At 52.0% G+C, this 57,671-nt stretch carries 55 protein-coding genes and 1 other RNA gene (1 of these 56 running past the window's edge); 23 read left to right on the top strand and 33 right to left on the bottom strand.

Going from position 1 to position 57,671, the window contains the following annotated elements; genetic code table 11:
• Nucleotides 1–557 (bottom strand): FAD-binding protein (locus KK078_RS23935; protein WP_254092856.1); only part of this gene is annotated, 557 nt, incomplete at its 3' end.
• A 19-nt stretch (nucleotides 558–576) separates the two neighbouring features.
• Nucleotides 577–954 carry a Bor family protein gene (locus KK078_RS23940; protein WP_254092857.1) on the bottom strand — a complete coding sequence of 126 codons (378 nt, stop codon included), beginning with the start codon at nucleotides 952–954 and terminating at the stop codon, nucleotides 577–579.
• 350 nt (nucleotides 955–1,304) lie between these two features.
• Here KK078_RS23940 and KK078_RS23945 point away from each other — a divergent pair, with 350 nt between their 5' ends.
• The 8 genes from KK078_RS23945 to KK078_RS23980 all read left to right on the top strand — a co-directional run bounded on the left by KK078_RS23945 (nucleotide 1,305) and on the right by KK078_RS23980 (nucleotide 7,752).
• Complete coding sequence (locus KK078_RS23945; RefSeq protein ID WP_254092858.1) at nucleotides 1,305–2,384, top strand: hypothetical protein; 1,080 nt, start codon at nucleotides 1,305–1,307, stop codon at nucleotides 2,382–2,384.
• Nucleotides 2,385–2,614: 230 nt separating this feature from the next.
• Nucleotides 2,615–3,067, top strand: a complete 453-nt coding sequence (gene bcp, locus KK078_RS23950) for a thioredoxin-dependent thiol peroxidase (protein WP_254092912.1) — start codon at nucleotides 2,615–2,617, stop codon at nucleotides 3,065–3,067.
• 21 nt (nucleotides 3,068–3,088) lie between these two features.
• The gene (locus KK078_RS23955; protein ID WP_254092859.1) at nucleotides 3,089–3,463 is read left to right on the top strand and encodes a DUF6152 family protein; all 375 of its coding nucleotides are present in this window, start codon (nucleotides 3,089–3,091) and stop codon (nucleotides 3,461–3,463) included.
• A 2-nt stretch (nucleotides 3,464–3,465) separates the two neighbouring features.
• The gene (locus tag KK078_RS23960) at nucleotides 3,466–3,939 is read left to right on the top strand and encodes a DUF6644 family protein (protein WP_254092860.1); all 474 of its coding nucleotides are present in this window, start codon (nucleotides 3,466–3,468) and stop codon (nucleotides 3,937–3,939) included.
• Between the two features lie 167 nt (nucleotides 3,940–4,106).
• The gene (locus KK078_RS23965; protein ID WP_254092861.1) at nucleotides 4,107–5,348 is read left to right on the top strand and encodes a hypothetical protein; all 1,242 of its coding nucleotides are present in this window, start codon (nucleotides 4,107–4,109) and stop codon (nucleotides 5,346–5,348) included.
• Nucleotides 5,349–5,503: 155 nt separating this feature from the next.
• Nucleotides 5,504–6,148, top strand: a complete 645-nt coding sequence (locus KK078_RS23970; RefSeq protein ID WP_254092862.1) for a CDP-alcohol phosphatidyltransferase family protein — start codon at nucleotides 5,504–5,506, stop codon at nucleotides 6,146–6,148.
• A gap of 14 nt (nucleotides 6,149–6,162) precedes the next feature.
• The gene (locus tag KK078_RS23975; RefSeq protein ID WP_254092863.1) at nucleotides 6,163–7,116 is read left to right on the top strand and encodes a phosphatidate cytidylyltransferase; all 954 of its coding nucleotides are present in this window, start codon (nucleotides 6,163–6,165) and stop codon (nucleotides 7,114–7,116) included.
• Entirely contained in the window at nucleotides 7,117–7,752 is a 636-nt protein-coding gene (locus KK078_RS23980) for a lysophospholipid acyltransferase family protein (protein ID WP_254092864.1), read from the top strand. It begins immediately after the preceding gene.
• A 25-nt stretch (nucleotides 7,753–7,777) separates the two neighbouring features.
• On the opposite strand, the gene KK078_RS23985 is transcribed toward KK078_RS23980, so the two are convergent.
• On the bottom strand, nucleotides 7,778–8,512 hold the full coding sequence (locus tag KK078_RS23985) for a membrane or secreted protein (RefSeq protein WP_254092865.1): 735 nt from the start codon (nucleotides 8,510–8,512) through the stop codon (nucleotides 7,778–7,780).
• A gap of 261 nt (nucleotides 8,513–8,773) precedes the next feature.
• On the opposite strand from KK078_RS23985, the gene KK078_RS23990 reads away from it, so the two are divergent.
• Nucleotides 8,774–11,464, top strand: coding sequence for a tetratricopeptide repeat protein (locus KK078_RS23990; protein ID WP_254092866.1), 2,691 nt, complete (start codon nucleotides 8,774–8,776; stop codon nucleotides 11,462–11,464).
• Between the two features lie 248 nt (nucleotides 11,465–11,712).
• Nucleotides 11,713–13,356 carry a hypothetical protein gene (locus tag KK078_RS23995; RefSeq protein WP_254092867.1) on the top strand — a complete coding sequence of 548 codons (1,644 nt, stop codon included), beginning with the start codon at nucleotides 11,713–11,715 and terminating at the stop codon, nucleotides 13,354–13,356.
• Between the two features lie 64 nt (nucleotides 13,357–13,420).
• Here KK078_RS23995 and KK078_RS24000 read toward each other — a convergent pair whose 3' ends face one another.
• The 6 genes from KK078_RS24000 to KK078_RS24025 all read right to left on the bottom strand — a co-directional run bounded on the left by KK078_RS24000 (nucleotide 13,421) and on the right by KK078_RS24025 (nucleotide 18,329).
• A complete protein-coding gene (locus tag KK078_RS24000; protein WP_254092868.1) occupies nucleotides 13,421–14,443 on the bottom strand; it encodes a fatty acid desaturase in 1,023 nt (340 codons plus the stop codon).
• Nucleotides 14,444–14,854: 411 nt separating this feature from the next.
• Nucleotides 14,855–15,715: a sigma-70 family RNA polymerase sigma factor gene (locus tag KK078_RS24005; protein ID WP_254092869.1), complete on the bottom strand. Its 861-nt coding sequence runs from the start codon at nucleotides 15,713–15,715 to the stop codon at nucleotides 14,855–14,857.
• Between the two features lie 41 nt (nucleotides 15,716–15,756).
• The gene (locus KK078_RS24010) at nucleotides 15,757–16,029 is read right to left on the bottom strand and encodes a hypothetical protein (protein WP_254092870.1); all 273 of its coding nucleotides are present in this window, start codon (nucleotides 16,027–16,029) and stop codon (nucleotides 15,757–15,759) included.
• A 145-nt stretch (nucleotides 16,030–16,174) separates the two neighbouring features.
• A complete protein-coding gene (locus KK078_RS24015; protein ID WP_254092871.1) occupies nucleotides 16,175–16,429 on the bottom strand; it encodes an RNA recognition motif domain-containing protein in 255 nt (84 codons plus the stop codon).
• Nucleotides 16,430–16,466: 37 nt separating this feature from the next.
• On the bottom strand, nucleotides 16,467–16,769 hold the full coding sequence (locus KK078_RS24020; protein WP_254092872.1) for an RNA recognition motif domain-containing protein: 303 nt from the start codon (nucleotides 16,767–16,769) through the stop codon (nucleotides 16,467–16,469).
• Nucleotides 16,770–17,216: 447 nt separating this feature from the next.
• Nucleotides 17,217–18,329 carry a DEAD/DEAH box helicase gene (locus tag KK078_RS24025; RefSeq protein WP_254092873.1) on the bottom strand — a complete coding sequence of 371 codons (1,113 nt, stop codon included), beginning with the start codon at nucleotides 18,327–18,329 and terminating at the stop codon, nucleotides 17,217–17,219.
• Nucleotides 18,330–18,887: 558 nt separating this feature from the next.
• On the opposite strand from KK078_RS24025, the gene KK078_RS24030 reads away from it, so the two are divergent.
• Nucleotides 18,888–20,018: a fatty acid desaturase family protein gene (locus KK078_RS24030; protein WP_254092874.1), complete on the top strand. Its 1,131-nt coding sequence runs from the start codon at nucleotides 18,888–18,890 to the stop codon at nucleotides 20,016–20,018.
• Nucleotides 20,019–20,157: 139 nt separating this feature from the next.
• On the top strand, nucleotides 20,158–20,985 hold the full coding sequence (locus KK078_RS24035) for a class I SAM-dependent methyltransferase (protein ID WP_254092875.1): 828 nt from the start codon (nucleotides 20,158–20,160) through the stop codon (nucleotides 20,983–20,985).
• A gap of 302 nt (nucleotides 20,986–21,287) precedes the next feature.
• On the opposite strand, the gene ssrA is transcribed toward KK078_RS24035, so the two are convergent.
• Nucleotides 21,288–21,679, bottom strand: a transfer-messenger RNA (tmRNA) gene (gene ssrA / locus KK078_RS24040).
• A 162-nt stretch (nucleotides 21,680–21,841) separates the two neighbouring features.
• On the opposite strand from ssrA, the gene dnaX reads away from it, so the two are divergent.
• On the top strand, nucleotides 21,842–22,963 hold the full coding sequence (gene dnaX / locus KK078_RS24045; protein ID WP_254092876.1) for a DNA polymerase III subunit gamma/tau: 1,122 nt from the start codon (nucleotides 21,842–21,844) through the stop codon (nucleotides 22,961–22,963).
• A 254-nt stretch (nucleotides 22,964–23,217) separates the two neighbouring features.
• Nucleotides 23,218–23,634: a hypothetical protein gene (locus KK078_RS24050; protein ID WP_254092877.1), complete on the top strand. Its 417-nt coding sequence runs from the start codon at nucleotides 23,218–23,220 to the stop codon at nucleotides 23,632–23,634.
• Nucleotides 23,635–23,652: 18 nt separating this feature from the next.
• Here the strand turns inward: KK078_RS24050 and KK078_RS24055 are convergent, their stop codons facing one another.
• The 8 genes from KK078_RS24055 to KK078_RS24090 all read right to left on the bottom strand — a co-directional run bounded on the left by KK078_RS24055 (nucleotide 23,653) and on the right by KK078_RS24090 (nucleotide 32,731).
• Nucleotides 23,653–24,861, bottom strand: coding sequence for a 7TM-DISM domain-containing protein (locus KK078_RS24055; RefSeq protein WP_254092878.1), 1,209 nt, complete (start codon nucleotides 24,859–24,861; stop codon nucleotides 23,653–23,655).
• A gap of 257 nt (nucleotides 24,862–25,118) precedes the next feature.
• Nucleotides 25,119–25,580, bottom strand: coding sequence for a hypothetical protein (locus tag KK078_RS24060; RefSeq protein WP_254092879.1), 462 nt, complete (start codon nucleotides 25,578–25,580; stop codon nucleotides 25,119–25,121).
• A gap of 19 nt (nucleotides 25,581–25,599) precedes the next feature.
• Complete coding sequence (locus tag KK078_RS24065) at nucleotides 25,600–27,180, bottom strand: helicase HerA-like domain-containing protein (protein WP_254092880.1); 1,581 nt, start codon at nucleotides 27,178–27,180, stop codon at nucleotides 25,600–25,602.
• 101 nt (nucleotides 27,181–27,281) lie between these two features.
• The gene (locus KK078_RS24070; protein WP_254092881.1) at nucleotides 27,282–28,214 is read right to left on the bottom strand and encodes a DUF3078 domain-containing protein; all 933 of its coding nucleotides are present in this window, start codon (nucleotides 28,212–28,214) and stop codon (nucleotides 27,282–27,284) included.
• 52 nt (nucleotides 28,215–28,266) lie between these two features.
• Nucleotides 28,267–28,680 (bottom strand): response regulator, encoded by a 414-nt coding sequence (locus KK078_RS24075; protein ID WP_254092882.1) that lies wholly within the window; start codon nucleotides 28,678–28,680, stop codon nucleotides 28,267–28,269.
• Between the two features lie 142 nt (nucleotides 28,681–28,822).
• A complete protein-coding gene (locus tag KK078_RS24080) occupies nucleotides 28,823–30,799 on the bottom strand; it encodes a LysM peptidoglycan-binding domain-containing protein (protein WP_254092883.1) in 1,977 nt (658 codons plus the stop codon).
• A gap of 23 nt (nucleotides 30,800–30,822) precedes the next feature.
• The gene (locus KK078_RS24085) at nucleotides 30,823–31,464 is read right to left on the bottom strand and encodes an O-methyltransferase (protein WP_254092884.1); all 642 of its coding nucleotides are present in this window, start codon (nucleotides 31,462–31,464) and stop codon (nucleotides 30,823–30,825) included.
• Nucleotides 31,465–31,498: 34 nt separating this feature from the next.
• Nucleotides 31,499–32,731: a M16 family metallopeptidase gene (locus tag KK078_RS24090; RefSeq protein WP_254092885.1), complete on the bottom strand. Its 1,233-nt coding sequence runs from the start codon at nucleotides 32,729–32,731 to the stop codon at nucleotides 31,499–31,501.
• A gap of 183 nt (nucleotides 32,732–32,914) precedes the next feature.
• Here KK078_RS24090 and KK078_RS24095 point away from each other — a divergent pair, with 183 nt between their 5' ends.
• A complete protein-coding gene (locus KK078_RS24095; protein ID WP_254092886.1) occupies nucleotides 32,915–33,169 on the top strand; it encodes a hypothetical protein in 255 nt (84 codons plus the stop codon).
• Nucleotides 33,170–33,172: 3 nt separating this feature from the next.
• Here KK078_RS24095 and KK078_RS24100 read toward each other — a convergent pair whose 3' ends face one another.
• The 13 genes from KK078_RS24100 to KK078_RS24160 all read right to left on the bottom strand — a co-directional run bounded on the left by KK078_RS24100 (nucleotide 33,173) and on the right by KK078_RS24160 (nucleotide 49,755).
• A complete protein-coding gene (locus tag KK078_RS24100; protein ID WP_254092887.1) occupies nucleotides 33,173–34,036 on the bottom strand; it encodes a nucleoside phosphorylase in 864 nt (287 codons plus the stop codon).
• Nucleotides 34,037–34,053: 17 nt separating this feature from the next.
• On the bottom strand, nucleotides 34,054–34,692 hold the full coding sequence (locus KK078_RS24105; protein ID WP_254092888.1) for a NeuD/PglB/VioB family sugar acetyltransferase: 639 nt from the start codon (nucleotides 34,690–34,692) through the stop codon (nucleotides 34,054–34,056).
• A 51-nt stretch (nucleotides 34,693–34,743) separates the two neighbouring features.
• Nucleotides 34,744–36,015 (bottom strand): hypothetical protein, encoded by a 1,272-nt coding sequence (locus KK078_RS24110; RefSeq protein ID WP_254092889.1) that lies wholly within the window; start codon nucleotides 36,013–36,015, stop codon nucleotides 34,744–34,746.
• Nucleotides 36,012–37,307, bottom strand: coding sequence for a DUF2851 family protein (locus KK078_RS24115; protein ID WP_254092890.1), 1,296 nt, complete (start codon nucleotides 37,305–37,307; stop codon nucleotides 36,012–36,014). The genes KK078_RS24110 and KK078_RS24115 overlap by 4 nt, the downstream gene beginning before the upstream one ends.
• A gap of 72 nt (nucleotides 37,308–37,379) precedes the next feature.
• Nucleotides 37,380–37,955 (bottom strand): chemotaxis protein CheB, encoded by a 576-nt coding sequence (locus KK078_RS24120; RefSeq protein ID WP_254092891.1) that lies wholly within the window; start codon nucleotides 37,953–37,955, stop codon nucleotides 37,380–37,382.
• A 7-nt stretch (nucleotides 37,956–37,962) separates the two neighbouring features.
• Nucleotides 37,963–38,796, bottom strand: a complete 834-nt coding sequence (locus KK078_RS24125) for a CheR family methyltransferase (protein WP_254092892.1) — start codon at nucleotides 38,794–38,796, stop codon at nucleotides 37,963–37,965.
• Between the two features lie 6 nt (nucleotides 38,797–38,802).
• Nucleotides 38,803–39,174, bottom strand: coding sequence for a response regulator (locus KK078_RS24130; protein WP_254092893.1), 372 nt, complete (start codon nucleotides 39,172–39,174; stop codon nucleotides 38,803–38,805).
• A gap of 12 nt (nucleotides 39,175–39,186) precedes the next feature.
• Nucleotides 39,187–42,789, bottom strand: a complete 3,603-nt coding sequence (locus KK078_RS24135; RefSeq protein ID WP_254092894.1) for a response regulator — start codon at nucleotides 42,787–42,789, stop codon at nucleotides 39,187–39,189.
• A gap of 69 nt (nucleotides 42,790–42,858) precedes the next feature.
• On the bottom strand, nucleotides 42,859–44,454 hold the full coding sequence (locus tag KK078_RS24140) for a sensor histidine kinase (protein WP_254092895.1): 1,596 nt from the start codon (nucleotides 44,452–44,454) through the stop codon (nucleotides 42,859–42,861).
• 208 nt (nucleotides 44,455–44,662) lie between these two features.
• Nucleotides 44,663–45,484, bottom strand: coding sequence for an orotidine-5'-phosphate decarboxylase (gene pyrF, locus KK078_RS24145; protein ID WP_254092896.1), 822 nt, complete (start codon nucleotides 45,482–45,484; stop codon nucleotides 44,663–44,665).
• Nucleotides 45,485–45,493: 9 nt separating this feature from the next.
• Complete coding sequence (locus tag KK078_RS24150; protein WP_254092897.1) at nucleotides 45,494–46,135, bottom strand: LolA family protein; 642 nt, start codon at nucleotides 46,133–46,135, stop codon at nucleotides 45,494–45,496.
• A 29-nt stretch (nucleotides 46,136–46,164) separates the two neighbouring features.
• The gene (locus tag KK078_RS24155) at nucleotides 46,165–48,648 is read right to left on the bottom strand and encodes an FtsK/SpoIIIE family DNA translocase (RefSeq protein ID WP_254092898.1); all 2,484 of its coding nucleotides are present in this window, start codon (nucleotides 48,646–48,648) and stop codon (nucleotides 46,165–46,167) included.
• 66 nt (nucleotides 48,649–48,714) lie between these two features.
• Complete coding sequence (locus KK078_RS24160) at nucleotides 48,715–49,755, bottom strand: quinone-dependent dihydroorotate dehydrogenase (protein WP_254092899.1); 1,041 nt, start codon at nucleotides 49,753–49,755, stop codon at nucleotides 48,715–48,717.
• A gap of 96 nt (nucleotides 49,756–49,851) precedes the next feature.
• On the opposite strand from KK078_RS24160, the gene KK078_RS24165 reads away from it, so the two are divergent.
• Entirely contained in the window at nucleotides 49,852–50,373 is a 522-nt protein-coding gene (locus KK078_RS24165) for a porin family protein (protein WP_254092900.1), read from the top strand.
• 56 nt (nucleotides 50,374–50,429) lie between these two features.
• Here the strand turns inward: KK078_RS24165 and KK078_RS24170 are convergent, their stop codons facing one another.
• Both KK078_RS24170 and xerD read right to left on the bottom strand, forming a co-directional pair.
• Nucleotides 50,430–50,969: a DUF4136 domain-containing protein gene (locus KK078_RS24170; protein ID WP_254092901.1), complete on the bottom strand. Its 540-nt coding sequence runs from the start codon at nucleotides 50,967–50,969 to the stop codon at nucleotides 50,430–50,432.
• A gap of 120 nt (nucleotides 50,970–51,089) precedes the next feature.
• Nucleotides 51,090–51,998 (bottom strand): site-specific tyrosine recombinase XerD, encoded by a 909-nt coding sequence (xerD, locus tag KK078_RS24175; RefSeq protein ID WP_254092902.1) that lies wholly within the window; start codon nucleotides 51,996–51,998, stop codon nucleotides 51,090–51,092.
• A gap of 83 nt (nucleotides 51,999–52,081) precedes the next feature.
• Here xerD and aroQ point away from each other — a divergent pair, with 83 nt between their 5' ends.
• From aroQ to KK078_RS24210, 7 genes are all read left to right on the top strand, one after another.
• Nucleotides 52,082–52,513 (top strand): type II 3-dehydroquinate dehydratase, encoded by a 432-nt coding sequence (gene aroQ / locus KK078_RS24180; RefSeq protein WP_254092903.1) that lies wholly within the window; start codon nucleotides 52,082–52,084, stop codon nucleotides 52,511–52,513.
• Nucleotides 52,510–53,565: an aminotransferase class V-fold PLP-dependent enzyme gene (locus KK078_RS24185; protein WP_254092904.1), complete on the top strand. Its 1,056-nt coding sequence runs from the start codon at nucleotides 52,510–52,512 to the stop codon at nucleotides 53,563–53,565. Before aroQ ends, KK078_RS24185 begins: the two co-directional genes overlap by 4 nt.
• A 143-nt stretch (nucleotides 53,566–53,708) precedes the next feature.
• The gene (locus KK078_RS24190; RefSeq protein WP_254092905.1) at nucleotides 53,709–54,068 is read left to right on the top strand and encodes a hypothetical protein; all 360 of its coding nucleotides are present in this window, start codon (nucleotides 53,709–53,711) and stop codon (nucleotides 54,066–54,068) included.
• 114 nt (nucleotides 54,069–54,182) lie between these two features.
• A complete protein-coding gene (locus KK078_RS24195; protein ID WP_254092906.1) occupies nucleotides 54,183–54,722 on the top strand; it encodes a carbonic anhydrase in 540 nt (179 codons plus the stop codon).
• A gap of 52 nt (nucleotides 54,723–54,774) precedes the next feature.
• Entirely contained in the window at nucleotides 54,775–56,169 is a 1,395-nt protein-coding gene (locus KK078_RS24200; protein ID WP_254092907.1) for a hypothetical protein, read from the top strand.
• Nucleotides 56,170–56,487: 318 nt separating this feature from the next.
• A complete protein-coding gene (locus KK078_RS24205) occupies nucleotides 56,488–57,111 on the top strand; it encodes a porin family protein (protein ID WP_254092908.1) in 624 nt (207 codons plus the stop codon).
• A gap of 150 nt (nucleotides 57,112–57,261) precedes the next feature.
• Nucleotides 57,262–57,671 carry the 5' portion of a MarC family protein gene (locus tag KK078_RS24210; RefSeq protein ID WP_254092909.1) on the top strand. It continues 163 nt past the right edge of the window, so 410 of the gene's 573 nt are visible here — the first part of the coding sequence; its start codon is at nucleotides 57,262–57,264; its stop codon lies beyond the right edge, outside the window.

Consider the following 57,671-nt stretch of genomic DNA (forward strand, 5'->3'; position numbering starts at 1 on the left):
ATGTATACATTGTGCTCTGGCACGTTCGGATCGCGGCCGGTGATGATGTGCAGCCCGACGACAAAATCCTGTACCGCCCCAAAGCCGAAGGCCGACCCGTGGGTGCCGGTGGACATGGCGCCGACGATCGTCTGGCCGTTGCTGGCACCCGACGTTTTCAGGGCACGGCCTTTGTTCTTCAGGTATAGGTTGAGCTCGTGGACCGACACCCCGCATTGTACAAAAAGAAGGTCGCGGTGGGTGCCGCCGTAGGTTTCGTCTACCATGGAGGAGGCCAATGAAAACCGCAGGTTGAGGCCCTTGGTGTTATACATCCGTCCTTTGTGGCACGTGGCAATGCGTGTCCACGTCCAGCCGCCACCGAGCGCGCGCAGTGTTTTTCCCTGGTCGATGGCCTCTCCTAGCTGGGCCTGGATGGCTTCCGAGGTCTTGGTATAGCACGCCAGCACGTCGTCGCCGGCGCTGTTCCACATATCATAGAGATTGTCGATCTCTTCCGTAAAGGTGAGGTGGCGGTTCTCCCAGGTCTTGCTTCCGGTCTCTACTATTTTCGACATAGTGATCTGGGTTAGGGATTTATTCGCCAATGACGGGATCGCTGCCGGGCTGGCACGGCTTGGCACATTGCCATTCTACCTTCATCGGGCTCCAGATCCCAAGCGTGACCACGGTAATGACGGAATAACCAAAATTGGTGGTCATACGCACCGTGTGAAGGCCCACCGGGGGATCGGGCGCCGCACAGTTGGGCGGGTTCAGGCCATTTCGAGGTTTGATCGCCAACCCCCAAAAGAGATTGTGCATCGTGGCCGACTTCGTTTCGGTCGACGCGCTATTTTTGGAAGTGATCGTGTAATGGTAACACGACTGAAGGGCCGACATCATCGCAAGTAATAACACGATCTTGCAGACATTCGGTCGAAGGGTTCCGGGGTGGGAAGATTTTGTTAGCATGGTATAAACGATTAAGTGGAGACAAATAAAAAAGCCCATCATTCTACCACGATGGCAGCACGATGGGCTTGTATATCAAATGTAACTAGGCGGTCTGCGTTTTACAAACCTTCAGGCTCAGGATTATTCCCCTATTTTAACTGTCCATCTCCGCTTCGTACCAGGAACTCCGGCAGGTATTCATTCCGCGCGGGAAGCCCCATCTTTATGTATTTCGGTGAAATAAGAGGCTCGTGTGCCCGATATCAGCACGAATGGCGCTATATTTATTTACCAACCGGGATCCCTTCCACCCGATTCCGGAAGGACACTGTTTGTTAGTTATTCATCCACTTTAATCCCTTTGCGTTATGAGAAACATTTCAATCTTCTTCTTCCTGTTCGTTTTTGCACTCCTTTCTTCTTGTACTGAACAAGAAAGCACGGTGCGTAAACCCGAGGCGGTGCAGGTTTCTGTCAATGCCGGCAAGATGACCTTGCCGGAGGAGTCTTATTTTGTAATCACTGTTCGTGATGATGCCGGTAATCCTGTACTGACCGATCACATGATGACGGCCGAGACGCCGCTGAATCTGCCGGAGGGTCATTACACGATCAGTGATCTTGCCGTTGTGAATGAAGGCGAGGTCCTGATGGCAGCGCCAAAGCGCGGCTCGCGTCTTGCACAATCCGTACAGGATGCCCTTGGCTATGAGTTTGATGTAAAATCCGGTATCGCTGCCGCGCTGACGATCGATGTCCTGGAAGCAGCCTCCCAAAACGTGGCCGACTTTGGCTACACCAGCCTGAAGCCCCCGTTCTTCGCATTCACCATGCGCACCCGGTTAGTCGAATTCTTTGATTTCTCGCTCGTGGGCACGGGGTTGATCAACGTCTATTGGGGCGACGGAACTGTCGAGCAACATGATCTTGCCACCACGGCCAACTTCCTGACACACAATTATGCCTTCCCCGGCGTATACATTATTACGGTGACCGGCGCCGTTAATCAGATCACCGACTTTTATTCATTTTACGGAAACGGGCCTATCTCGAGCATTAACTTTTCTAATACGATCTCCCTGCGCGATGTACGGCTTGGCCTTACGGATGGTCCGGCGCGCATCAATCTTACAAAGTGTCCGAACCTCGAGAATGTAAATATTGCCGGGATCAGTCAACTGGCTACGCTGCTATTGCCGATGTCACACCATATCAATTTTATCAGCATCAGTGGACCCAATGCGTTAAATACCTCTGACATTGGCGCCATAACGCACAACATCTACGCAAATGCCGTGGCCAATAACATTACCGACGGGTACTTTACTTACCTGAACAACTGGGCGGACCTGAACTCCGGACCACTCGGTCCGCCGTCGGCGGCCGCTACCGCCAAGCTTACGGATCTGCAGGATACGTACGGCTGGACCCTTTATCCGACACCTTAGCATCGTTATCTACCCGGGGGTGGAAGCGGGAAAGCTCATCGAAGATGTTTTGCATCTGCGATGAGCTTCTATCAGGTGAACCCCTGCTGATTAATAGTCACCAAAAAGGGCACAGGCATCATTTTTTAATGCCAGACCCTTACTTTGGTGATATCATCAATTCAATGCCTATGAAAACGATCATCATCCTTTACTGCTTTGTGATTTCCGCTTTTGCCGTTTCCGCACAGGTGAAACTGAAGGCCGGCGACAAAGCGCCCGATTTTTCTGGCAAGGACCAGGACGGAAAACAGGTGAGCCTTCAACAATACAAGGGCAAAAAAGTGATCCTCTACTTCTATCCCAAAGACAATACCCCGGGCTGCACGGCGGAAGCCTGTAACCTGCGCGACAACAAAGAGCTGCTGGCGAAAGAAGGTTATGAAGTGCTCGGTGTGAGCTCAGACGATCAAACCTCACACAAGGACTTTCAGGCAAAATACTCGTTGCCCTTTCCCCTGATTGCCGATACCGACAAGTCCATCCACCAGAAGTACGGTGTGTGGGTTGAAAAAGAGCGGGACGGAAAGAAAGTATGGGGCACCGCGCGCACCACGTTTCTCATTGACGAGAATGGCACGATCACCGAGGTGATCGACAAAGTAGAAACAAAAGATCATGCTTCGCGGATCTTAAAGCTCTGATCCATTTAACCCACAAAATGTATGGTACGCTATTGTTCAACACAAATGTTCAAAGGGTCGGTGCTGCTGTTCGCGGCACTGGTTTGTTTATCGTTCACGGTTGTGCTGCATCACGGTTGGGCCAACTACGACCAGACAAAAACGTTGAACTTTACGGGGGAGATCCTCGAATCCAGTTATGAGAATCCTCACGGCATGTTGAAGCTACAGGTGGATGACAAGGTATGGAACGTGGTTCTGGCGCCGCCGAGTCGCATGGATTCCCGCGGCCTGAAAAGCGACGCGCTGGTAAAAGGCACCAAAGCAACCGTTGTAGGGTATCCACACAAAAAAGTAAAAGACGAAATGCGGGCGGAGCGGATCACGATCTCCGGCAAGACCACGGAACTGCGATAGGAATGCCTGCCGATGTGTTCGAATGGCTGGAGGCGTCGCAGCTCGCGGTGTTTATCCGCCAGTCGCCGCTGCTGTTTCCGGCCATCGAGGTCGTTCACATCGTCGGATTCATTTTTCTGGTGGGCAGTGCGTTTATGTTCGATCTTCGCTTACTCGGGGTCGCCGGCCGGCTCGCCGTTAAAGATGCGGCCGGGTATGTGCTTCCCTGGTCGCGCCGTAGCCTGCTGCTCGTGATCCCGTCGGGCCTGCTTTTATTCATCTCACAGGCCACGGCGCTGAGCACCAATAGCATTTTTGGAATCAAGCTTATCCTCATCCTGGCAGCTTTTACCAACGCCGCCATCTTTCACCGTTATACCCTTGCACGTTGTGAGCGATCTGTACCGACACCACCGGCGGCAAAGGCGGCCGCTATACTCTCCTTACTGCTCTGGACAGCGGTCATCACGTGCGGGAGGCTGATCGCGTATTTTTGAGCCATCCATTCACCACTTTTTTGTGAACGGCAATATGCTCATGTCAAAAAGCGTCGAGGCCATTTTTTTAAGTGAAAATTAATCGCCCTTTAAGGGGGTGCACGTTATTTTGAACATCGTATACAAGCACCGTTAGATTTTCACACTATCAAATTACACCAACAATCATGATCAAAAAACAAATTATAATCTGCCTCCTGTTTGCCGCAAACATCGGGTATGCCCAGAACCTGGTAAGTGTAAAAAGTTTTGGAGTAGCACCGGGCAACCCGGCCGAGGTTAACAAGGCGAATTTGCAAAAAGCAATCGACTGGGCCTCTACGGTGGGTGCAGCCATTTTCATTGAGCCTACGGATGAGCCTTATCCCATCGCCGGCGGGATCATCCTGAAGCGGAATGCATCGCTTGTCGGTGTCAACGGACCGACCCCACGAGGCACCGTTCATGCTTCCAAAAAACAGCCGGTGGGCAGTGTGTTTAAGATCACCGACCGGAAGCAAGCCTTCATTACGGTAGAATCCAGTACACAGATAAAGGGCATTCAGTTCTGGTATCCGGAACAGACCATCCATAAGCCGGACTCCATTATCCCGTACCCTCCCACGATACAGGTGTCACAAACCAGCAATACACAGGGTGTCTATTTGTCGTGCCTCACGTTCTACGGCGAATATCTAGCGATGGACTTCAACGCGCCAAAGCGATTTCCCTGTGAGCTTATGACGTTTGAGCATTGTTATGGTTATCCCTTAAGCGGAGAGTTCATTCGCATCGACTATTGCTATGATGTGCCCAGGATCCTGCATTGTCACATCAACCCGTCCATTCAACGTTTTATACGGGGTGGATTTAGCCGGGGCGTTGTAGACGCCGTCATCGCCAAAAAGACCTTCGCTTATGTTATCAACCATACCGACAATGCCCAGCTGATGGACCTGTTCACGTTCGGTACGTTCGGTGGCATCCTCCTGGGAGATGAAACCTATGGGCAATTGACCAACTTCAATTTTGACTGCGTCTCCATTGGTATTCATAAAAAGGGATCGAATACAAAGAACAGGAACTGGCAAATAGCCCAGGGGTCTATTATTGCCAACTGTGGAAACAGCGTACGGGATGTTCATCCGATCATGATCGAAGGGCAGGGTCACACGGCGATCACCAACGTGGAAGCATTCTCGGGTGGCAACGGTGCTTTAACCACTGTGCCGGAGAATAAATCGTGGGATTATATGCTGGTGAAGGGCGACCAAAAATTGACGGTGAGCCTGTTCGGCAGCCGCATGCGTAACTATGTGTCGGATCAGCCGTTCACGATCGAAAATAAACAGGCGATCATTCAAGCGGTGGCGTGCGTGGATAAGGACGAGAAAAAGTATGAGGCGACCCTGGAAAGCCGGAAGCCATAGGATGCGGGTATCTTCGCCGGGGACTGCCACTCGCCCGTAGCCAATCCGTTCGCTCGTGGCTCACGAACAGCACCTTCGCGTACCAGGGGCGTTCAGTAAATCCCTGCAAAAAGCCCTGTGATATTTCACCGGGCTTTTTTGTAACTTTCCATCCTATGAAACCTGACCTGAACAGTAGGCGCCCGATCGCATCCCGCGATGCGGGCTGGGCTAAACACGCTGCTGCCTTTCTCGCCAAACAAGGATTATCTCCCAATTTTATTTCTGTCCTCAGCATCGTCTTTGCGATGGTCTCCCTGATTGCATTTTACCTGGATCATCTCGAACGCGGGCTTCATGTCGTGAATATGGTCCTGGCGATTGCCGGTATTCAGGGCAGGCTGGTCATGAACCTGCTCGACGGCATGGTGGCCGTGGAGCACAATAAAAAATCACCGGTAGGCGGTATTTTCAATGAAGTGCCGGACCGGATAACCGACACGTTGATCCTCTTCGGCGTTGGCCTCCTGGCCAAGAACATGCCCTATGGCATGGACCTGGCCTATTGGGCGATCGCGCTTTCGATCGCTACTGCCTACATTCGTACGCTGGGCGCATCGCTGCACTGCGGCCACTTTTTTATCGGCCCCATGGCCAAGCAACATCGCATGGCGCTGATCACCCTGGGCTGCGTTGCCTGCATCTGGTATACTCCTGTATTTTATTACCTGCTGATCGTCATGAATGTGGGGCTGGTCATTACGTGCTATCGCAGACTGGCAAAGATCTATGTTCACCTGCAGAAAAACCCTGTTCAATAACGCCTCTCCACCGCATGGAAAAGATCCTTCGCTTTGATTTTATTGAAAATAAAGATCTGCTGACGGTCGTCATCATCATCTTCAGCATCCTGATATTTGCCACGCTGCTCTTCTTTGTCATCGGCAAGCTCAAGCCCCAGGCAAAGCTGGATGAGCTGAAGGCCAGAACCAAGTCGTGGTGGATCATGGCCGCGCTCGTGCTGGGTGCGACATTGATCAACAGCACGATCTCGTATATCGCCATTGCCCTCTTGTCATTCGTGGCATTCCGGGAACTATACTCCGTGCTCGGCTTCCGGGACTCCGACCGCCGCGCTATTTTCTGGGCGTACGTCTCCATCCCGATACAGTACTATCTCGCATACATCGAATGGTACGGCGCGTTTATCATATTCATCCCGATCGTGATGTTCCTCTTCCTTCCGCTTCGCATGGTACTGAAAGGAAACACGGTGGGCATCATTAAGTCCATGTCGTCCCTGCAATGGATCCTCATGCTTACGGTATTTGGACTCAGTCATATGGCATATCTCCTGTCGCTACCGGATGTCGATGGGTTTAGCAGTGGCGGCAGAGGGTTACTTCTGTTCCTGGTATTTTTGACGGAGATCAACGACGTGATGCAGTTCACCTGGGGCAAATTGTTTGGGGAACATAAGATCGTTCCTAAAGTAAGTCCTAACAAAACCTGGGAAGGCTTTGTGGGCGGGATCATCAGTACTACGATCATTGGTTACTTCCTTGGATTTTTAACTCCGCTGACCGATCTGCAGGTTGTATTCGTCAGTTTCATCCTTGCCGTCTCTGGTTTTTGTGGTGATATCGTGATGTCGTCGGTCAAAAGGGATATCGGTGTCAAAGATATGGGCACTTCCATTCCCGGCCATGGCGGGATCCTCGACCGGATCGATTCCCTGGCGTATACGGCCCCCGCTTTCTTCCATCTTGTGTATTATATCGCCTATTAGATGCAAAAGCTGGTCCTGCAACTTGTCTATAGTGTGGTCGTCAAAGCGTTTCTCCGGATCATCGTCGGAGTAAAATTTGATAATGGAAAATTTCTACTGAACGAAAAACAATTCATCATCATTGCCAACCACAACAGTCATCTGGATACGATGACGATCCTGGCATCACTTCCCCGAAAGCTGGTTCACAAGGTAAAACCTGTGGCCGCGGCCGATCACTTTGGCAAGACAAAGCTCAAGGAGAAGCTCAGCAACTATTTTGTGAACACATTGCTGATCCAGCGTAAGCGTGATAAAGAAAATCCAGCCAACGATCCCATCCATAGGATGATCCATGCGCTCGATAATGGATATTCGTTGATCCTGTTTCCGGAGGGAACACGGGGCGCGCCCGAAGTTCAGCAACCTTTAAAGCCCGGCGTCGCACTGGTGCTGCTACAGCGCCCGCATATAAAATATGTACCGGCATTTATGACCGGGATGGGAAAGGCCATGCCGAAAGAAGACAGCCTCATTGTGCCGTTCAATTGCCGGCTGATATACGGAACACCGCAGTTGATCTCGGACACGGAAGTAGAGCCGATCCTGAACAGAATGCAGCAGGATCTTACTGTGCTCCAGGGGAAACTGGCTTAGTATGGATGGGTTGATTGACGTACTATCAAAGCCCTACTTTCTCACGTTTGGTCCATACTTCATCGATTGGATCGCCTTTGCTGCTCAGTCCCTTGTGCCGCCAGTTGCCATCTTCGAGCGCAAAGTCGAACTGAAGGCTTGCCCCAACACGGTTATTGTCCCTGGAGAAGAACAGAATGTTTTCGGTATACTTTCCTTTCTCGGTAGTATACGTACCGCCACCCGTGCCAAAAAATTCCTTTGTATCTACGTTATAGGCAATCCACTGAAAGCGGGTTCCGGAAAGGATCTTCATGGTGCGACGCGCGCCGGGAGTCATCTTGCCCATCTTTCCGTCATTCATGCGACCGGTGATCAGCCACGCGCCTGACAATTTGCCGGGCGTGCCGTTGTCAACGCGGATCCATTCTCCCTTTGTACCATCCGCTGTCAGCGAGAGCTTGTTATCTTTCAGGTCGACGGATGTTGATATTTCAGTACCCACCTTATCGGGCGTTGCGGAACTGAACTCCAGTGTTTCCACGATCTCTTTTCCGTTAAGTCTCCAGCGTCCGCCCGACGTTGCTATAAACTGCCTGTCTTTTACGTTATACGTGGTGATGACAAAGAACTGGTCCGTATAGATTCTGGTCATTTTTACATCTGTGCCGGTCTCCCAGGCGCCGGTGATATCTGATGTTTTTATTTGTGCGGACGATGTAGCGACGGCCGTCATCAACACCATCATGAGCACGAAAGGTTTCAGGGTTGTATTTTTCATAGTGTTTGAAGCGGAAGGTATTTTGAAATCCCTACATAATCAAGGTTTTTCTCGTTAGTGGATCTGCTTTATCCGGCGGTCAATCTTCCAATCGTCACACTTTCTTACCCCCTTCTGACAACCGGGCCGGTTGGGGGGAGGACCTTTGTTTAAACGTTCTTTTCCGTTGTTTTACATGCTAAAAAGCACTCCCCCGCACTTCCCGCTCCTGCTTTTTGTTTTAGTCGTACCTTTGCTCTTATTATTGACCACGAGGGCCCGATGAGAAGCGGAAAAGTATACCTCTTAGCGTGTTTTCTAACCTTGCTGCCCGGCTTGCTTTCGGGGCAATCCAACTTCACGGACAGCCTGGAACAAAAACTCGCAAACGTTACAGGAGAGCCACGGGTCGACATTCTCAACCTGCTTACCTACGAATTCATCACCATCAATACGAAAAAGGTACTTGCCTATAACACCGAGGCGCTGGACCTGAGCAAGAGCATGGGCTACCTGAAAGGCGAAGCCCGCGCCCGCACCTACCTGGGGGTACACGAATATCTGTCAGGCCAGCTTCCCGAAGGCCATCGCGACCTGAATACCGGACTGCTTTTGGCCAAACGCGCGGGCGATAAAGCGCTTTACGGCTATACATTGCTGCAGCTCGGCAACTGCAGTCTCGAAGAGGTGGAGATGGATTCGGCGCTGCGTTTCTTCAACCAAAGCCGGGCGATCTTCCAGGACAGCACCGATCCGCGCACGCTCTCCAAGATCTACCGAAACCTCGGCGCACTGTATGGCCAACGGTACCAGACCGACTCGCAGTTCTATTACTTCGACCGTGCTATCCGCATACGCCGGATGCTTCCCAACAAGACGCTACTGGTAGAAGCGCTGGTCGCCAAGATCAAAGCGAAAATAGAGCTGAACGAATTTTCCGACGCGCAAAACCTGCTGCGCGAAGCCGACGGTTTTGTCAGCAATCGTCCCGAAGACGAAGAGAACCTGAACGATCTTCGTCACATCAAGGCACTCACGCTTTTTAAAAGGGGGAAATATGCCCAGGCAGACATCCTGTTTGATTCGGCCCGAAATTATTTTCTCAGAAAATCATTGCTGCGAAAGTATGTCACGCTGCTGATCGATCTGGGCAAAGTCTTTACGGCCCGCGGCGAATACGAGCTGGCGCTTAGCAACCTGTACGATGCCTTGCGGTTAAGCCAGCTTCGTCACTTCGATGCAGAATCCGTGATCATCCGCATCCAGATCGGTTGGATCTATCAGCGGCTGGGCCACACATCGCAGGCGCTGCACATGGCCGACAATGCCATCATGCTCTATCCGCGAAAATTATTGCTGGCCGAACGTGCCAACGTGCTTACGCTGAAAGGCGTTGTGCTTACGGATATGAACAAGTTCACGGAAGCGCGCAGATGTCTCGATTCTGTGCTACGAATTTATTCCGGTGTGGGAAGTATGCTGGGAAAAAGCGAAACCCTGACGCGGCTTGGGTCGCTGGAAAGCAAACAAAAAAATTACCCCGCTGCTATCCGTCATTACCAAAAGGCCGTGGCGATGGCGACGCAGGTAGAGTATACCTACGGACTTGCCTGGTCGTACTGGGGGCTAGGCGATGCCTATTACCGTCTACACCACTACGACAACGCGATCACGTCGTTGGAACAGTCGCAGAAGTATGCGGACGGCGCTTCCGAAATCCTCGTGCTCAACTATAACACACACCGCGACCTGCTGATGGCGCAAAAACGGTATCAGGAAGCGCTGCATTATTCGCTACTGGCCTCTCAGCTTCGGGATTCCATTCATAAAGTCGACCTGGCGCGAAGATTTGTAAACCTGGAGAAGATCCAGGAGATCGAACAGCACGAACGCGATATCCAGGTCTTACAAAAAGACAAAGAGCTTGCTGAAAACAAATTATCGTTGCAGGAAGCCCAGATCAAACAACAGTCCACGATCATCATCGGCGGCCTCCTGGGCATGGCACTGCTCGGTGGCTTGGTGTTTATGTATTATCGCTTCAACGTTTCCATTACGGCGAAGAATGCCCGCATCGTTGAGCAGGCCGATAAGCTGCATGAAACACATCAGGAATTGAAAAAGTTGTACCTGGAAGTCTCCGAGCAGAAAGAAGAGATCCAGATGCAGGCCGATAAACTGGCGGAGTCCAACCGCGCGATCTCCGACGTAAACCGGGACCTGGAAAAAATCGTCGAAGAAAAAACGGCACAGCTCAAGCGTACGAACAGTGAGCTGATCAAACATAACAACGAGCTACTCCAGTTCTCGTACACGGTCTCGCATAACTTACGCGGTCCCGTGGCCAGGTTGCTGGGCCTTGCGGACCTGGCAAGGAGCGACGAGCAGTTGATCGAAACGGCGCAATTGGTGGAGTTTATCGGGCGAACGGCTACCGATCTCGACCTGATCATCAGCGACCTGAGCAAGATCCTGGAGCTACGCAACGAGCCGCACCAGTTCCTGGAAGCGGTGCCATTGGAAAAAGAATGGAGCCAGAGCAAAAGCCTGCTACAAGACAGTCTTACAGGCAACGAGGAGATCATCACCAACTTCGGCGCGTTACCAGAGATCCGTACCGTACGCGCCATGCTGCAAAGTATTCTTTACAATCTGTTGAGCAACGCGATCAAATACCGTTCGCCTGAAAGGACACTGCGCGTGGTAGCCACCAGCTGGCGCGAGAACGGAAATGCGGTGCTCGAGATCGCCGACAACGGGCTTGGTTTCAACATGGCCCGGCACAACGAAAACCTATTCAAGCTGTATAAGCGTTTTCATACCCACGTAGAAGGCCGGGGTATAGGTCTTTACCTTATCAAATCACAGGTCGACGTGCTCCACGGCTCCATCGAGGTAGCATCGGAGCTGGATAAAGGTTCGGTATTTCGCGTCGTGCTGCCTATACCGGATGATCGGGAAGTGAAAAGCTGACCCTGGTAAACTACCAAGGTCTACCTGGACCAAAACACATTTATAGCGAGATACCTCAAATAGTCGCTTTCCCGTGTAGCGAATATACCTTCATTTATCCGTGCGGTAGAAATAAGCACGTGGTAACCGGAAAACCGTGGAGAAAAAGCGACAACCAATCGTTGTGGGTTACCACTCATCTGCGCTTTATACATTATCATTACATCCGGCCGGCATTAAGAAAGCATTTGTATTAAAACGTAATACTATTGAATAAACCCGCAGCCTCACGCGATTTCATCGTGGACTGCACATTGGATGATATTGTAAACTATATTATTAAACAAGTAACTATATCCGTTATGAAACGCAAGGAATTTTTAAAGAGAGGAATGACCGGCGTAATCGGTCTTTCTGGAATGACCACCATGCTGCAGGCATGTACCGACGAAGTAAATAAACCCGAGGAGGATGATAAAGGCAACGAGCCTGGCGGAAATGCCAGCGCGGCACCGCTGGTAGCAACGCATTGGGTTAGCGTATCTGCTACCGGCTCAGGCGATGGCACGCAACAGAATCCATATACGCTTGCACAGGCATTACAATTAGCCCAACCTGGCTGGAGCGTTAGTTGCGGCCCGGGCGAGTATATGGGCGTTAACACCCATTCAAACGACCCTTGCATGCGAATATCGACTGATGGCACAGAAAGCAACCCTATAATCTTCTTCGCGCAGAATTATGCGGCCTTGAATACTACCGGACGAAGCACACTAAGACACGATGGAACGCAGCAAGCCCAGGGATGCCCTGTTTTGGGATTAGGCACGGGTCACCACTGGTATGGATTCTACATTACCGAATCGCTTGCACCTACTCACCCGGATACAGGCCCCGTTGTATGTGGTGGCAAATACAACAGGATCTCTTACTTTAGAATCGATCGCGGTCCTACCACCTGGCCCTTGTTTGGTGAGGGAGAAAATACGTATGGCGAGAATAATCATGCGGCCATCCGATTTGAAGGCGAAGGCTGTCAGAATAACCTGGTGAGTGATTGCTGGATTGAAAATTATAGCCGCGAAAATGCCTTTGGCAGCGAACAGGGCATTCAGCTATTCAGTCCAAACGGTTCAAGCATAACAACATCAACAGGACATATTACCATTGAAAATTGTTATTTCGACAATGTAGAAACGGCATTGACCAGCAAGGGTGCGGGTGAAGACCGCTGGATCCTGGGCGGCATAATCTTCAGACGAAACCTGATTCGCGCAAGCGTATTTGCACCTGTGTCCGGAGCCGTTAACTTTATGGATACGTCTGGAGAATTGGGAAGAAACCAGGTATACCAGAACATACAGGTTGGCGGCAATTATCACGTCATCTGCATGCAGCAAGCCGGATATCCGATCCGTGATATAGATGTTATTAACAACACGTTAATCAATAGTGTTAAAATCGGAGAAATGGAGGGCATCCACTCGGCAACCCATCAAGCGGGTGCTGTGGGGTCAGGCTGGAGAATACACAATAACGTTAAAACCGGCACTACGCCATTATTTAATTTCAGTGATGACCTGGGGGATGATGCCGCGGTGCAGAGCAGGTCTCATAACTTAAGCTTTGGCCATTCCCGCTGGGGGTATGTCACCTCGCGTGGAACAGGAACACATACTCTTGCCGAGTGGCAAGCCGCTACGGCATTTGATGATTTTTCATTGGAATCTGATCCGCTGTTGACGTCCTCTGCGTGGGGTAATTCAGATCTGGGTAAATTGCAACCAACTTCTCCGGCCAGAAATGCAGCAGTTGATTTGTTAGACTTAAACGGCGGCGGTACAGGTGCTACATGTCATATGGGTGCATACTCTAACGACACTGTAGTCATTGGTATTCGTCCACTGGTATAACAAAATACCAGCGCATTCGCCCGCCATTGCTCACGCTCTGGCGGGTGTTAAAGCATCAAGGTCGTCAAGCACCAATTTCATGACCGAAGCGTTCAAGGAACTCTTTCTTTGAATCATTATACCTCCCAACCACCCCTATTTTATGCATGCAATAAATATAAATCCACGCCATATCAAGCTGGTATTTCAAAAACCCAGCCCGGGCGCTGTCGGGATACAAATGATGGTTATTGTGCCATTCGCCAGAGAAAATTCCCGGACGCGTCTGATTGATTGACAGATTACTTCTGTCAAAATCCACCCCATCAACATGCTGTCTCTGGCCGCCACCGTGGCCAGTATAATTAAATGCACGCACCAGTACATACCAGAAAAACGCCCCGGAAAATAATGCGCATGCAAAACCCGGACCACCCATGAACGAGAATGCAGTAAACCAGAACGCCCAATTCATTAACAACAGGAGGACGGTGTAGTAGGGATTGGCTACGGATCCCCATTTGAGATATTTTTTATAACTATTGATGACGATCCCCGTATGACCGATGAAATTGGAAACCTTTTTGTATTCGGTTTCATTCAAGTCCTTTGCTATCGCCTGGTGATTAACATCTGACAACATGCAATACAGTATGCCAGCGCCCGAATTGTAAGGGTCGCCCGGATTATCCGATTTCGCATGATGAACGTGGTGCGAAACGACGTAAACCTCTTCGGAGAATGTTCTCACCACCAGATTTTGTGTAACGAATCGCCACACAGAATTCGTAAAGGTGTAGGCACGATGCGTGCTGTACCGGTGATACCAGATCGTGCCATGAGTGCTCATGACGATCATGGCATAAATAACCAACGCTCCCACATGAAGCCATGAAAAGTAATCGACCAAGAAAAAATAAAGAAAGGGAAGCATGGCCACAGCAGTTGCCCAATTGATAAATGGAATCCAGTTCTTTTTTGATTTGAATACGTTCGTACGTTTAAATGCTTCAGTCCAGAGCTGTTTCGGCGACGGTTTTACAAGATTACCGTCATCATCTGCCCATTTATAGGATGGGGTCTGTAATACTTTATCAATAAATGCCATTCTGAATATTCCCTTTTAATTAATGCAGGGCGCAATATCAACCGCTTCTTCTTAGAACGACCTTAACCGCACCTTGCTGTCCTGCCCGCTCGCGTAACGAAGTATGAGTAACTTCATTTCCCAGGTGGTATTAATTCCCGTTCAAAATAAACTTTCTGTTTTGCGGACTCACTACCAACAACTGCGCAATAGTAAATACGGTTGTAATATTTCTTTATTTGGAGCTTCACCGTTGGTGCTTCCTTAGCCATGATGAAGGCGTCGATGGGATAGATATTGTCTTCGTTATTTTGAAAAGCCATAATTATCATACACAACCATCGCAATCAGCTGTGCGTTAAATGATTGATTTATTTTAGTGCGGCAATACAAGACCTGTCACTTCTTCGAAGAGGTTGATCACTCGCTCTATCACAGGTAGGACTTCAACGATTTTTTTACAGATCCAGACCGCATACTCCTCGTGGCTTTTTCCTTAATCTGCCTGACTCTCTCGCGTGTGAGATTAAACCTTTCACCAAGTTCCTCCAACGTGAGGGGGCCTTCGTTGTCCAAGCCAAAATACAGAATAATAATCTCCGTCTCCCGAGATGTTAACTGCGACAGCGCCCGTTTGATCTCAGTCTTCAAAGAGGCTGATAACATTCCCGCATCAGGCATATCACAGCTGCTGTCGCTCAGTACATCGAGCAATGAATTATCTTCACTTTCCTGGAAAGGTGCATCAATCGATATGTGTCTCCCAGTATGCCTTTGGGTTTCAGCAACTGCTTCGGCAGAAACACCCATTGTATGCGCAAGCTCGTCTATTGTAGGTTCGCGCTGAAAGTGCTGCTCCAACATAGAACATGTTTTGAGGAGATTATTGAGTCCGTTCACGCGATTCAATGGCAATCTCACTATACGCGATTGCTCTGCGAGGCTCTGCATAATCGATTGACGAATCCACCACACTGCATATGAGATGAATTTAAAACCTCGTGTCTCGTCGAAGCGCTTTGCCGCTTTGATCAATCCCAGATTACCTTCACTTATCAGATCCCCCAGACTCAAACCGAAGTTTTGATACTGCTTCGCCACTGATACAACAAATCTCAAATTTGCTTTCGCCAGCCTTTCAAGCGCTATGTGATCACCTTGCCTGATTCGTCTGGCAAGGTTCACTTCCTCGTCAGATGAAATCAAATCTATCTTGCCGATCTCCTGCAGATATTTGTCTAACGACTGTGTCTCGCGATTTGTGATCGCCTTTTGGATCTTCAACTGTCGCATGGATAAGGTTGTTTAAGTAGTTAAGTGAGGTTCTGCAACCATCAATTTGTCCGTCGCCACGGCCTGTCTTCACGGAAATTACTGATCCACCATTCTGCAAATGCCGAAGCAGGAAACGATTCAACCAGAACTGACGCAAGATCTGTAATGGCTTCTTCGACAGAGGTACCGCGGAGGGCGACTCGACCGTCCGACGTTTCAAGATAAAAATAGCCACCGTTACAAATCAGCGAAACGCCTGTATTGAGGTCGCTGGTGTAGATATGCTGAAGAACTTCTCCGACATAACTACGGTCTATTATTCGTTGTGACATACCTTGTTCTTTTAAACGTGGAACTAAAACTCTATCCTGCCGGTACTATGGAAAGCGATCTGGCCGATCAGATGTACGACCCGTACCGCTCGAAACAATCCGAAAACCATTCTCCGGACCCGGGGCTATAAACCGACGACAGCAATCAATATGAGCTTGTCTTTGGTCTGGCCTTTGATACCATAAGCCTCTTTCCAAAAAACTCTGCATTCATTAATCTCTCAATGGCATGAAACGCCTGGCTGTCATTCGCCATATCAACAAAGCCAAATCCTTTCGACTCGCCCGTGTGTTTATCACTGATGATTTTGACTGAGGAAACCTGCCCAAATTCCGAGAATAGCGCTTTCAGCGCTTCTTCGCTAACTGTCCGACTGATGTTTGTTACGAATAGATTCATACAATACGTTAAAATATAAAGACCTGATTTGCAAATATTACCAGCGACTATTGAACCCGCCACGGCTCCCGTTTCCGTACCCGCCAGTTTGAGTATCGGTCTTCGGGCGAGCTTCGTTAACGACCAACGACTTGCCTTCGAAATCTGATCCATTCAAATTATTGATAGCCTCTCTTCCAGCGGAATTGTCAGCCATTTCTACAAAGCCAAAACCACGGCTACGATTGGTCAGTTTATCAATGACAATCTTTGCAGAGGTAACCGTTCCAAATTGTTCAAAACGTTCTTTGAGATCAGCCACTGATGATGTAAAAGGAATGTTTGCTACGTAAATATTCATTATGTATATGTTTTATGATTAAAAATGCTAGTTTATTGTTTGATCAGATGCCTGGAGGTACTGAGGTTTTCGAAACGGATCCATAGTGATATTTCCAGATCGCGTATAATTCGAAGTCATACATTGCACTAAGAGGGATAAGATTTTCACATACGAACAGTTTCTTTTGAAGAAGAACTATTTCACCGTTATCGTCCTCCCATCGAATATCGCACGATGCTTCATCTCCAAATAATTTAGTCGGCACGATCAGACACCTCTCGGGAGAGATATTGTAATGCATCGCGTATTTTTTTGCTCTATCAGGCGCAATCTTATAAGCCAATCCCATTTTTACGTTCATAATATGAAATTTGTTAATGATAAAAGCCGTCCGTTTCCCGCCAAAACACTCCGATAATCGCTGCGAACGTGATAATCCTACCCGAACAGCTAAGCTGCCCCCTGTTAATTAAACGGATGTTGAACAACTGCCAGATTCTTTTTCGATATCCGGTTGATATTATTCAGATAACGTCGCTCATCCAGATCGCAAAACGAAAGCGCCGAACCGCTTTTACCTGCCCGTCCTGTTCTTCCGATGCGGTGCGTATAAGTCTCAGCAGACTCAGGCAATTCATAATTGATCACGAAAGGAAGATCAGCAATATCAATACCGCGTGCTGCGACATCTGTTGCTACCAGTACGCGAGTCGAGTTTTTCCTGAAATTTGTCAAGGCGCGCTGTCTTGCGTTCTGGCTTTTATCACCATGAAATGCCTCGGCCGGAATTCCAGAATTGGCCAGGTCTTTCGCTATTTTATCTGCGCCATATTTTGTGCGAGCAAAAACGATCACATTGGTCATTTTTTGTTCCTGGATAACATGTTTCAGTAGTGACCGCTTGTCTTCCCTGGCCACATAATAAACAGATTGTTCAATCGACGTTTTAGGCGACGCTTCTATGCTGACCTGTACCGGCGATGCCGCGATGCCACGAATCAGGCCCATCACCGCAACCGGCATTGTTGCAGAAAAGAAAACATTCTGTCTGGAGGGAGGGATAACCTTAATGAGCTTCCTGATGCTATTAATAAAGCCCATATCGAGCATTCGATCCGCTTCGTCGAGCACGAGGATTTCAACTTGCTTCAACGTCAAAACGCCTTGATCAATTAGGTCGTGAAGCCGGCCCGGCGTAGCGACGAGAATATCCACCCCCCTGCTAATTTCTTTTACCTGGTTACCTTGGGAAACGCCACCGTAAATCACAGCGCTTTTTAACGGTAAATTCTTCCCGTAGAACTTCAGGTTATCGAAAACCTGTAAGGCTAGCTCACGTGTCGGTGAAAGTATAAGCGCACGAACGGCGGGGCGCTGCGTACGAGTTGAAAGCAACTGAAGGATAGGGATACAAAAGGATGCTGTTTTCCCAGTTCCCGTTGCTGCGGATGCTACAATATCCTTTCCTGAAAGGATATGAGGAATAGCTTGTTGTTGAATAGCTGTGGGTGATTGATAACCCTTTTCTGTCAGTGCCTCAATAATGGCACTACAAAGATTCAGATCTTTGAAAGTCATTTAAAAAATTTAAAAATAGATCGAGGGTTACGACATTCGTAACCGCACTGTGCAACAAAAGACCTTATGGTGAGTTCGGAACTAAAGGAGATTCACTGCTTAACTGAGGAATTTTAAGAAACTACGTCACAAATATTTATTCGTGACAAACTAGCAGTGAATTAATTGTCCGCAATCGATAATCAAAGGTAGCTATAATAATCGACAATTCCTATTTATGCTCAGGTGACACTACGCTCGCTCAATATACGACTGCAGTGAATATCGGAAAAACCACACACAACAAATGCAGTCGATGAATTCACGGGATGAATCATCTGCATTTAATCCGAAAGGTTGTTTTGATTTATAAAAGCAATTTCCCAAATAGTAATCATTGGGCGCCAATTGTGTATTAGTTTTCACAACCATTAATGTTCTTTTGCCCTAATCATGCCGTCGCGCCGACCTTGCTCTGTTGCACTCCGGCCCGCGTGCGACATGATCCTTTAGTGTGCCTCGTGAACTCCCGAACGATTTTTTTAGTCATTCTGTTGATATGATACAGGCAACACCAACATGATTACACATTCGTTCGACAATTCAAAGAGTTCGTTTTTTACTACCCTCAAACAGCGCGTCAGTAACCACTTTACAACAAAGGGTATCCACGAGGCTGGCAATCATAAGATAGTAATCAAAGGTCTGGTGCTCGTCAGCGCTGCTGCGGCACTCTATGTAGTGTTGGTTTTTTTCACACCGGCCCCATGGCTTGGTGTGCCACTATGTGTGCTCCTGGGTCTTGCTTTGGCATTAATCGGGTTTAATGTCATGCATGATGGAGGCCATCAAAGCTTTTCCAAACATCCGCTTCTCAACAAGGTTGCCGCGCACTTTCTTAACGTATTGGGGGGAACTGCACACTTCTGGCAGGCGAAACACAACATTAACCATCACACCTACACGAATATCGAGGGACTCGATTCCGATATCGACGTGAAGCCATTTATGCGCCTTCACGCCGATCAGCCCTTAAAACGATATCACCGATTTCAGCATATCTATTGGGTTGTCTTATACGGAATCTCTTACATCGTGTGGATTTTTTATGAAGACTTCAAAAAATATTTCAGCGGACGTATTTCGGCTACCGCCCCCAAAAAGAAACTAACAATCGGGCAGCAAACCATTTTTTGGGTGACTAAGCTCATGTACGTTTTCTTGTATGTTGTCCTGCCGATCGCATTCATTGGCTGGGTCTCCTGGCTCGTTGGATTTTTGGTCATCACATTTGTTTGCGGAGTTGTAATCAGCATTGTATTCCAGTTGGCGCATGTGGTAGAGGGAACCCATTTTCATAGCATTGCCGATGGCACTTCGAAGACCGATTGGGCGATACACCAAGTTCGGTCCACAGCAAATTTCCAAACCGAGAGCCGCGTACTCCATTGGCTGCTGGGGGGACTGAACTTCCAAATCGAACACCACTTGTTTCCTCGCGTCAGCCATATTCACTATCCGGCCATTTCAAGATATGTAAAACAGGCCTGCGGCGAGCGTGGAATCGTATACAATGAGTATAAATCGATGTACGGCGCCGTTGCCTCTCACATCCGTCATCTATATCAACTGGGACGACCTGCAATATTGCATGCTATACCCACCACCACACCGGAGAATAGCGGCTTATCGCAATATGGGTCACGCTGACGCGTAGTTTCCCGCGATCTTCGAATCGCGAAGAATTTCCGCGACGACACCCGACACCTCGTATTAGGCTATCTTTAACTAAACTATTCTTGCTTCGGTTGCTTTCACATTTTCTATATCATTTACCCCTAAATTATTCATGTATATAATCAATAAAACAATCTCTGTCTTTAAGCGATTTGCATGGTTCAAACGTTTCAATGCCCGCATAACGTACCAAGTGCTGGCCAAATACATTCCGTCTGCCGATTGGCATTTTATGAATTACGGCTATGTACCCGATGCTGAAGAAAGACATAGTAACGTTCCGCCGTTCAATGTAAAACACCAGCATCAACCAGCGGCAATGTATCATTACCTGGCTTGCAAGGTACCCGTAACCGGTAAAGTTGTGCTGGAAGTAGGGAGTGGCCGGGGCGGCGGGGCGAGCTATGTCGCAAATCATTTCAGGCCGAAGCAGTACATTGCTGTTGATATAGCAAGTAGTGCGGTCGCGTTAGCGAATAAGTTCCACAGCACTGCGAGTCTGCGATTCGTTCAGGGTAGCGGAGAGCATCTTCTTATCCAGGATGATTCTATCGACATTGTAATGAACGTCGAGTCATCTCACGGATACGGCGATGTTGCTAAGTTTCTCTCAGAGGTCAAGCGCGTACTCCGACCGGGAGGCCACCTGCTGCTTGTCGATTTCCGGAATTCGTTAGCGAACATGGCTATCTTCAGCCAACAGCTGCTTGATTCGGGGATGATCTTGTTGAGTAAAGAAAATATCAGCACGAAAGTTGTACGTGCCATCGAGTTAGACGATGATTCTAAGACGAGCACTATTAAGCGTTTGGTCCCGCGTCGGTACCAACGCGTATTCAGCGATTTTGCCGGCGTAGTGGGGTCAAGGTTTTACAATACGCTAAAAGACGGCACGAGGCCGTATTGCAGGTTCGTCTTACAGAAACAAACCCCTTCTTAGCCGGGCGATTGCTTTTCTAACACCTTTGCATTACGACGGAAATATTCTTATGCCGTTCGAATCACCTGAAACTCCCTCATTGAGAATGTCGTTTCTAATGCGCCGGCCAACGTTGCTTTCGACAACAATCGCTTAGAACAAATTATCGACCCCTTAACCCGCATGTAGAATTCCCCGCGGATACCTGTAAAGTCGGAAATTCATCGAACTGGTGGTGAGCTCTGGCAGAAAAAGTACGTTTATTCAGCGAACCAGACGTTTTCAAGCATAAAAAAAGGGAAAATCTTATCGATTTTCCCTTTGGGTGGAACCGGAGGGAGTCGAACCCTCGTCCAGAGAAGATGAACCCCGGGTCTTCTACATGCTTAGTTGCTTTTTATTGTCGGGAGCGTCAAGGCAGGCAACGGCCTAAAACGCACCGTAGTCACTATGGCTTAGCCGTGCTTAGTAACGTGGCACGGAGCGGATTTGCATAACGACACCGCGGATCAGCGCCTGCAAAACGGGAGCGCTGGGCGATGATGGCTTTCCCGATCTTATCGGGACGAGGCGTAATTCAGCTCAGCTAAATTAGGCAGCCATGGCGTAGTTAGACTCGCCAAGTATGATTGAGGACTATCTTTCAAGGCTCTCATCCCATGAGCCTGCATGCTTATACACGGTCTCAAACATCCTGTCAAAACCGGTCGGCCCCATTAAGTACAGTAGTCAAAGAACGGAAAACGGGGGCACAAAGATAACAAAAGTCTTCACTCCACAGTTCCGGCAACGCAGGAAGTACGCCATGATGGCATTTTCCAAAAGTTTGAGCCTTGTGTTTTCAAGTTCAGACTTCTCCTTCTATCTTGCGGGCCGCATGGAGAATTTTGTTGTTTCGGCACGGAAATACCGCCCCACGGGGTTTGACGAAGTGGTTGGGCAAGAGCACATTACCACGACGCTCAAAAATGCCATTGATAATAATAAGCTCGCCCAGGCACTGCTGTTTTGCGGTCCCCGGGGTGTGGGTAAAACCACTTGCGCACGGATCGTGGCCCGTCTGATCAACGGCTTTGAAGAACGCACGGAGAACAACTCCCTGAATATCTTCGAGCTGGATGCAGCCTCCAACAACTCCGTGGAAGACATCCGGAACCTGATCGACCAGGTTCGCTACCCTCCTCAATTCGGCAAATTCAAGGTGTACATCATCGACGAGGTGCACATGCTCTCGAACGCGGCCTTTAACGCGTTCCTGAAGACGCTGGAGGAGCCGCCGTCGTACGCCATCTTTATCCTGGCGACCACGGAAAAACACAAGGTGATCCCAACGATCCTGTCGCGCTGCCAGATCTTCGATTTCAATCGTATTCAGATCAGCGACATCGCCAACCACCTCAAGAAGATCGCCTCACACGAGGGCATTCCGGCCGAGGACGAAGCACTGCACCTGATCAGCCAGAAAGCCGACGGCGCCCTGCGCGACGCGCTCTCCATCTTCGACCTGATGGTGACCTACGCGGCGGGCAAAGGCGTGACCTTCAAGAGCACGCTGGCGAACCTCCACATCCTGGATTACGACTACTACTTCCAGGTTGTAGATGCGTTGCTGACGCAGAACCATACACAACCGCTCATGCTGCTGGACGAGATCCTGCGCAAGGGATTTGACGGCCATAACTTTATCGTGGGCCTGAGCGAGCACCTGCGCAACCTGCTGGTGTCGCAAGACGCCCGCACGGTGAACCTCATGGAGGTACCCGACAGCGTGAAGAAAAAATACGCGCAGCAGGCACAGACCTCTCCCCCGTCGCTGTTGCTGACGTGGCTGAACCTGGCCAACCAGTGCGACATTCAATACAAAGGCAGCAAGAACCAGCGTTTAACGGTGGAACTCGCGTTGATGAAGATGGCGCATGTGGGTGCTGTATTAAAGGCTGATCAGCTTGCTGGCAATGGACTTACCGATGCGGTAGGCTTAAAAAAAAAATTAGTATAGAGTCTGACGAAGACTCTTCCAGCACTGAAAACACAGCCGCCGCGGCCACTCCGACCGCCCTCCCCACCACGACAACATCTGCTCCAACTTCTTCCGCTCCCGCGGCACAGTCGGCAGCACCCGCCCCCACGGCACCACCCGCGGCGGAAAGCACCGGGGATGCCGGCGTCCAGGCGCCTACGCTGAAACCGAACTACGCCGAGAAGTCGCGCTTCCAGTCTTCCCCCAAGACGACGGTAAAGCTGACAAGCCTGTTGAAAGTGGAACCCAGGAAAGAAGCCTCCGCCAATGACGCGCCGGTGGAAGCCGACCAGCCTTTTACGCCAGAACAGCTGCAGAATGTATGGAACGAATTTGCCGAGCAGCGCAGGCACCTGCCCGCCGAGTATCAGCTGCTGACGCAACCCTACGACTTTACCCATCCCGTTATTACCGTACACCTTCACCACCTGGTGCAGGAGACGATGCTGAACAATATCCGCCTGCAACTGTCGGCGTTTATTCGCGAGCGGCTGAAGAACAACTCGATTCAGATCGTGACAAAGATCGTGGAGATCGAAGAGTCGCAGCGGGTGTTTTATACGCCACGGGAGAAGTTCGATCACTTGCTGGAGAAAAACCCCGTCTTGCGCGAGATGAAAGACCGCCTGGGGCTGGACACCGACTTCTAAGCCGGCCCGGCATACGCCTTATTTCTTGAAGAAATCCTCGTAGGTAAGCACCTGTTTTTCCCCCCGGCTCTTAAACACATTGAGGTGGTACAACAGTACGACCGTTGTCAGTAGGAAAATGAGCAGATAGCCGATACTGAGAAAGATATAATCATACACGCCGCCCTTGTTATAGGCCACGATGTCGTATCCAAACATGGCCACGCCCGTGACGATGCTGCCCACCATATACCAGGCGCCAGCCTGCTCAAACAGCAGTGCGCGAATGGCTAACACGGCCGCATACGCCAGCACGCAGGCCGCTACCGCCAGATACAATCCCACCCACTGCGAGTATACCAGCGCGGACGTTAAAAGCGTGAACAAGGCAAAGGCCACATTCAATACCACGACGATGTACGGTATCAGCTGGTGGCTGAGCTTCTCGAGCAACGCATGCAGGAACAGGGCCGCCCAGGCAATACCCGAATAAAGCGTGAGGTACTCGATACGCACCACCCACGACCACGGCATGGAGGGAAAGAACGCTGTGACCGGATATACGTTGGAGAACCACGCCCGGGCGCCCCAGCTTAGGCACAGGAAAGCGAAGTACAGCACGACCCGTTGCCGGCGCACCATGAACAGTATAAAAAAACTAAGGGAGAGCACACTCAACACAGCCGACTCAATGACGGAAGCGGTAATGGCATAAAACGCATGATCGCGGATGTTGGTAGACAAGCCCAGCATGATGGGATCTTTTATACCGCCTTTGTAGTGATGGAAGTTGGCGATCTGCAGTACAAGCACCAGCGTATCGGCAGGATCCATGGAAATGACGCCCGCCTGGTGGACCCATTGCGGCACGGTGGTTTCTTTCTTGTCGGAAACGACCCCGGCCGATGCGATCTCGAGGCCGTTGGCCCAAAGTGTATAACAGCTATAGAGCTGCGGCACTTCGACCGCCAGCTGATGAATGGTATCGGGTAATAAGACCTTGAGCTGATAGGTGGTATATCCCTGACCTTTACCGTCGGAGGTCGTCTCGTTCCAAAGCTCGGGCAGATAGTGGATCTGGCCCTTTTTGGTACGGGCTTCGCGGGGTGTTATCAGTTCGTTGGGATAGTGCGTCCAGTAGCCGGTCAGGGCGAGGTTTTGATCCTGGAAATTCCAGTGACGGGCATCGAGCACACCGCCTTCTGCCCGAACGGTCGATTGCGCCACGGCGCTCTGCACCATGGCCATACATACTATGACTAAGCAAATAATACGATCCCTCACCATACAGGCAGTGTATAGATTAATTAAACATGTAATGAGGGAATAGCTGAAGCATTTGAGGTCACTTCAGCAAGACAGGTTTTAATCGAGGTAAAGGTACTAAAGAAAAGTCTTCCCGTGTGGTAGACCGCTAAAAAGATGTCACCTTTCGTGTAAATACCGGAATAATCCGGGATATGGGTAATACCGGTTGCAATGGATGTTTGCCCTGTTGCGGTGATTTATTGGTCCTCGTCGACAAAGAGGCCCCATCCGTCACCTTCCTTTTTGGCCTGGTGGAAGGTTTTGATCCAGGCGCGGAATAATACCCGAAAGGTTTCGATCTCTTTGCGGAGCAGCACCAGGTATTCTTCGGGAAGGACTTCTTCGAAGATCAGCGAGGCGGCTTGCGCCTGCAGGCTCCGGGCATGGATCTTGACGATGGTGGCATTCTCCATCTTGAGGATGAAGTCATCGACGGCTTCGGCACTGGCGATCTTGGCGGGAATGACGATGGAGTCTTCGAGCATGATGTTGCTGTGGATCATCTTTACCTCCTCATCGTCGATGGAGTCGATGATCCGGCGCGTCATGTCGCGTATCTCTTCCGCCTTCTGGAAGATGGGCAATGCCTCCATGCGCCTCCGCTCTTTCTCGGGGTCAAACTCGGCGTCGCCGTCTTCCGTGTCATCGTCTTCCCACATGTGCTCGTGGATCGCGTTATCAAAATATACTGTTGCGGCGCGAACGCGATGTGCGGGGCGCCGATCCGAACAGCATGCCAAATATACCGCGTACTACCTCGCGCCCTACTTGCTTCGCCACGGGTGACGCCATGACTTCTTCGAAGGTGGATTTCTCACGGCGCGTGGACGTTGTGCGCCGCGCCGGTGCCTCCGCACGTTTTGCCGTTTTCTTTTCCGCCGCTTCCTGTTCTTCGGCTTCCTCCTGCAACGCTTCCATACGCTCGGTCAGTATTTCAAACGCGCTCTGCGGATCAACGGGATCTTTATACTTTTTGTACAGATCCGACTGCCCCAGCAGCTGATTGTACTCTTCTGTCGTAAGCGGCCCCATGAATGATGCCGGCGGCGAGAGGTGTGCCACGACCGTCTCTGTGGGGATACCCTTCTCGTTCAGCACGGTAATAAAGGCCTGGCCGGTGCCAAGCTGTGTAAACTGCTGCTCCATGTCGTAGAAGGCCGACTTGGGAAAGGTCTTGATCGTTTCGCGCAAGGCCTTGGCATCGTTGGGGGTAAAAGCCCGGATCACGTGCTGCACGCGGTTGCCGAGCTGCGCGAGCACGGACGCTGGTATATCCTGTGTCACCTGCGTACAAAAGAATACCCCCACACCTTTGGAGCGGATGAGGCGGATGATCTGGTCGATCTGATCCAGAAATACTTTGGGAGCGTCTTTAAACAGCAGGTGCGCTTCGTCGAGAAAGAACACCAGCTTGGGTTTGTCGAGGTCGCCGGCCTCGGGCATGCGCTGATAGATCTCTACCAGCAGCGCCAGCAGGAACGTAGAAAATATAGCAGGCTGGTGCTGCACATCGGATACGTTGAGTAAACTGATAACGCCGCGGCCGTCTACCTTCTCAAAGAGATCTTCGATATCGAACGATGTTTCGCCGAAGAGCTGATCGATACCCTGCTGCTCGAGGGCGACAATCTTGCGCAAGATGGTGCTGGCGGTGGCCGAAGAGATCTTGCCGTAATCACTTTTGATCTCGGCCGCACCGGGACCTTCCGTCAGGTGGTTGAGTACCTTCTTCAGGTCTTTGAAATCGACGATGGGCAACGACTTGTCATCAGCATATTTGAAGAGAATGTTCAGCACCCCCGACTGTGTTTCGTTCAGCTCCAGGATCTTGGCGAGCAAGGCGGGGCCGAACTCTGTCACGGTGGCCCGCATTTGCGCACCCAGTTTGCCGCTGAGCGAGTATAGCTCTACCGGAAAGCCCGTAGGGGTATAGTGGATACCGATCGCCTGCGCGCGCTCGGTGATCTTGTCGTTCACGAGGCCTTCCTTGGCCATGCCCGAAAGGTCGCCCTTCATGTCGGGCATGAACACCGACACCCCGGCCGCGGAGAGCTGCTCGGCCATGAGCTGCAGCGTGCGGGTCTTTCCAGAACCGGTAGCCCCGGTGACCAGGCCGTGGCGGTTCATCATACGCAGCGGCAGGTTTACTTTGGCGGCTCCGCAAACCTCGCTCTGATAAACGCCGGCGCCGAGACAAATAGACGGCAGGCTGGTGGTGTACGCTTGGGTGATGGCTTCAATGAATTTCTCCTGAGACATAGGAAAGGACAAGTTTTACGCAATTTAAAACTATCGGATCAGGCGAAAAGAAAAAGGCCCGGAGTTTTCAGGCCTTTTCCATGCTTATGGAGGGGTGTGCGCTATTTGGGATCCGCGTAATTTTGGAACGTGTAGGCAAACCCGAAGTTAAATAACTGGCTGACCTGCGCCCCGCTGTCCTGGTCGTAGTCGTAAAGCAGAATACCCCCCAGGCCCACGGTAATAAAACGGTTGACCTTGGCATTGAACATGAGGTCGAGGCGGTGGTCGATGGTCTTCAGCTCGAGGGTCTCATAGTTAGCATACATGAGGTAGCGCCACTTGAAGTTGAGGTTGGTGGCTATGTTCTTGTCGAACTCGGCCAGCATCTGAAAGGCCAGCCACTCAAAGCGGGTAGTCTCCCCTACCTCCACGCCATAGGGTGCGATGGAGTCTACCGCGTCGAAGCGGCCATTGTTATCGTTCACGATCGTAACGCGCGGTGCGAAGGGTGACACACGTACTTTAAAATAGGTAGTCGGGTGATATTCAAGACCCCAGGCCGAGGTGGCGTATGCCGGGGCGAGGAAGTCAGAGATGAGCGAGGCTTGTTCGAGGCCGGCGGCATCTTTGTCGTATTTATAGCCGGGGGCGAACTGCGACAGAAAGTTGAGGGAGGTGAATACGTCCCAGTACTTACTGATGTTGTAGCCGTATTTGGTATCGAGGAAGATGCGGTCTACCGTCTTACGGTAACCCTGGCCGCTGTTCTTCACAAAGCCGTGAAGCAGGTCGATCTCGTTGTCCCACGTGTCCCGCCCCTTTTTGTAGCCGGCCTTGTAGTTGAAGGCAGCGTTAAACCCGATGGAGTTCACCCCGCCGGCCTTCCAGTTGGAAGAGAAGGACGCCTGGTTTACGTTGGCGTTAAAGAGGAGCTTCTTTTTCCAGGGCGAGAGGGTGTCGGGCTTTACAATCTGCCCGATTACGGGTCCGGATAAAAGAAGACAAAAAATAAACAAAGCCAGGCTCAGGCGTGCAAACACATCCTTTTTCATACTGTAATGGGTTTTGATCGAAAATTATCAATTAAAACCGTACCAGGGAAACTCAGATATTGTTTAGTTTGATCTCGTCCAGCGCAACTTCCGTCAGCGGTTTGGTGATAAACTTAATGACGTGATTGTTGTTTACGATCTTATCGATGTCGCGCTTGTTGTCCGAGCTTGACAGGATGATGACCTTACACTTGTTGCGCACCAGTTCGTTGAATTTCTCGAACTCGTACAGGAATACAAAGCCATCTACGATCGGCATGTTGATGTCGAGAAAGATCAGGCTGGGCAGGTTGTCGGGAATGTTTTGATTTTCACGCAAGTAGTCTAATGCTGCCTTTCCGGATCCTTTCACTTCCACACGCTTGGCAAACCTGGTGATCTCAATGATACGCTTGCTGATAAAGTTATCAGTGTCGTTATCATCCACAAGCATTACCAGGTCTATGGCTTTAATATCTGTTTGCATCAATGGTCAGGTAAATCTGTCTACACATCCTTTAATATAACACGAATCACAAAAATATCCTTTTTTGCAATATTTGAGAACCCGTAGCACAATTTCCAGAAAAGACGTAATAAATAGGGGAAAAAAGTTAAAAAAAGGTTTATCACTTTTGCTGGATCCGAAGCTTCTCTCCCACCGACAGGGAGAAGTCTTTTTTGTTGTTCCACTCCATCAGCTCCTTGATTGTCACGCCATACTTGCGGGCGATCCCGTACAATGTGTCGGTGGCTTTCACCTCATGAGTCACCTCGGTCACAGGCGTATTGGTTGTTTCAACACCCGCTGCCGCGGCGGGCGCTGGTGTATTCTCGACAGCCGGGACCGTGTCTTTGAGCCGTAGTACCTGACCCGGCTTGATGCTCTCCTGCAGGTTGAGGTTATTCAGGTTGACCAGGTCCATTACCCCCATGTTGTATTGACGGGCAATGGCGTAGAGGGTCTCCTTGGGTTGTATGGTGTGTGTATCAGGCACAGTTATCACCACGGGTTCAGTCGCAACCGGTTTCACCGCCGCGCTGTCAGCCGGGGCCGGTACTTCCACGCGCGCTGGCAGCAATACCTTGGCCGAGTCGATGGCTTCGGTCGCAGCCCGGGCCGTGTCTGCCAGCGGTGCCGACGCGCTATCCACGGATTGTATAGTGTTTACGGACACAGGTGGTGTAACCGCAGCCGGCACCTCCGTCCCCGTGGCGGGCGTGGGGGTCGTTACAACCGTAACCGGTGTCGTTGTTGTGACGATCGGCGTCTGAGTTTTGCCTTCGGTGGGGTCTACACCCCAGGCAAATGTTTGCGATTTGTCGATTTCGATAGGCCTCGTATCGGCCGGTATCTTATCGGCGTCTTTTGGCTTGCGCGCAGACAGCCACAAGGTCATACCGGGCTTGAGATCACGATCAGACTCGATGCGATTATACCGTTTGAGCTTCTTCACCTGCACGCCGTACTGTTGACTGACACTCCACAGATTATCCCCAGCCTGTACGGTATGATATGCTTTGTCGGCACGGGCGCGCTTCTTACCTAACAGGTATGTCCGACCGGCGACGAGAGAACCCGCATTGTCCAGATCGTTCCATTTCATAAACGCTCCTACCGCTACGCCTGCACGCCCAGCCAATTGAGCCGCGCCTTCACCTTGCCTGGCTTCTATGACCGGGATACCGTTGACCTTGCGACGGGTCTCTTTTTGAGCCGAAACAGATGTACTATTTTTGCCCGTCTCACCAGCTTTTGAAGCTATGGTATTGTCCGGTAACCGGATTTCTCCGGTATTTCCCTTCACAGGAATGACGATCACATAGGTACGATCGCTTGGAATGTCGCCCGATTTCGTCCATTTATTATATAGCTTCAGCTCCTCTTCGTTGACCGATACCTCCTTGGCAAAGTCGCTCAGGGACGTCTTGTTTTGACTATCGTAGGTCAGCGCTTTGATCTGCCCCTCGCCTTTGACCATGTCCTCGAAGGCCACTTTGTGCGCCAGGTATTTCTTTACGTACCAGTATGTCTTGCTGGTGATCTCCATGCTGCGGGCACCGGGCTGACTGTCTTTCTCGCTGCGCATAACGGCACCGGCCCCCATTTGGTAAGCTTGCAGCGCATAGATCCAGTTGTTAAAGTAGGTATTGTTCTTTTTGAAGTAACGCGCGGCCGCGCGGCTGGAAGAAGCGATGTTCATGCGTTCATCGATCTGCTTGTCTACACGCAGGCCCATCTCCATGGCGGTAAAGTCCTTGAACTGCCAGAAGCCGACGGCGTTCGATACAGACACAGCATCGGCGATCAGCGCGCTCTCTTGCAGGGCCAGGTATTTAAAGTCGTCGGGTACATTTTCTTCCGCAAAGATCTTTTCGATGATCGGGAAATAGGTCTTTGCCCGTTCTACTTTAATATTGTGATGCCGGGGTGATTGGGTAAGCGCATCTACATCCTTCTGTATTTCGCGGCGTGCATCATCGCGGATCGTCAACGTGATGCCGGCGAAGGCCATCTTGTGCGGAACCTGAGGTGTCGGAGTCGTCGTCTGCGCCGCTACGGTATACGATACCGCAAAAAATAGCGCGAAGAGTGATCGCATCATAGTCAAGAAGAGATTAAAAAGTTTTACAAAGATACTTTTCTCAACAACATAATACCATCCCGAACCGGAAGAAGTACGTTTTCCACCCGTGGATCGGCATGGATCTTTCGATTAAACTCCTGTATGGCCCGGGTGTCCTTGTCTGTTTTCTCGTCCAGCACCTTGCCGTCGCGCAGCACATTGTCGGCCAGGATAAATCCGCCGGGGCGTACTTTGCCGATCACCAGATCGTAGTACTTGCTGTAGCGCTCTTTATCCGCATCGATAAACACCAGGTCGAAGACCTCGTCGATGCCGGGAAGGAGTGTGCCGGCATCGCCGATCCGATAATCGATGGCATCTTGTAATCCCGCGTCGGCAATGTATTTCCGCACGCGTTCTTCCAGCTCTTCGTTGATATCGAGCGTGATGACCTTGCCCTGCGGCGCCAGTCCTTCTGCCAGGCACAGCGCAGAGTAGCCGGTATACGTACCGATCTCGAGTACGCGATCGGGACGGATCATGGCGCTGATCATCGCCAGCAGTCGTCCCTGCAAGTGCCCGGATAACATGCGCGGCATCATCACCTGCGCATGCGTGTCGCGGTTAATGCGTTTCAGCAGCGGGTTCTCTTCGCTGGTATGTTGCTCGGCGTATTGTTGGATGGCTTCGTTCAGGATGTTCATGGGGGTGTCTGGTCTGGCTTCGTGGCGGCTCCGTTTACGCAGGAAGCATGGTGAGGTAGCTGAGCCGCTTTTCGTTAAATATATGGTGAGCTACCTCCTGCAGTTTTAACGACGTAGTACGGTCGATCATATCAAACACCTCTTCTAATTTGGGCACGCGGTTATAAAGCAGCACGCTGCGCCCCATCATGAGCATGAGGTTGAGGTTATTCTCTTCCGACATGGCCAGTTGGCCTTTGATCTGCTCCTTCGCAGCCGCCAGCTGTGGTTTCGACAGCGGCTTCTCACGGAACTTCTCCAGCTCCTTTTTCACCAACGATATACACTTATCCAACTGGCGCGGCTCCGTACCAAAGAAGATGGCAAACATGCCGGTGTCTGAATAAGCCGTATAGTGCGCATCAACCCCGTATACCAGGCCGTGACGCTCGCGTAGCGACAGGTTGAGGCGTGAGTTCATGCCGGGGCCTCCCAGGATATTCGTCAGCACATAGAGCGGTATGCGGTGGTCGTGGTGAATGGGGTATGCATCGCCGCCGATGGCGCACTTGGCTTGTTTCACCATGCGCCGCAACTCCTGCTGTGCCGGCTTGTAATGGGCGAACTTCTTACGACGGCCGTTGCCACCGGCAGCTTTAAAGCCGCCGATGTATTTGTGCGCCAGGCGCTCGGCTTCTTCGAGTGTGATGTTACCCACACACGAGAAGACCACGCGCCGGGTATGAAGGTGATCCCGGAAGAACGACACGAAGTCTTTCTTACGGAAATTGCGAATGGTCTCTTCACGGCCCAGGATGTTCATGCCCATCGGGTGGTTCTTATAGATCACCGCCTCGAACTCATCTTGTAACGAGTCCTCCGGGCTGTCATGATACATCGCCATTTCTTCGAGAATAACACCTTTCTCTTTTTCGAGTTCCTTCTCGGGAAAGACAGAGCGAAAGGCGATGTCGCTCAGTACATCCACGGCCCGCTCGAAATATTCGCGGCGTGCCGAGGCGTAGAAGGCGATCTTTTCTTTATCGGTATAGGCATTGAGCTCGCCGCCCACGGCGTCGAGGCTGGTGATGATGTCGAGGGTATTTCGCTTTTTGGTGCCTTTAAAGGCCATATGCTCCCAAAAGTGAGCGATGCCCTGGTTGTCTAATGTTTCGTCACGGCTTCCGATGTCAAGGATCAGTCCACAGTGAACAATGGCTGTCGACACGATCTGCTGGTGAACCACGCGGATGCCGTTCGACAGGGTGAAAACGTTGCAATCTCTCATAATGCTATTCGGTGCGAATTTAATCGTTTTGCGCAGCCTTCCACAGGATAGCCGCAATGGCTTATAACCCGTCCCAGGCGCGGACAGTTCCGCCCGGCTCCGGGCGAACATGAGGCATTCTTACCCCGTTTCCAGGCTGTTTTTGCGGAAATTACTGGCATATCCTTTGACATCCTGCCTGTTATGGAAACCTACAAAGTAAAGACCTGCTTCACCATTACGTTTACGGATGAGCAGTACACACGCGCCAGATACTATGTGGAGGACATGAAACGCCACCCCAACCGCATTTTTTGGCGCGGCAAGGAGGGAAAGTCCGATGATGAGCTGATCATCGAACAGATTGCCCACCGCATCCTGTCGGGCTTTTACCACGACGACCCGATGGCAGCGTCCAAGCATATCATGCGTATGGATAGCTCTGTACAGCTGAAATAACTGTCAGAGGCTGTCGAGCACCTTTTTGATAAGGGGATCGATGACCTTGTTGGGGTCCTTGGCGAACTTGTTTTTGACGCGGTTTGCGATGATGGCGTTTACGCTAAGGGCCTCGTGCCCCAGCAGCCGGGCCATGGCATAGTAGCCGGCGGTCTCCATTTCAAAGTTGGTGAGCCAAAAGTCGCTGGCCTTGTGGTGGTAATAATACAGGTCCTCCAGCAGGCGTGGATATTTGATCGGTGCACGTAAAATGCGCCCCTGTGGCGCGTAAAAGCCAGGGGTAGTTACCGTATTGCCGATGATCATGTCACCCCTGAATTGCTCTTGCAACGTTTGCGACCCGCGAACGACGTATGGCTGGAAGGGCAACCCGATCTTTTCCTGGATGTCCCGGGCAAACGCCTCCTCCTGCTCGTCCAGGGTGAGGTTATAAAAATGCATAAGGCTGTCAAAACCCACGGCATAGTCGGTCACCAGATGTGAGCCGACAGGGATGTCCTCCTGAAGTGCCCCCGATGTGCCGATGCGAATGATCCGCAGTTTTTTGCGCCGGCCCCTGGGCTCGCGTGTCTTCAGGTCGACATTGACAAGCGCGTCGAGCTCCGTGAACAGGATCTCGATGTTGTCGGTGCCCATGCCGGTACTGATGACCGTGACTTTCTTTCCTTTATAGGTGCCGACGTGTGTGATGAATTCGCGCTTGTTCATCTCGAACTCAACGTCGTCGAAGTGCTCACTGACGCGGTACACGCGGCCGGGGTCGCCGACCGTAATGATCGTTTCGGACAGGTGTTTAGGCAGCAGGTTGAGATGGTATACACTGCCGTCGTCATTAAGGATCAAATCGGTCTCTGAAATCCTGGCCATACCTACGCCTGCTATCGTCAGCTTCCTACTTTTTGCGCGGGATTTCCAAATACAGTTTCGCCGGCCTTCACAGGCGCTACGACCACCGAGCCGGCGCCTACGCGGGCTCCCTTGCCGATGGTGATACCACCGACCACTGTTACTCCCGCGCCGATGAAGGCTTCTTCTTCTACCTCTGTGCCTGCACCCAACACCGTACCCGCGCCGATCTGCACAAAGTCACCCACCTTTACTTCCGGGCCAATGATCGCACCGGCCTGTATGAGGCAGTGGTTGCCGATGCTGGTGCCTGCGCCGATCTTTGCGCCCTGGTCTATAAAGTTGCCGTGGCCCATATCGGCCGAGGTAGCGATGATGGTGGTATTATGCACACCGTTGACAGGCTGCACGTGACGTACGTCTTGCAACATCTTGACAATGTTCTTACGCAGCTTGTTGTCGTCCAGCGCTACAAAGGCTTCGCACTTTTTGCCGATAAGCTTTAGAAAGCCGTCGTCGTCGGTAGCGCCCAGTACGCTTACATTGTCGATCTCGGTGTTGTGTAGCTTCTTATTATCATCCAGGAAACAATACACGACATTTCCGTTCCCTTCAAAGATCTCACGGGCGGCACGCCCCAGTTGTGTTGCACCAAAAATAATAACCGGATTTTCCATAATAACAGATCAGATGGCAAAGGTAGGCGGATCGCTATACTTACCAAACGGTTACTTTGAACTTTGTAGGAAGCGAAAGATCCGTGTGATCCACACGTTGTCCGCGCATACCAGCAGCACCAGGAAAGGAAGGAAACCTACGCGGTAACGCGACAGCGTACCGAAGTTAGGGGTGGATAAGGTCAGAAAAACACATAATAGTACGGTATATACAACGATTGAAAGAACCAGCAGGCGGTGTGGCGATCTCGGCAACGTGCGCAAGTGCCGTAAGGACATGAGTATCAATACGGCGAGCACAATATTTTCAATCGCTACCGCAACCTGAAAGAATGTGTGGGCCTCCCACACCCACGGCCTGAACAGCCCCGTGAGCAGCGCGGCCGGGCTATGACGCAATACACTGGCCAGAGTAGGTTCCAACGATGGAAAATGTGCCATGTCGTTTGCCTCCGACAACCGCTGAAAGGCCTCGTAGTTTTCGGTTATGACCGACAGGAAACGCTCCGGGTAAAAGTTGGGGTGCAGCTGGCTCAGCAGCACGGCCGGGACAATCCCCAGCGCAATCCAGACCGCTACCTTACTGATCGGGCCCGCAGACGGCATACGCGGCAACAGGAGACGTCGCATGACCAGCGCCGCGCAGGCAACGGGTAGGAACACGGCAAGGTAATAATACTTCAGGCTCCACAACATCCACAGGGCAAAGGCCACTAGCCCCACGGTTAACACCGACAACCGCTGCCGGGCCCACACCTGCAAGCTTATCGCCACCAGGAAATACAACGACGCCAGGGCAAGGCTTTCCTTGATGATGCCAGACGTCCAGAGCACCGCGGTAGGCCAATACAACAGTGCCAGCACGGCGGCTGCACGTGCCGGAGGCCAATAGCGGCTTACCACCGTGGTCAGATGCCAGGCGCTCCAAAAGGAAAGCATGGAAAAATACCACGCTACGGCCATATATCGATCGTGCGTGAGCAGACAGAACAGGCTGACGATCTTGCTGAGGAACAACGCACGCGGCTGTGGTAGTCGCAACTGCGACCAGACGTCAAACGATTCATCGCCACTCCACAAAAAGCGCACGTACACAGAAAAGTTCGTGCGTGCCTCGCGGGCGAGGGTAACGCCATCCCGGAAAAAGCCCCACGTGTCGCCGCCGGCGTAGTAGTAAGTATAGATCCACCCCAGCACTGCGCCGGCGGCCAGCTTGAGTATCCAGGCCGGCCAGAAGTATCTTTTGATCGTAGGGTCCGCGCGCTTCCACAGCAAAAAGGCAAGTGCCAGAAGCACCACTCCATGGGCGGCGGTTATGATCATTCTCTACGCGTTGGGTTTAACAGCGAAAATCCAATGTTGCAATCTAAGCATCTTCGCTTTAAACAGAAATTATTATGCAGCCCCAGTAGCGCTTGCGAGTCAAAGGCCGAACCACAGCGCATGCCCACGGCCGTCCAACGGGTTACGATGTGATTCTCTTCGGGGTTCATGGCTTGTAAAAGATCCACGGCCTTGTCGACGGCATCATCTTCGTCATGCAGGCGTCTGTAGGCCGCTACCAATGGAGCCACGGTATTGATGATAATGTTCTCTACACTGGCCTGGCCAACGGAGGGCACGGACGCATCGCCCGCAAGCTTACCCGGCAGGTAGTGATGCTGCCAGTACGCCGACTGTTGCACGCTGAATAGCGCCTTCAGCACGCGAACGTCCTTCCCCTCGAGTATTTGAGAGAACAGATGCTTCTGCGCAAACAGCAGTGCCGCCAGTTGGGCAATCCGCACGGTGGGGAAGTTCGCGGGCCGCAGGCGCAGAAACCGCCACTGTGCGCGGCTCAATTGCCGCGGCATCAGGTTGTACTTGGCGGCCAGCACACTGTACTCGCGCCGGAGCCGGGCCATATATTCGTCTTCGGGCTGGCGCCCGGTTAAGAAACCAGCTTGCCCAAACAGCAGCGCTTCGACCTGTTCCAGCGAGTGGCGCTGTTTAAGTATGACTTTATAGGGCAGCCCGTGTGCCAGCTGCTCAAACGGCTCACGGTTGATCTTGAACCCGAAATTTCGGACCAGCAGTTGATAACAGGTTTCCTCCCAATCGCCATTATTCCGGGCGAGACGCTGCAATACCTCCTTTGCCTTTACCTCGAGGCGATCGGCTACCGTTCGATCTAACATATTCAGCACGGTAAGAGACGGCACCCGCGGCAGCGAAGGGGCACAGGGAATAGGCTCACTACTATTAACCAGCCGCCGGTACCGCCAAACGATGTCGTCGTCCACGCGCCTGCCCAGCTCGAGCGTAGGCAGGTGTGTGCCGTCGTGACGCTGCACCGGTTTATCTTCCCGCCACACCACGTGCAGCACGACATTATTATACGCCGCATCTTCATCGTGATGATGACTGCGCCAACCCGATGCATGTATATGGATTTCTACCGCACCCACCCAATCGATGGGACCTATACGCACGCGCGCCTGCTGGAAGTCCGGCCCCGCATGATGATTTAAGTAGCCCGGGTGTATCACCTGGACCGCTTCGCCTTGCGTGGTATAAAGTTCTTGTTTATTAAAATACTGATACTGCCACAGGTAGTGGATAAAAGATTCTGACATCGTTTTATAGCTTAAGACAACTCACAACGAGTTACAACTTTCCTTTCGGTTTTTCAACCGTTTCCCCAAAATTTATCCCCTCCCCGACCGCAGGCAATCCATCAATACATCCATATTGTTATCATGCAGGAGTAAATCTACAGGAAGCTGCTCGGTGGCTTGCTGTGGCATATACGATACCTCCGCAGACGCGGGATCTTGTACAACGATAAATCCACCTTTGTCCCGCGCCGCCTTCAACCCGCGAACACCGTCGGCATTGGCTCCCGACAATAAGATACACATCAACGATTTACCATATATATCTGCCGCAGATTCAAACGTAACGTCGATGCTCGGGCGGCAGAAGTTCACCTTTTCGGAAACATCCAGCGAGAGCGTATGATCCTTCTCAATTAAAACGTGATAGTCAGCCGGTGCAATATAGATCACATGGGGCCGGATGGGATCCTTCTCATCTACTTCCTTGACCTCAAACTCCGTGCGATGCGACAACAGCTCGATAAGTGTCGTATCTTCCGACGACCGGCGGTGAAACACCAATATCACCGACACTTGCATGTCCGTCTTTAAGTGTGGCAGGATCTGCAACACCATGGCCAGGCTTCCTGCAGAGCCGCCTATGACGATGATATCAAACGGAGCCATAGCATCTTTACTTAATTTTACGCCAGATCTTCTCTTTGTTCGCCACCTGCCGGTACTTATGACTGATCGATGAGAACTTCAACGTCTCTTTTGATCCCAACGCCAGGAACCCCAGAGGCTCAAGACTATCGTCAAACAATTTCAATGCCCGCTCCTGCAGCTCCTTATCGAAGTAGATCATGACATTGCGGCACAGGATCAGCTGAAATTCATTAAAAGAGCTGTCGGACACCAGGTTGTGATTGGCAAGGATGATCTTTTTCCCCAATTGCTCGTCAAACTTGGCCGCGTTGTATTGCGCGATGTAGTACGATGAGAAGTCATTCTTACCGCCGGAGAGTATATAGTTCTCGGAATATCGCTTCATCTGGTTCATCGGAAAGATGCCGGCGCGCACCTTCTCTAACACAGCCGGATTGATGTCCGTAGCGTACAGCAACGACTTGTGCAGCAACTGCGCCTCCTGCAGCAGAATGGCCATGGAGTATACCTCCTCCCCCGTCGAGCAGCCGGCATGCCAGATGCGGACCAGCGGACTGGTGGCCAATACCGGCAGGATCTCTTCCCGCAACGTACGGTAGAATTGCGTATCGCGAAACATCTCGGTCACGTTTACCGTGATCTCCTCCACAAACCGCTTGAAGTATACATCGTCGTTACGCAGCCGGTAACGGAACTCGGCAAAGCTCAGGAACTTGTCATTCGCCACAAGCCGGTTGATCCGACGCTTGAGCGATGCGCGGGAGTAGTTCATAAAGTCGTATCCATGTACCTCTACCAGGTCGTTCAGTACGATCTCAATTTCGCCGTCGGAAAGGTCTAACAAGGCTTCGGAGTTCATGACAAATTAAGGTAGGTAGCGATGTAACAGCGTGAAGAGTTCATCGACATGGATGGGTTTTGAAATGTAGGCATTGGCGCCTGCCTGTATACACTTCTCCCGGTCGCCTGCCATGGCCTGGGCCGTGACGGCTATCACGGGAATGTCGCTACGGGTACCGCTGCGGATGCGCGACAGCGTTTCATAGCCGTCCATCTCGGGCATCATCATGTCGAGCAGCACGATGCCGATGGCCGGCTGCGACTCCAGCAGGTGCAGGCCTTCCGTGGCGACGGTGGTGGTCAGACAGGCAAAGCCACGCGACTTTAAGACCGCCGTCAGCGCAAAGATATTGCGGCTATCGTCGTCGATCAGTAATATTTGGAAAGGTGCGTTCATCGCCATACCCGGTTATTTGCGTCCTTTTTCATATAACCACACCCGCAGCAACGACAGCAGCTGGTCGATGTCCACGGGCTTGCTGATATAGTCCGATGCACCGGCGTTGATACATTTGATGCGATCACCCGTCATGGCTTTGGCCGTCACCGCCAGCACGGGTATATCTTTCAGTACGGGGTCTTTACGAATGGCGCTGATCGACTCGTAACCGTCCATTTCCGGCATCATCATATCCATCAATACAATGTCCGTATCCGGATGGGCGTGTAGCTGGCGCAGGGCATCTTTGCCATCCACGGCCGTAATGACGTTCATCTGGTATCGCTCCAGCGCTTTGGTAAGCGAGAAGATATTGCGCATGTCGTCGTCGGCGATCAGCACGGTCTTATTGCGCAGCACTTCGTCGAGCGCGCCCAGTTTGTGATACTTGGGCGGCGCGGCCTTCTCCTTATCCTCCGACTCCATAAGGTGGAGGAACAACGATACCTCGTCGAGGATGCGTTTGTACGAGTTGGCGGTCTTCACCACGATCGAGTCGGCGTATTGTTTGATGCGCACCTGCTCGGGTTGCGACAGGCTCTTGCCGGTGAAGATAATGATCGGCAGATTTTCCAGGCCGGGAGTTTTCTTTACCGCTTCCAGTGTTTCATACGCTTTCTGATCGGGTATGCCCATATCGAGGATCACGCAGTCCACCCGCTGATCACGCAACGACTGCACGGCGTTAAGCACATCGTTCTTGATCTCCAGGTTGAGGTCGAACGTTTCGAGGAAGTAGGCAAGCGCCTTGGCGTGTTTAGGGTTCTCTTCTACGATGAGTACTTTCTTCGGATGGTGCGTCAGCACATATTCGATCTTTTGGAATACATCCGCCATCTTCTCATAAGCCACCGGCTTATTGATAAAGTCGACAGCGCCTTTCAGGAGGCTCTCGCGCTTCACCTCGTGCGACGACATGATGTGCACCGGTATGTGCCGTGTGCGCGTATCCTCCTTCAGCTCGCTCATGACCTCCCAGCCGCTCTTGATGGGCAGCTGAATATCCAGCAGGATACCCACCGGTAGCAGTTCCTTGGCAAGCGATAACCCTTCGTCACCACGCACCGCTACCACGCCCTTATACCCCCGGGCACGCGTATAATCCAGCAGAGCCTTGGCGAAGTTCACATCGTCTTCAACAATGAGGATGGACTTGTCGCCCTGACGTATGGAATCGCGATCGTCGGGAATACTTTCAGGTATATTCTCGCTGATGTAGAGTTTCTTCTGCGCCATCGGGGCCTCTTTCGGTATAGGCGGAAGCTCCTCGCGATGGCTTTCCTGTTTCGTGCGTTTGATCGCCGCCGCGCGGGTAGACGGTATAAGCACCGTAAACTCGCTGCCCTTTCCTTCTTCGCTACGCAGTTGTATCTCGCCGCCCAGCAGCTTGGCCAGCTCGCGGCTGATCGAGAGGCCAAGACCCGTGCCGCCATACTTACGGCGCGTGGACCCGTCTGCCTGCTGGAAAGCTTCAAAAACCATTTGTTGTTTGTCTGGCGCAATGCCGATGCCCGTGTCACGCACCACAAATCTCCACCATGTGTGGTCCTGCTGGGCAGTACCGATCTCGAGTGTTACCGAGCCCTGCGCGGTGAACTTAATGGCGTTGGAAATGAGGTTGCGCAGGATTTGCTCCAGGCGCAGCTTGTCGCTCTCCAGTACTTCGGGCAGCTCCGGACCGAGGTGTGTAATGAATTCGATCTGTTTATCTTGTGCAACGGCGCTGAACAATGCCTTCATGTCCTGAACCACTTCGTTGATCGAGAGAGATTCGTACTCCAGCTGCATCTTGCCGGACTCGATCTTCGAGAGGTCGAGGATCTCGTCGATCAGCGACAGCAACCCGTTACCCGAGCTTTGAATAACGCGTGCATATTCCACCTGGTCGGTAGACAGGTTGTGGTCCTGGTTCTCCGACAACAGCCGTGACAGCAGTAGAATGGAGTTCAGCGGTGTGCGCAGCTCGTGCGACATGTTGGCCAGGAACTCTGATTTATAGCGGGCGCTCTGCGTGAGCTGCTCGGCCTTTGTCTGGATCTCGACGTTGCGCTCGGTGATCAGCTGATTGCGTTCTTCGAGCAGGCGGCTGCGCTCCTCCAGCTCCTGGTTCGCCTGGCGCAACTCCTCCTGCTGTACTTTCAGCTCCTCTTCCGACGCCTGCAGCTTTTCGGCTTGTACTTCCAGCTCACTGTTGAGGTTTTCGAGCTCGGTATGTTGTGTACGCAACTCTTCAGACTGTGCCTGCGTTTCTTCCAGCAGTTCTTGCAGACGCTTTCTATTCTGCGCACTGCTGATCGCAACGCCGATGTTATGGGCGCTGGCTTTCAGGAATTCGATATCCCGCTCGGAGAACGATTGCAAAGTAGCCAGCTCGACTGCGCCCTTTATATTATAGCCATCCAGCAGCGGCAGCGCGACGATGTGACTCGGCTTCGCCTCACCAGCCACAAAACTGACGCTAATGTTGCCCTCAGGGATGTCCTTTAGCTCCAAGACTTTTCCATTCACAATAGACTGCCCCACAAGCCCCTCTCCAGCTTTCAGGCGTTGACGCAGCTTGTCGGGCAGGTAGGCAAAGCTCGCACAAGCCTCCAGGCCGTCATGCTCGCGAAGGTAAAGCACACCCGCATGAGCCTGCGTATAGGTTGCCAGGTATTCTATTACCTGGCGGGTGAGCGCCTCCAGCGTTTTATCGCCCAGCATGGTATCGTTCAGACCGGCCAATCCCGTTTGCCGCCATTCGTTGTCCGTCAGCTCGTTAAAGGATTCCTCCAGCGCGCCGGCCATCTTGTTGAGAGAGACCGCCACGGCGCCCAACGCGTCGCTTTGCTGGTCGGTGACACGAACGTCATAGCTGCCCCCCGCGATCTTGTCTGCAATACTTTGAATGATCTGAATGCGGCGGGAGATTTCCTCATCCTTTTGTAGCAGCTCCTGCTGCAGCTGAACGCGCTGCTCGAAATCGCCGCTCACGCGCGTATAGAACATCACCGTGATAAGCAATGCAATGATGGCGCCGGCAAGGATCAACGGTGGCGTAAAAGATGCAAATCGGTTCATGTCAGACGTTCGCTCCTGCAGCAGGTCCCGCTCCAATTGTTCCATGCGTTCCACCAACGCACGGATCTTACCCATCGTCTCGCGGCCGGCGTTCAGGTTTTCATTTTTGATATCAGTATGGTTGCGCTTCGCCACTACGCTGACTTCGAGTAGCCGGAAACGCTCCGTGACGAGCTCGTCCAGTTCTTTCAGATTTTGCTGCTGTTCGGTGTTATCGGCGGTCAGCATCTTCACACGACTGAATGCGCCCTTGGCCTGCACCTCGGCATTGCGATACGGTTCGAGAAAGCGCTCGTCTCCCGCAAGCAGGTACCCGCGTTGACCCGTCTCGGCATCGACCATCGCCGAGCGTATGCCATCTAATTCGATAATGACCTGGTTGGTATGGTTCACCGCCTCGGTGCTGGTCAGGAGATTTTGAATGCTGATAAAGGAAGCCGTCGAAGAGACGATCAGGATGACGAGCGAGGCGCCGAATCCGATCAGGAGATTTCTCTTATAACTATTTTTCATGGAAACGTCGTATTCAGGTAAGTCAGGCAAGATAGGGTGATGTATACGTATTCTTCAATGTAGTATATATTATATATTCAGATGTTCCAGGGCCTCGACGGACGCGGTCTGCCGCACGGGAAAGACCATGATAAAACAAGTCCCCTGCGACTCGACACTCCGCGCGGCGATCAGGCCGTAGTGGCGATCGATCACTTTCTTAACAATAGCCAGGCCGATGCCGGTGCCCTCGTACCGCTCGGAAGTATTGAGACGCTGGAAGATCTCGAAGATCTTCTCGGCATAGTCTTCACTAAAGCCGATGCCGTTGTCCCGTACGGTGATCCGACAGTAGTCGCCATCGGGCACCGCGGCAGCATCGACGGCCTTTTCGGCGACATGCTCGGCCGTGATCTCGATGTGGCACGGCACGTCCTTGCGCGCGAACTTCAACGCATTGCTGATGAGGTTCTGAAACACCTGCCGGATCTGTACCGGAATTACCTCCAGCGTGGGCAGCGGGCCGGCCGTGATCGTGGCACCCTTCGCCCGGATGACGACCTCGAGGTCTGTCAGCAAGCGTTCAAGCACGCCGTTGAGGTCTACTATACTGAATGCCGTCTCGCCTTTGATATTCGAGTAGTCCAGCACGTCGGCAATCAGCTTGCGCAAGCGCTCGGCAGAGAGGTTGATCTTTTCCAGGTAGCCTTGCGCCTGAACAGACGGCGGAGTATACTTTTCATTCAGGAGGTTGCTGAACACCTGGATCTTGCGCAGCGGCTCCTGCAAGTCGTGCGAGGCGATAAAAGCAAACTGCTGCAGCTCGTAGTTACTCTCTTCCAGCTTTTGGTTAGCGTGTACAAGCTCGGTAGTGCGCTCCTGCACGCGTTTCTCCAGAAGTTGAGCGGCGATCTTTTGCTCATGGATATCGGTAAGGATGCCTACCCATTTAGACGCGATGCCGTGGTGTTTGACAGGCGTCAGGTACAGCACATAAAACCGGAAGGCCTCTGTACCAAGCTTTTTAACCTTTACCTCGTTGACCTGCTGATGCTGGGCGCGAATGGCTGTTTTAATATATTGACGGATGTCCCCTTCCTCACATTGAGGAAATTCATCCCTTCTCCCGGCAAATTGATACCAGTTTTGGTTAACAAATTCCACATTTCCATCAAAATCTGTGGTAAAGGCAACCTGGGGAATAGACTCCAAAATGGACTCCAGCTCAGCCACATTGTCCTTTAAACGGCTTTCGGCGCGCTTACGGAATTCAATTTCGTCACGAAGCACACGGTCCATTTCCTGCAGGCGCCGGGTTTGCTCCGAAAGCTTGTAAAAGGTTTTGATCTTCAGTAGCAGAATGTCCGGGTCAAACGGCTTCGTAACATAGTCGATACCGCCTGAGGCATAGCCCTTGGTAATAAACTTCTTGTGCGTATTGACCGCCGAAAGAAAGATGATCGGAATGTCCTTCGACTTACTGTAGCCGGAAACAGCTTCTGCCACCTCAAAGCCATCCATGTCGGGCATTTGCACGTCCAGGATGATGAGTGAATACGTATTCTTCAGAATTTTTTTAAGCGCCTCTTCGCCAGAGTTGGCCGTATCGACATCAAACTTATGAAGATCCAGCAGCGTCTTTAACGAAAATACATTTTCCTGATTGTCATCGACAATGAGCACCATAGTTTCAAAAATAGCAGGAAGTCCAGACCAGCCGATCGCAATAACGGGTAGCCACCCTTCCCCGGGTTCATCACAGTCCTGCGCGCATGCAAAAATCATTCCCGCCTCAAAACAGAATGAGTGTGTTCGCTCTTGCTCTCACACTCACGCTGTTTTTCTTCGCTCTCACGCTATTTTCGTGAGAATGGATCTGCTACAAATGATGGTACTATTTCCCGAGAATGCTATCGAGCAGGTGGTGCATCGCTTGCTGTACTTGCTGCGCCTCCGCACGGGCACGGGTCGTAAAGTCCTTGTCGCCCGAAGCGTAGAGAATGGCGCGTGAAGAGTTGACCAACAACCCGCATTGCTTATTCATACCATAGCGCGAGGTCGCCTCCAGGTCGCCGCCCTGGGCGCCGATGCCCGGCACCAGGAAGAAGTGGTCAGGGGCCAGGGCACGGATGCCCTGGATCTTATCAGCCTGCGTCGCGCCGACCACGTACATCAGCTGGTCCGGCGAGCCCCACTGCTGCGAGCGCAGCAATACTTCCTCGTATAGCTTACGGCCATTGGCCGATTCGATCAATTGAAAATCGCTGGCGCCGGCATTGGATGTGTGCGCCAGCAAGATAACCCACTTGCCCGCAAATTCCAGGAACGGCTTCACCGAGTCTTCACCCATATACGGCGCTACCGTAATGGAGTCGAAGCGCATCTGACTGAAGAACGCCTGCGCGTATAGCGAAGAAGTATTACCGATATCGCCGCGTTTGGCATCTGCAATGGTAAAGACGTCTGCAGGAATATACTCCAGGGTCTTCTGAAGGCTCTCCCACCCTTTCGGCCCCAGCGCCTCGTAAAAGGCAATGTTGGGTTTGTACGCCACGGCAAAGTCGTGTGTAGCGTCAATGATCTGGCGGTTGAACTCAAAGACAGGGTCTTTCTCCGCCAGCAGGTGGCGCGGTATTTTTTTGAGGTCCGTGTCCAGGCCTACACACAGGTAGGAGCTTTTCTTCCGGATCTGCTCAAAGAGCTGTTGCCTGTTCATGAAGCAGTATTAACGAAGATCAACCACCGCTACGTCCGGATGTTTCTTCGCATCGAAGGTAAAGAAAGTGTCTTCTACTTTGACGTTGGGCGTAAACTTGGTGATCGAGTACTTATAGCGGTTGCCTCCTTTGTCAAACAGCGTGAAGCTTTGAATGATCTTCTCCTTTTTGTTGATGAACATCTTCACCTTGAAATATTGAGCGTCCTTTTTTTCAGGAACAAGATCGATCTCCTCACACATCACACCGTTCTCCACCTTGTCTTGCAGATAAAGATATTTGAAACCCTTCTTGTAGATCTCGTGCATTTTAGAAGGATTCACGTCTTCCGAGCTGGGATCGTAGTTGTCGATGTTGACCTCTTTGGCTTCGGGCAGATACGTCCAGATAGTCGCGCCGTTGTTGATGACTTCCTGTTCGGGCAGGGCCAGGCGGAATTTGTTCCCCTTTACCGTGATCTTGCCTTTAAATTCTTCGCTGATTTTTTCAACGTCATTGGTAAGAGTGTAGGAAATATTGGCCTCAAAGGACGGAATGGATTTGTACTTTTTACTCATGGCGTCAAGTGTTTCCAACGCTTTAGGATCGTACTGAGCGGATACGGTTACCGCCAAAATCATCGCCAGAAAGGCTAAAATCGTGTTTTTCATTCGTTGTTCGCTTAAATAATGCTGCAAAATTAAGATTGACTGTGTTTTTCCTTTAACGCCGTCAATAATTGTTCCAAACTCACTTCGTCGACGATCAATACTTCGCGCGCCTTGCTGCCCTCGAACGGCCCCACAATGCCGGCCGCCTCGAGCTGGTCAATGAGACGCCCCGCCCGGTTGTACCCCAGCTTGAGCTTGCGCTGGATGAGCGATGTACTGCCTTGCTGGTGCATGACGATCAGGCGTGCCGCATCTTCAAAGAGCGCGTCACGGTCAGACAGATCCACGTCCGCTGCGCCGCCCTCGTCGTCGCCCTCGTATTCAGGCAGCATGTATGCGGAGTCGTAACCACGCTGAGAACCAATAAATTCCACCACCCGCTCGATTTCGGGAGTATCCACAAAAGGACACTGCAGACGGATCACATCCGAACCCGACGACAACAGCATATCCCCCTGCCCCACCAGTTGGTCGGCACCGCCAGAGTCCAGAATGGTACGGGAGTCGACCTTGGATGTTACACGGAACGACAAACGTGCCGGGAAGTTGGCCTTGATCACACCCGTGATCACGTTCACCGACGGACGCTGCGTGGCTACCACCAGGTGAATGCCGATAGCACGGGCCAGCTGCGCCAGACGGGCAATCGGGGTCTCCACCTCCTTGCCCGCCGTCATCATCAGGTCGGCCAGCTCGTCAATGACAAGCACGATATAAGGCAGGAAGCGGTGTCCCTCCTTCGGGTTGAGCTTCCGCGCGATAAACTTGGCGTTGTATTCCTTCAGGTTACGCGTCCCGGCGTCTTTGAGGATTTCATACCGGTTCTCCATTTCTATACACAGCGAATTGAGCGTGTGCACCACCTTCTTGGTGTCGGTAATGATAGCCTCCTCACTGTTGGGCAGCTTAGCCAGGTAGTGGCGCTCAATCTTGCTGAACAGCGACATTTCCACCTTTTTGGGGTCGACCAGCACAAACTTGAGCTGCGACGGGTGGCGCTTGTACAGCAGCGACGCCAGGATAATATTTAATCCCACCGACTTACCCTGACCGGTCGCACCGGCTACCAGCAAGTGAGGCATCTTGGCCAGGTCGATCACCAACACCTCGTTCGAGATCGTCTTGCCCATGGCCACCGGCAGTTCCTTATCGGTTTTGGCAAACGCCGCGGAACCGAATACCGAACGCACGCTCACCATCTCACGGTTCTTATTCGGCACCTCGATACCGATCGTTCCCTTACCGGGGATCGGCGCAATGATCCGGATGCCCAATGCCGACAAGCTGAGGGCGATGTCGTCTTCCAGGTTTTTGATCCGGGAGATCTTGATACCGGCATCCGGCACGATCTCGTAAAGCGTTACCGTCGGGCCAATGGTCGCTTTAATGCTTTGGATGCCGATCTTGAAGTTCACCAGCGTCGCGACGATCTTGTCTTTGTTCTGGTTGAGCTCTTCCTGGCTTACACCGGCTTTGCCGGTGTCGTATTCGTTCAGCAGCTCAAGCGTGGGAAACTTAAAATTGCTGAGGTCGAGGGTCGGATCGTATTCGCCCTGCTCCTCCACCAGCTTCTCAGCCAGTTCGTCAGTTTCGAGTGTCTCCTCTATAATAAATTCCGGCTCGTCTTTCTTGGCCTGTATCGGCTCGGGCCGCTCCACCTCGAGTGTCAGCTCTTTGGGTTTGTTCACCGCCGGTGCCACCGGGGGCGGCTTTACCAGCACGATCGGCTCCGCCTTCTCTTTCTCTTCCTTCTTGCGCTCGGGCCAGTTGTCTTTCTCGTCGGTGTACTCCGGCGCCAGCGGCCCTTCTTCTGCCACCTCCTCTTTCTCTTCGTCGTCGGGCAGAATGGCATCGTTGCCCATCGGCTTGGGATCCTTGGGCTGGAAGAGCGGAATGGCGGTTACGTTAAAGTAGAATATAATAAAGACAAACAGCGACAGGATCAGCAGCAGGAACGTGCCCCATCCAAACATGCTGTCACTCAACACCGCCATTTGAAATCCAAAACCACCCCCGAGAAAGCTCCATTCGCTTACGCCATCGTTGATCATCGTCATATAGCCCAGCAGCAGGCACAGCCACAGACCCGAGAAGATGGAGAAGATCGTAAAAGAAAATATGCGGACCAGCTCGCGGTTGAAGATGATCTTGAAACCCACCAGGAATGCCAGGGGCGGAAGAAAGAAGCCGGCAATGCCGAACCAACGGAAGATAAAATAATGAGAGGCGACGGCACCCCATAACCCCAGCCAGTTGGCCACTTCGCGGCCAGACTCCACCACCGATTCTTGCGTCGCTTCGACTACGCTTTGATCGGCCTTGCCCGTAAAGAGATACGAGAACATGGACAGGAACAAAAAGATACCTACGATCATCAGGAAAAAGCCGGTGGCGAGCTTAAACCGCGGATCTTTTATAAATGCAAACGAAAAACGGGACGACTTCGAAGCTTTCCCCTTCTTCTCCTTTTCCGGTTTCTTAAAGGTGTTTGACTTATAGGTGTTTTGTGCCATCCGCTTAAAAATAGGTCAAAACTAACAAAAATGTATGGATGTGCCCCCGCGAAAGTTCACCGGAGTTTAGCGCAGCGCCTTTTTCCGGAGATGCTTGTTGATCTTCATCGCAAACGACGGCCCTTCATAAATGAAGCCGGTATACACCTGCACCAGGTCGGCCCCGGCGTTAAGCTTTTCGGCCGCGTCCTCCGGCGACATGATCCCGCCCACGCCAATGATCGGAAACGATTTACCCAGTTGGTTGCGCAGGTAGGCGATCACCTCCGTCGCACGTTTGGCCAGCGGCTTGCCGCTCAGACCGCCGTTGCCGATGGCGGCCACTTCGGTGGATGCCGTGCACAGCCCTTCGCGCGAGATCGTGGTGTTGGTGGCAATAACGCCGTCGGTGTTCGTTTCTTGTAAAATGGCGATGATGTCATCCAGCTGGGTCTGCGTCAGGTCGGGAGCGATCTTGAGCAGCACCGGTTTATAGGCTGGCTTGCTGCGGCTCAGCCCGATCACATATTGCAGCAGCTTGCGCAGCGGCTCCTTCTCTTGCAGCTCGCGCAAGCCCGGAGTGTTAGGCGAGCTTACGTTGATCACAAAATAATCGACATACGGATACAGCGCCTCAAAGCAGTAGCCATAGTCATTCAGAGCCTCTTCGTTGGGAGTGACTTTGTTCTTGCCAATATTGCCGCCGATCAGTACATCCGACTTCCGGGCCTTCAGGCGTTGCACCGCCGCAGCAACCCCCTCGTTGTTAAAGCCCATGCGGTTGATCAACGCCTGGTCCTGCGGCAGGCGAAATAGCCTGGGGGCATCGTTGCCCGGTTGCGGCTTGGGCGTCAGCGTACCGATCTCCACAAAGCCAAAACCCAGGCTGGCCATGGTATCGGTCAGGCGTGCATCCTTATCCAACCCCGCCGCCAGGCCAACAGGATTTTTAAATCTCAAACCAAAAAGTACACGTTCGAGTGTTGGATCCTCTATTGTAAAAATAGCACGCAACATGCGGTTGAACCCGGGAATCCTACCTTTCATCTGCAAAACCGAAAACACCATGTGGTGAATGCGCTCAGGATCGATCAGGAAAAGTAGCGGGCGAATAAGGATTTTATACATGCCGCAAAGATAGAGGGATAATGCACACCGCCGAAAATAGTATACCGATATTCTTAAATGTAGTATGTTCGCAGCTCAAATAATTTAACTCTATCTATGAAAAAAGTTTTTATCACAGCTTTGTTTGCATGCTTTGCTATGCTGCTGGCGAACACCTCGGGTTATGCACAGCAGAGCACTAAGAACCGCCTGGGTTTCTTCCTCGGGCTAGCATCGGGTGATATCGATCAAGTGGGCGTTGGCGGCATCGGTGAGTTCAAAGTATCAAAGAAGGTAACGATCTCTCCGCAGCTGCTGTTCTATTTTCCGGAAGATCATGGCAACTGGCGTCATAGCTTCATGGAGATCAACTTCAATGCCAACTACTATTTCTACAACAAAGACATCTTCGAATTTTACGGTTTGGGTGGTCTGAACTTCACCCGCTTCCACTGGGAGTGGGACGGCGCCGGTCGCAACGACGACGACGGCGACAGCGACATGGAAGTCGGCCTGAACCTCGGCGGCGGTATCAACTTCGAGATCGGCAAGAATGTCGTTCCCTTCTCCGAGCTTCGTGTGACGGTAGGCGAGTTCAACCAGTTCGTGATCACGGGCGGTCTGAAATTCAACCTATAAGCCAGTATCGCGCTCGACATAAAAAAGTCCCGGTCAGTTGGCCGGGACTTTTTTTATTACCGCTTTCGCTTCGGAAATTTCTTCAGGGCCTTGTACACCGCGGCATCGAGCGTCTTGTTGTCGCTCATTTGCATCATCACCGTGCCCGAGCTCTTCCAGAGCTCTTTGCCCGAACGGCTGTCGTTCATGGTGATTTCGAGAATACCTTCCTTCATATCACGTGACCAGCTCCGGGATTGGTCCACCTCCGCGCCGGTAGACGCCGGCGTTTCGCCCAGCGGCCCCACGTTGCCCGATTGTGTGATCTGAAACGTGCCCGCCACATAGTCCACGCGGAAACGCGCCGCGACAGAGTCATCGATATGCTTATAACCCTTCGCTTCGAGCTCGGCCACAATGGCCCGCTTCATTTGCGCCAGCAGGGTATCTTCGCTCACACGGCGTTCGTCTTTAGGGGTCATGATCTCACCCTTCATCACGACAAAACTCTCGTAGGGACCAAAATCGACATTAGGCGGCGTCACGATTTTAAAAGATTGCGCAACAGCCGACAAGGCCGTCAGCAACAAGAACACAGGCAGGATACACTTTTTCATATACATATTGAGTAAGACTATCGCATAAGGAAGTTACAAAAATATCCATGCCCGCCTGCCCGCCATAACTTCAGCGCAGGAGGGCTTGCCCACAGAAGCCTTGGCGCAGGCGGGCCCACTTCACGACCTCGGATGAAACTCCTGGATCACCTGGCGGAGATAATCACGGTCCAAATGCGTATATATCTCGGTGGTGGTAATAGATTCATGGCCAAGCATTTCCTGAACGGCCCGCAGGTCGGCACCTCCTTCCAGCAGGTGCGTCGCAAACGAGTGCCGGAACGTGTGGGGACTGATGGATTTGTCCAGCCCGATGGCCTTGGCGAGGTTTTTAATGATCGTAAACACCATCACCCGCGTAAGCTTGCGGCCATGGCGGTTCAGGAACACATAGACGCTGTCCGCCCCCTGGGGTTCTTTGTGCGGCGGGAATCCGCGGATCTTCTCCAGGTAAAGCGTTGTATATTTCATGGCGTCACGGCCGATCGGCACCAGGCGCTCTTTGTTACCTTTCCCTACCACGCGGATAAAACCGGTGTCGAAATACAGGTTGTTCCTTTTCAAGTCCACCAGCTCGCTCACGCGCAGGCCCGAGCTGTAAAGCACCTCCAGCATGGCGCGGTTGCGCCCTCCTTCCGGCGTCGACATATCGATGGCGCCCAGCAGCTTTTCGATCTCGTGATACGCCAGCGTGTCGGGCAGCTTACGCCCAAGACGCGGCCCTTCGATCAGGGCCGTCGGGTCATCCTCCACGAGGCCTTCGTGCAGCATGTAGCGGTAGAAGGCTTTAATGCCCGAAAGTATGCGGGCCTGGCTGTACGCGCTCATCCCCAGCTCATGCACATACTCCAGGAATTCATGCAGCAGCGGGGGTGTTACCTTCAAGGGTGAGCATTGCGGGTCCCGCAAGGCCACGAACTGCCGCAGCATGTTGATGTCATGCAGGTAGGCGGCCAGGGAGTTCTCCGACAGCGAGCGCTCAATCCTGAGGTAATGGCCGAAGTGCTTTACGTGGAGGTCCCAATTCATGCTTCAATATTAATGGAAAGAAGTTTTTTATTATCACACACGCCTTTAACTTTCGCTCCATACCCCGAACGCAAGACCAGAACATGAAGATACAGATCATAAACGGCCCCAATCTGAATTTGTTAGGCAAACGTGAGCCGACCGTATACGGCAGCCAGTCGTTCGAAGATTTTTTCGAAACACTCCGCCAGCGCTACCCGGCCTTTGAGCTGCACTACTACCAATCCAATGTAGAAGGTGAGCTGGTCAACAAACTGCACGAACGGGGCTTTGACTTTGACGGCATCATCATCAATGCTGGCGCCTACACACACACCTCCGTCGCCTTGCACGATGCCATCGGCGCCATTCGCACACCGGTGGTGGAGGTGCACATCTCCAATGTCTACGCACGCGAAGAGTTCCGGCATAAAAGCCTCATCACGTCAAAGTGCGCCGGCATGCTGACCGGCTTCGGCATGGAAGGATATGCCCTGGCGCTCGAATATTTCAAACACAGATCCCCGGCATTATGATCTCCTTCTATCCCGGCCCATCGCGCGTACACCGCGAAATACCCGCCTATGTACGCGATGCCTACGCCCAGGGCATCATGAGCATCAACCACCGCAGCGATGCGTTTGTGGACATGTCAAAACGCACCATCGGACTGCTGAAAGCAAAGCTGGGGATCCCGAAGAACTATACCGTCTTCTTTACGTCGTCGGCAACAGAGTGCTGGGAGATCATAGCGCAGTCGCTCGTCACGGACAAAAGCTACCACCTGTACAACGGCTCCTTTGGGCAGAAATGGTTTGACTACACCAAACGCATCCGCCCCCTGGCCGAGCCCATGCCGTTTCACGTAAACGAGCCGCTCGATCCCACCCGGTTGATCTTCGACCTGAAGGACGGCCTCCTCTGCCTCACGCACAACGAAACATCGAACGGCACACAGGTACACAACCGCATCATCAAAGCCATCAAACGCAACAACCCCTCCTACCTCGTGGCGGTAGATGCAACCTCCTCCATGGCAGGCGTACAGCTGGATTTTAAATCGGCCGACATCTGGTATGCATCCGTGCAGAAATGTTTTGGCCTGCCGGCAGGGTTGGGCATCCTCGTATGCTCGCCGCAGACGTTGGAACGGGCGCAGGCCATCGGCGAGCGCACGCATTATAACAGCCTGCTCTTTATGATGGACATGATGGAGAAATGGCAAACGCCATTCACCCCCAATGTGCTGAGCATCTACCTGCTGATGCGCGTGATGGAAGCAGCCCCGCCCATCAAAGAGGTGCATGAGACGACCGTGGACCGCTATGAGCAGTGGCGCGATTTTCTAAAAAAACGCAAAACCATACAGCACTTTGTAGAGGCCGAAGCAGTACACTCGCACACGGTCGTGCCCGTACGGGCCGAGCCCAAAGTGATGGACACCATTAAAAAATCGGCCCGCAAAGCCGGACTGCTGCTCGGCGAGGGGTACGGCGACTTTAAGGCCTCGTCGTTCCGCATCGCCAACTTCCCCGCACTCACCCAAAAGGAGGTCCGTACACTGATGACTTTCCTGCAGGATTATTGATTCCGGAACCAGTAGGCACCTCTCTCTGCAATCGTTTTCAAAACAGCTATTTATGACATGGGTAATAGGCGTCTGAAAATTATCTCCTGCCGGAGTATAATTCTTGGAAAATCTTTGGACCTTTGTTTTAATAATGCGTTAACATGGCAAGAACATCCGGAAGCCTTATGCGGGTAGTGCTGATAGCCTTGCTATTTCAGATTCTGGCGCCTGTATTTCTGCCCATCGTTAGTCAGGCGGCCGACATGCGACATGACGATGTTGTCCTGCATGCGCATCATAGCCCGATCGTTATCCCGCAACTCCTCAAAGAAAAAGAAGGCGACGAGGTCGAGTACAGCCACGATATCCTGGTGACGGACTACATTCCCATTATCGACTTCAGTCACCATACACTCCTGCTGACGCAATCACATGAAAGCAGGCTTGCGCCCTGCTCGTTCTCCCAACACATCGATCTTCATCCACCCCTCTATACGCTCTTCGGCGTCTATATAATCTGAGCATCTTCTCGCCGACAGGCCCGCCATCCAGCGCGCCTGTACCATCACGCCTTTGCGGAAGGCTTTCTCCGCATCGTCGAAAAACAAATTTATACAACACGCTAACATAGCGATATGAAGAACCAGGTACCTTTTAGTGCCCGGATGCGGGAAGAGAAGACGTTGATCATTGCCTGCCATGACAGCCAGGAAGAGACAGCGCGCGAGTTTCACGAGGACGTATTTATCCTCAGCTCACCCGGCAACGTGGTGAGACGACATAACTACCGGCAGCAGGAAGAGCTGCGGTATTTTGTGGAAGACGAAGGCTGCCGCCAGATCGTAGTCGTCGGCCACCTGCACAACGAGGCCATCCAGCGCATCATGCAAGACTTGTCGGACAACGCACCCGCCGCCGCGCTGGTGTTTAATGGCAACAGGCAATTGCGGGTGCCGGCCGAAGATTGTATGGATGCCGCCGCATACGAGCAGGCTTTGGTGGAGCTCAATACCATTCAACAGTGCAACTTGTTGATGGAGTACCATTTCATACAGACCCTCATCAAAGCCAGACGCCTGACTATCATCGGGATAGTAACGGGAGGGCGCCACGGCGAGCCCGCCCAGGTGTTTCACAATGGAATTTCCTACAACAATCTTATTTCGTTAAATTAACTTAGAGCGGGCAAACGAGGTTGCCCGCATCTAAACACTTTAACGTTCTGACATGAAGAAAATTCTCTTCGCTGCCGCAGCATGGGCAGCACTTCCGGCCATTGCAGCATGGGCCCAGGTACAACCCGCTACTACTTCACCGGAACCGGCAAAGCCCCCACTGGAAGAGCTTCGGCTTAAGTTGAATGAGGACGGCAGCCATTACCTCAAGCTCACATTTCTAAACCAGGTGTGGATCCGGTACAACGATAGCAACCCAGGCACCACGGTATTGACCGACGCCACGCCGGAGACCTTCGACATCGGTCTGCGCAGAACACGTATTCAGTTCTATGGCCAACTGACGGACCACGTATCGTTCTATTCACAGTTCGGTCAGAACAACTTTAACTACCTGGCAGGCCAGAACGCCACCAACAGCGGCAACCGCAAGTTCCAGGTGTTCTTCCACGACTTCCTCGGCGAGTATAACGTCTGGAAGGACAACGACCGCCTGAAGCTGGGCGGCGGCCTGACCATCGCCAACGGTCTGTCGCGCTTCAGCCAACCCAGCATCGGCAGCATTATGACACTCGATGTGCCGATCTTTGCACAGGCCACCGTCGATCAAACCGACGAGTTCTCCCGTAAGCTGAGCCTGTATGCCCGCGGCCAGCTCGGTAAGTTCGACTATCGCCTGGTGCTGAGCGATCCTTTCCCCGTCACCAGCAACGGCTCGCCGGCGCCGGCCATCGGCCCCGCCGCGACCTATGCCCAAAACAGCCACCATAAACAATATCAGGGCTTCTTCATGTGGAACTTCTTTGATAAAGAAGCACACACCACGCCCTATATGACCGGCACCTACCTGGGCAAAAAGAAAGTATTGAACCTGGAGGCCGGTTTCATCACGCAGAAGAATGCCATGTGGACCAGCCCCGACGGAGGCGCTACCACGAACTACGAAGACCTGACCCTATGGTCAGCGGCATTGTTCTACGACGCGCCGCTCAATACCGACAAAGGCACCGCGCTCTCCGCCTACGCGGGATACTTCGACATGGACTATGGCACCGACTACCTGCGGTACAACGGCAGCATGAACCCTGCTAACGGACTGGTTACGGGTAGCACCGTACCCGGCGCGAGCCAGGGTAATGCCTTCCCCATGTTTGGCACCGGCCAGGTGATCTACGCGCAGATAGGCTACCTGTTGAAGAAGGACCTGCTGGGAGAAGGTAACGGCACACTCATGCCCTATGCGTCGTTGATGAGCGCGGACTACGACCGCCTCAGCGACCGCATGGACGTATGGGATGTGGGCGTGAACTGGCTGATCAAAGGCCACACGAGCAAGATCTCGCTCAACTACCAGAGCCGTCCTATATATCGCATCGGGGCCGGTAACGAATATGTAAAGAGCAGCACACGCGGGCAGATCCTGCTACAATACCAGATCTATTTTTAAAGATCATAACGCCATGTGTTGCGAGGAGCCCGTCTTGCCATGACAACGTTGCACCGGCCAGGCTGCACTTCGCCGGAGCACTAGGTTAGATTTAGGTTGCAGACGAAATGCCGGGGAAACCCGGCATTTTGATTATACACACTTCATATTCATAATGTTGCCCTAATCCAGCCTTAACCTGCGGAACCGCAGGTATATATGCATGAAGTGATACTATAGAATAATTATGCTAAACAGCTGATTTTCTTACACCCTCCACTCTCCGCAAACATTTTCGGCTATCATTGCAGCATTATAAACCCTTTTAACAAAAAAAGTATGAAAAAACTTTTACTAGTTAGTGCAATGGCCCTCGCCGCTGGTTTTTCGTATGGCCAAACGATCATCCCCAAGGTAGGTCTTACCCTTTCTAAATGGTCGGGCGATGACATCGATGATGCGAAATTCAAACCCGGCTTCACGATCGGCGCCGGCTTGAACATGCCCCTCGGTACAGGTATGATCTCCCTCCAGCCTGAGATCAACTACATTCAGAAAGGTGTAAAATTTGAAGAAGGCGATATTTCTGACAAATACACACTGAACTACCTGGAAGTACCGGTACTGGTGAAAGCCACCTTTGGTGAAGGTACCAAGTTCTATGTCAACGCAGGTCCCTCAGTAGCGTTTGGCCTGGGTGGCAAAAACAAGTGGGAAGAAGGTGATGAGAAAGGCGAGGCCGACATCAAATTCGGTGACGAAGACGAAAACAGCGACGATCTGTACATCGAGAAAGGTACCGACATCGGCCTGCAACTTGGCGCAGGCGTGATCGTAGCGGAAAAAGTAATCATCGACTTGCGTTATGGCCTTGGTCTTACAGACCTGGAAGACAACGCCAGCGTGAAAAACAATGTACTGCAGCTTACTGTAGGCATTCCGCTGTCGATCGGCGGCAAATAATCCTGCCAAAACATTTATAACAAAACGCCTCAGCTTGCTGGGGCGTTTTTGTTTTATCCTTCACCCTCAAAGGCTCGTCGCAGGTGGCGACGTTTTTCACATCCCCCAAACTATTTTTTTTGATTAGTTTTGCACAAAACGACAGCGTGCATGCTCAACCTAAAGGAAATTTTCTCGGTGACCCTCATCCTCTTCTCGGTCATTGATATCCTGGGATCCATCCCCTTCATCATTACCATTCGCAAACGCGAAGGACGGATCCACGCCGAAAAGGCTACCGTCATCTCCGCGGTATTGATGATCAGCTTTCTTTTCCTGGGGCAGTCCATCCTGAAACTGTTTGGCCTCGATGTCGCATCCTTTGCCGTGGCCGGTGCCATCATCATCTTCATCGTAGCCATTGAAATGATCCTCGGCATCACACTGATGAAAGACGACCCCGACGCCAAAGGCTCAGGCTCCATTGTGCCCCTGGCCTTCCCCCTCATCGCAGGCGCCGGTACACTCACCACCATCCTGTCGCTCCGCGCCGTATACCAGGAGTGGAACATCCTCATCGG

Origin of the sequence: Dawidia soli (assembly GCF_018598185.1) — a bacterium.
In the GTDB taxonomy this organism is placed as follows: Bacteria; Bacteroidota; Bacteroidia; order Cytophagales; family Cyclobacteriaceae; genus Ohtaekwangia; species Ohtaekwangia soli.

Bases quoted from the DNA above. Each gene is read 5' to 3' on its own strand.
- KK078_RS23940 (WP_254092857.1), bottom strand. From the start codon at position 954: ATGCTAACAAAATCTTCCCACCCCGGAACCCTTCGACCGAATGTCTGC.
- KK078_RS23945 (WP_254092858.1), top strand. From the start codon at position 1,305: ATGAGAAACATTTCAATCTTCTTCTTCCTGTTCGTTTTTGCACTCCTT.
- KK078_RS23955 (WP_254092859.1), top strand. From the start codon at position 3,089: ATGGTACGCTATTGTTCAACACAAATGTTCAAAGGGTCGGTGCTGCTG.
- KK078_RS23960 (WP_254092860.1), top strand. From the start codon at position 3,466: ATGCCTGCCGATGTGTTCGAATGGCTGGAGGCGTCGCAGCTCGCGGTG.
- KK078_RS23965 (WP_254092861.1), top strand. From the start codon at position 4,107: ATGATCAAAAAACAAATTATAATCTGCCTCCTGTTTGCCGCAAACATC.
- KK078_RS23970 (WP_254092862.1), top strand. From the start codon at position 5,504: ATGAAACCTGACCTGAACAGTAGGCGCCCGATCGCATCCCGCGATGCG.
- KK078_RS23975 (WP_254092863.1), top strand. From the start codon at position 6,163: ATGGAAAAGATCCTTCGCTTTGATTTTATTGAAAATAAAGATCTGCTG.
- KK078_RS23980 (WP_254092864.1), top strand. From the start codon at position 7,117: ATGCAAAAGCTGGTCCTGCAACTTGTCTATAGTGTGGTCGTCAAAGCG.
- KK078_RS23985 (WP_254092865.1), bottom strand. From the start codon at position 8,512: ATGAAAAATACAACCCTGAAACCTTTCGTGCTCATGATGGTGTTGATG.
- KK078_RS23990 (WP_254092866.1), top strand. From the start codon at position 8,774: ATGAGAAGCGGAAAAGTATACCTCTTAGCGTGTTTTCTAACCTTGCTG.
- KK078_RS24000 (WP_254092868.1), bottom strand. From the start codon at position 14,443: ATGGCATTTATTGATAAAGTATTACAGACCCCATCCTATAAATGGGCA.
- KK078_RS24005 (WP_254092869.1), bottom strand. From the start codon at position 15,715: ATGCGACAGTTGAAGATCCAAAAGGCGATCACAAATCGCGAGACACAG.
- KK078_RS24010 (WP_254092870.1), bottom strand. From the start codon at position 16,029: ATGTCACAACGAATAATAGACCGTAGTTATGTCGGAGAAGTTCTTCAG.
- KK078_RS24015 (WP_254092871.1), bottom strand. From the start codon at position 16,429: ATGAATCTATTCGTAACAAACATCAGTCGGACAGTTAGCGAAGAAGCG.
- KK078_RS24020 (WP_254092872.1), bottom strand. From the start codon at position 16,769: ATGAATATTTACGTAGCAAACATTCCTTTTACATCATCAGTGGCTGAT.
- KK078_RS24025 (WP_254092873.1), bottom strand. From the start codon at position 18,329: ATGACTTTCAAAGATCTGAATCTTTGTAGTGCCATTATTGAGGCACTG.
- KK078_RS24030 (WP_254092874.1), top strand. From the start codon at position 18,888: ATGATTACACATTCGTTCGACAATTCAAAGAGTTCGTTTTTTACTACC.
- KK078_RS24035 (WP_254092875.1), top strand. From the start codon at position 20,158: ATGTATATAATCAATAAAACAATCTCTGTCTTTAAGCGATTTGCATGG.
- dnaX (WP_254092876.1), top strand. From the start codon at position 21,842: ATGGAGAATTTTGTTGTTTCGGCACGGAAATACCGCCCCACGGGGTTT.
- KK078_RS24055 (WP_254092878.1), bottom strand. From the start codon at position 24,861: ATGGCCATGGTGCAGAGCGCCGTGGCGCAATCGACCGTTCGGGCAGAA.
- KK078_RS24060 (WP_254092879.1), bottom strand. From the start codon at position 25,580: ATGTGGGAAGACGATGACACGGAAGACGGCGACGCCGAGTTTGACCCC.
- KK078_RS24065 (WP_254092880.1), bottom strand. From the start codon at position 27,180: ATGTCTCAGGAGAAATTCATTGAAGCCATCACCCAAGCGTACACCACC.
- KK078_RS24070 (WP_254092881.1), bottom strand. From the start codon at position 28,214: ATGAAAAAGGATGTGTTTGCACGCCTGAGCCTGGCTTTGTTTATTTTT.
- KK078_RS24075 (WP_254092882.1), bottom strand. From the start codon at position 28,680: ATGCAAACAGATATTAAAGCCATAGACCTGGTAATGCTTGTGGATGAT.
- KK078_RS24080 (WP_254092883.1), bottom strand. From the start codon at position 30,799: ATGATGCGATCACTCTTCGCGCTATTTTTTGCGGTATCGTATACCGTA.
- KK078_RS24085 (WP_254092884.1), bottom strand. From the start codon at position 31,464: ATGAACATCCTGAACGAAGCCATCCAACAATACGCCGAGCAACATACC.
- KK078_RS24090 (WP_254092885.1), bottom strand. From the start codon at position 32,731: ATGAGAGATTGCAACGTTTTCACCCTGTCGAACGGCATCCGCGTGGTT.
- KK078_RS24095 (WP_254092886.1), top strand. From the start codon at position 32,915: ATGGAAACCTACAAAGTAAAGACCTGCTTCACCATTACGTTTACGGAT.
- KK078_RS24100 (WP_254092887.1), bottom strand. From the start codon at position 34,036: ATGGCCAGGATTTCAGAGACCGATTTGATCCTTAATGACGACGGCAGT.
- KK078_RS24105 (WP_254092888.1), bottom strand. From the start codon at position 34,692: ATGGAAAATCCGGTTATTATTTTTGGTGCAACACAACTGGGGCGTGCC.
- KK078_RS24110 (WP_254092889.1), bottom strand. From the start codon at position 36,015: ATGATCATAACCGCCGCCCATGGAGTGGTGCTTCTGGCACTTGCCTTT.
- KK078_RS24115 (WP_254092890.1), bottom strand. From the start codon at position 37,307: ATGTCAGAATCTTTTATCCACTACCTGTGGCAGTATCAGTATTTTAAT.
- KK078_RS24120 (WP_254092891.1), bottom strand. From the start codon at position 37,955: ATGGCTCCGTTTGATATCATCGTCATAGGCGGCTCTGCAGGAAGCCTG.
- KK078_RS24125 (WP_254092892.1), bottom strand. From the start codon at position 38,796: ATGAACTCCGAAGCCTTGTTAGACCTTTCCGACGGCGAAATTGAGATC.
- KK078_RS24130 (WP_254092893.1), bottom strand. From the start codon at position 39,174: ATGAACGCACCTTTCCAAATATTACTGATCGACGACGATAGCCGCAAT.
- KK078_RS24135 (WP_254092894.1), bottom strand. From the start codon at position 42,789: ATGAAAAATAGTTATAAGAGAAATCTCCTGATCGGATTCGGCGCCTCG.
- KK078_RS24140 (WP_254092895.1), bottom strand. From the start codon at position 44,454: ATGGTGCTCATTGTCGATGACAATCAGGAAAATGTATTTTCGTTAAAG.
- pyrF (WP_254092896.1), bottom strand. From the start codon at position 45,484: ATGAACAGGCAACAGCTCTTTGAGCAGATCCGGAAGAAAAGCTCCTAC.
- KK078_RS24150 (WP_254092897.1), bottom strand. From the start codon at position 46,135: ATGAAAAACACGATTTTAGCCTTTCTGGCGATGATTTTGGCGGTAACC.
- KK078_RS24155 (WP_254092898.1), bottom strand. From the start codon at position 48,648: ATGGCACAAAACACCTATAAGTCAAACACCTTTAAGAAACCGGAAAAG.
- KK078_RS24160 (WP_254092899.1), bottom strand. From the start codon at position 49,755: ATGTATAAAATCCTTATTCGCCCGCTACTTTTCCTGATCGATCCTGAG.
- KK078_RS24165 (WP_254092900.1), top strand. From the start codon at position 49,852: ATGAAAAAAGTTTTTATCACAGCTTTGTTTGCATGCTTTGCTATGCTG.
- KK078_RS24170 (WP_254092901.1), bottom strand. From the start codon at position 50,969: ATGAAAAAGTGTATCCTGCCTGTGTTCTTGTTGCTGACGGCCTTGTCG.
- xerD (WP_254092902.1), bottom strand. From the start codon at position 51,998: ATGAATTGGGACCTCCACGTAAAGCACTTCGGCCATTACCTCAGGATT.
- aroQ (WP_254092903.1), top strand. From the start codon at position 52,082: ATGAAGATACAGATCATAAACGGCCCCAATCTGAATTTGTTAGGCAAA.
- KK078_RS24185 (WP_254092904.1), top strand. From the start codon at position 52,510: ATGATCTCCTTCTATCCCGGCCCATCGCGCGTACACCGCGAAATACCC.
- KK078_RS24190 (WP_254092905.1), top strand. From the start codon at position 53,709: ATGGCAAGAACATCCGGAAGCCTTATGCGGGTAGTGCTGATAGCCTTG.
- KK078_RS24195 (WP_254092906.1), top strand. From the start codon at position 54,183: ATGAAGAACCAGGTACCTTTTAGTGCCCGGATGCGGGAAGAGAAGACG.
- KK078_RS24200 (WP_254092907.1), top strand. From the start codon at position 54,775: ATGAAGAAAATTCTCTTCGCTGCCGCAGCATGGGCAGCACTTCCGGCC.
- KK078_RS24205 (WP_254092908.1), top strand. From the start codon at position 56,488: ATGAAAAAACTTTTACTAGTTAGTGCAATGGCCCTCGCCGCTGGTTTT.